This is a genomic window from Mesotoga sp. B105.6.4, assembly GCF_002896535.1.
Classification (GTDB): domain Bacteria; phylum Thermotogota; class Thermotogae; order Petrotogales; family Kosmotogaceae; genus Mesotoga.
The window spans coordinates 1-57,201 of record NZ_JWIM01000030.1; the positions used below are offsets into that span (position 1 = coordinate 1).

The window sequence follows — 57,201 nt, forward strand, 5'->3', positions numbered from 1 at the left end:
ATGTATACAGTACTGAGTCGGCTAAACAAAGCCTTAGTTCAATGGGTAAGAAACAAGTACAAGAAAAGGAGAGGTCGTACAAAAGCGGGTAAATGGCTAGAAGCTCTTGCTCGCAGAGAGCCTCATCTATTTGTACACTGGACAATGGGGATATTCTATTCGGCTGGATAATGGGAGCCGGATGAATCGAGAGATTCAAGTCCGGTTCTGAGAGAGCCTGGGGGTGAAATCCCCCTGGGCTACTCACCAGAAAAAGCAAGAGACCGGGGTTGGGGGTAGGAAAGAACGAGAGAACCTGGTTGACCGTTGAACGGTTCTCCGAGGAGAACCCGTTGTTCGTTCCAGAGCGAGTATCTGTTCTTCGTTCTTGGTGAAGATCATAATGCAGGAGCAAGAAGATCATAGCCAGGAACCCCAAGCAGAAGCATTTTGGGGCAGGCTCTGCAGGTTGACTGCTTTTTTGAATCCTTCCCTGTGAAGCATGCATTACGACCTGGCGTGATCTTCGCCACCCTTGCGTCCGCCGATGTTCTTTGGCCCATTGCTTCTCGCGATGTTCTTCCCGGAGAACGGCTCTTACAGCGTTAAGCGGATCTTTACAGCGTGCAGCGAAAAGCGGGTCTTCCAGCAACCAGCGGTTTTTTTCTTAAGCGTGCAGCTGCTCTTTCGAAGGACAGGTCCTCGCTCTTGGACGGCGAACGGACAACGTCTCTTTCGCTCTTCTTCTGAACCAAGAACAAAGCTCCTAGTTCTGGAACGAAGAACTTGGGCGCAACGCGCCGGAACCGATCTTCCGATACTATCGGAGAACGGCGAACCGCTGACGGTCAACGTGGTTTTTCATCAGCGCTCAGCGTACAGCGGTTCTTAGCCCGCGAAGCGGAATTGGCCTTTGCTAAGCAAAGACTGGCCGCACGAAATGCGACTGGCGTGCGTCAGCAGACTGGCTCTTATCTTGATTGCTGCCGAAGGAAGCTTTGCGTCCGCCGATGTTTTCGGCGCATTGCGTACCCGGGTGCAGCGCGCAGTAGGCGTCTGCCTCACTTAATCATACAAGACTCTCTCCCTGAACTCTTCAACCAGCTCCGGAGAGTTGTTGGCAACGAGAACATTGGGATCTAGAAGGTCAAGAGGTTCCTTAAGACAGCTTCCAACGAAGCCACCGGCTTCCTTCACCAGCAGGACTCCGCTGGCAACATCCCATGGCTTGAGTTTCTCTTCCCAGAATATATCTGCCCTGCCGGCTGCAACATAGGCAAAGTCAAGACACGCGCTTCCCGTTATTCGAACGCCTCTACATATCTTTATCGCTCGATTAATTCTCCTCGTAATTCTCTCAAAAGACGTCTCGGATGAGTACTGAAGGCCAACATGACTTGTAGCTTCTCGAAGCTCTTTTGTTTTGCTAACCCAAATCCGTTTATTGTTTAAGTAGGCACCCTGACCCTCAATTGCATGGAATGTCTCCTTCCGGTTGTGATCATAGGTAACTGCCAATACGACACGATTTTCTGTGTACAGAGCAATCTGTGTCGAATAGTGAGGATTTGACTTCGAGAAGTTTGTCGTGCCGTCCACAGGATCAACTATCCACATTGTTGAGGATCTAACATCTGGTCCCGACTCTTCTCCGAGATACGCAGCATCCGGGAAGAGATTGTGAAGAAACGACTTGAGATTTTCTTCTATCTCGAGATCAACCGAGGTAACAATGTCCTTGTACCCGGACTTTCGTTCAACCGAAAACTCTTCCTTCGAGACCTTCCTCCATAGTTCAGGAAGATAAGCTCTGATTTTCCTGCTGAAGGTATTGAGAAGCAGATTATCCACGCAGCTTCACACCAATCTCTTCAGTCTCTTTTAAAACCAACTCGATTAGAGAGTTTATCTCTTCGTCGGTAAGGGTCTTTTCGAAAGATTCAAAAGCTAGAGTAACTGTTATGCTCCTGTATCCATGTTCAATGCCTTTTCCTTCATACAGGTCGGAAACCCTTACTTCGTTGAAAAAGGTTCCTTCTAGAGTATTGGTTATCAGCTTTTCAAGCTGCCCATAGTCTATAGAGTAAGGAACAAGGAACGAGAGATCTCTGAAGACTCTTGGGAATGGAGAGATTTTCTTTACTCCGGAAAACTCTTTCATCATGCTTTCAATTAAGGTTACGTTGAGTTCTGCAATAAACACTTCACCGCTTTTGATTTCGTAAAGAGAATCGGCTATTGCTGGATCTACAGCACCAAGGAAGCCCGCTCTTGCACCCTCAATCTCTACAGAGACTGCTTTCCCTCTTTCGAGCCAAGGGGCTGATGAAGGCTTGTACGCAGGAGTTAAACCGTAAAGTGAGAAGAACTCGTCGATTATTCCCTTGATAGTGAAGAAGTCGATTACCCTCTTGTCGGAATAATCCTGTGGATTCTCTCTTCCTGTAGCCACAAAACCTAACGCAGTTGTTTCGCACTGCTTCTCAAGTGGATTGAAAACCGAAGCTATCTCGAAAAGCTTGATATCTCTGTTCTGTCTTCTGAAATTGTAGGATGCCGCAGCTAAGAGATTATAGACTAGCGATGGCCTCAAGACAGCCATATCCATCGACAGCGGGTTCCTCAAAGCGATGCAATCGACTCCTTTGTTTACTTTTGCAATCTCTTCGGGATTTACGAAACTGTATGTGACAACCTCGTCGAAACCATTTGCGACCATCAGATCCTTAAGTCTCTTCTGCCTCTTCAAAGACTCCGGTACGCCAGCCGAGATGGGGAAAATCCTGGGCAGTTCGTTTACTATCCTGTCGTAGCCGTAGATTCTGCCGATCTCTTCAACAAGATCAATTTCCAGTTTTGTGTCGTATGCTCGAAAAGCAGGTGGTTTTACCTTCCAGCCATCATCTGTGCGCTTCACTGAAAACTCCAGGCTTTCAAGTATTCTGCCGATCTTCTCTGGCGGAACTGCTCCTCCAAGTCTCTCACTTACGTACGACTCTCTTAGCTTTATATGCTGAAGCTCGGGCACCCTTCCGGCATCGACGATGTTCGAACCTACGTTCGCGCTACAGAGCTGCTTCATTAGATCGGCCAGTCGTCTTATCACGTATATCGAATCTTCGTAGTCTATACCTCTCTCAAATCTGTACGAACTGTCTGTGGAGATCCCAAGCTTCCTTGCTGTCTTTCGGATTCTCACGGGATCAAACACGGCAACCTCTAGCAGAACTCTTTTCGTAGTTGAATAGACTCCCGATTCCTCACCACCCATAACTCCCGCAAGGGCTAGAGGGGTTTCGCCATTTGTGATCAGCATATCGTTGTTATCAAGCTCCACGGTTTTTCCGTCGAGGAGTTCCAGCTTTTCTCCGTTTCTTGCCTTGCGAACAACTATTTCGGTTGATCCAATCTTCTCCACGTCGAATGCGTGAACAGGATGACCGGTCTCAAGCATCACGTAATTCGTTATATCCACTACGTTGTTTATCGGCCTGAGACCTGCCGCAACCAGTCTCTTCTTCATCCAGAGAGGAGACTCGCCGATTTTCACATGGTCCACCAGAAGGGCCGTGTATCTGATACAGCCATTGTCGTTCAGCTTCACCTTCAGAAAAGGATCATCTCCGGTCGGAATCGACTCATCCACTTCAGGTCTCGTGATCTTCTTTTCAAAGATCGCACCTAGTTCTCTCGCCAATCCAACGACAGAGAGACAGTCTCCCCGGTTGGCCGTCAATTCCACTTCGACCACCGGCGAGTCGAGCCCAAGCAGTTCAACCACGGAATCCCCCGGTCGACCTTCTTCAAGTCTCAATATAGTAAGTGATTTGTCCTCCAGACCCAACTCCTCAAGAGAAAGGAACATTCCTTCCGATTCAACTCCAAGGAACTCCTTTTTCTCGATTTTCATTCCTGAAAGAGAGGAGCCTTCAGGCAACACGGCAACTGTTTCGCCTTTCTTCACAGTCAAGTCTGCTGTAACCACAGTTATCTTACGAGCACCGATGTCAATCTCGGTTATTTGAAGCCTTTCACTCTCAGGGTGAATACCTGTTGAAACAATCCTTCCCACCAATGCGCCCTCGACATAACTCCAGGGATACTCAACACCTGCAACTTCAGTACCGCTCAGTGATAAGCTATTGCCGAGTTCCTCAGGGGATTTGTCGCTTATATCAATGAAGTCACCAAGCCATTCGAGATACAGTCTCATATTACAGCCCTCCTGTAACCCCTAAGGAAGCGTCTATCGTTCCGAAGAAGGTCCCTGATGTCTTCAAGATCGTACTTCAGCATCGCAATTCTCTCAAGACCCGTTCCGGCAGCAAAACCACTCCAGACTTCAGGATCGTATCCTACGCTCTTAAATACGTTCGGATGTACCATGCCTGCTCCAAGGATCTCTAGCCATCCACTGCCTCCACAACTTCTGCAGCCTTCTCCGTTGCAGATCCCGCAACTCACATCGACTTCAAAGCTCGGCTCCGTAAACGGGAAGAAGCTGGGACGTAATCTGATCTTCCTGTTATCGCCAAAGAGCCTCTTGACAAAATGGTCTAGCGAGCCCTTCAAATGGCTGACCGATACTCCCTTATCCACGAACAGGATCTCAAACTGATGGAACATAGGAAGATGAGTAGCGTCGGGAGTGTCCTTTCTATAACAGGTCCCAGGCGCGAATATCGCGAGAGGCGGGTTTCTTGACTCCATTGTCCTTATCTGAACGGGAGAAGTATGCGTTCTGAGGAGTCTGCCGTCTTCAAGATAGAAAGTATCCTGCATGTCTCTTGCGGGGTGCCACTCAGGAGTGTTCAAAGCCTCGAAGTTGTAGTAGGTTGTCTCAATCTCCGGACCCGTCGTTACCTCGAAACCCATGCTTACCCAGATACTCTGGACCTCTTCCATTGTCTGGCTGATCAAGTGTAGAGAACCTATATCCCTCTTCTTGCCCGGAATTGTGTAATCGAGCCTCTCGGATTTCTCTCGTTCTATCCTGGCCGTTTCTTCAAGTTCGTTTCTGCGAGTACTCAGAGCCTCTTCAATCGCATTCTTATACTCGTTGACCGTCTTTCCAAACTCTCTTCTCTCCTCAGGAGGAATCTCTTTCAACTTCTTCATAAGCGAGGTTATCAAACCCTGCTTCCCGACGAGCCTGGATTTCTCTTCCTGAAGTGAGTTTAAATCAGATATTTTCATCACTCTAGTGAGGACTTCTTCCAGATTAATGTCTAGTCCTTTCATTATTGCACCCCCAAGAAGCGTTTGAAGTTATCGTTATCTTGTCTTGCAGTCTGAACAAGAGCCCTTGTAGATGACCTCGAGCGACTTCACCTCGAAATCGTTCAGTTCAGGAGGAAGTCTTCTCATGCAAGCTTCAAAGTATTTGATTGGGATGTCGAAGACTCTACCGCAGGTATTGCATATGAAGTGACTGTGAGGCTTGAGATTAGGATCGTATCGCCTGGAAGTCTTAGTTACAGCAATAGCCCTAATGATTCCTTCCTTTTCAAGAACTTCCATTACGTTATAGACTGTAGCCATTGAGATATTTGGATAAAGTTCTAAAGCAGATCTAAAAACTTCCTCAGCTCCCGGATGACCTTCATGATCTCTGAGAATCCGGATTATCGCAACTCTCTGAGGAGTGATCCTGTAGCCCCTGCTCTTGAGAAGAGCTATCGTCTCCTTGATCTCCATAATTCTATAGCCTCCAAAAAAGGTTTGATTGATTATACAACAAAATTCATTCAATTTAGAAAAAGATTTATGAAAACCTCAATAAGACTTGCTTCTAGAAGAAGGCAGCTTCAATCAATAGAGGTCTTCAAGAAGAGCCTTCAGGGTTTTAGTATCCGCCATCCCAAGAAGACTAACCGCTGAAGAGGCCGAGAGTTTCTCAATTGCATAGCTGAATCCGTTTGCTTCCGCCATCTGAGCAGAGAACTTCTGAAGGTAATCCGGCTCAGAATTGAAAGAGAAGTACAGGACCATTCGTCCGAATTCCGGAGAGTACATGAGAAGTGTGTACAGATAGGTCTTACCATCAGTTGCGAAATCCATTGAAGACCATGCGAAATGCCTTTCGAGCATAGCTTCAGAAAAATAGACCGGCGGACGAACAATAATCATGCCGTCGGTAGCATTTGAAAGCTTGGTCAGAGCTTCATGAGACATCTCTGAGTAGTTTCTATAACTTGCACTAATCGAATGAAATGGATAAGACTTGACGAGCTTAAGAAGTCTATAGTTATCGTCATAAGTAACATCAAATGAGAGATCACCCGAGGAAATCGTAATCTTTCTGCCGCTTGGCAAATCAAGAAAGAGATTGATCGTATAAGATTTGCTATTCACTAGATCCACGAAATTGTCTTCGAAATCCTTTATCTTTGTTATCGGCTCAAAGGCAACGCTTCGCGTTCGGAAAATGGCATAATGGCCCGAGCTATTCCTAACCCAACCAAACTCACCCTTCGTTGTCGAGTAAGAAGTGACCAGCTTGTACGGACCAGATTTTATTACTCGCTCGTTCTTCGCAGTAGTAACTATTCCGCTCTCTTGTACGTATCTGTCTACTTCATACGAAGAGTTCTTGAGTGCATTAACAAGCGTCGTTAACTCTTCAACAGCATCCTTTCCAACCGCCAGCCCGACAGTAAGCAATAGGACAACGAGTACGGACAGCTTTTTCACGGCGATTTCACTCCTTTTGTGTCTTAGAGCGCGTATAGATCAATAAGTTGTGTTGATTCCGGAGATCTCAAAGTCATTGTTCACAGACGATTCATTCAGGAAGCCCAGAGAACGTTCCATCTCTTTCTCCATGACCACAATATCATTCATCTGTGAATCAGCATGTGAGAAAACAGTCAAATTAACCCTGAGTCTCTCGTTCAGAGTCGAACTGTAACCAAGAACGTTTGCAAGTTGATAGAGATCGCCCTTTTTCTTGATTAGAATCGTATTGCCAGTGAAGAATGATACTGAAAACAGACCAAGAACTAGACATGCGGCCACAGTTCCGAGCATCTTGTAGGGTCTGCTCTTTAGCTTCTTGATCTTGCCAACAGTCCTCTTCTTAAGCTCATCAGAAGGTCTGTAAGAGCAGCTTTCCTTAAGAGCTCCAATCACCTTCACATAACTCCTAATTTCCTTCTTCTCATCTACCCTCATTTCCTCTAAAGGGATCTCGCGATCCAAAATGCGGACAAATCTCAGTTCATCCAATGTAACCTACCTCCTCGAGCATCTCCTTGAGTCGCTTTCTTGCATAGTGTAACCTGCTTTTCACCGTTCCGACCGGCTTTTCAAGTATATCGGCGATCTCCTCGTACGACAGGTCATCTATGTCTCTCAACTTAATCAGCAAACGATCATCTTCGGAAAGCTTGCCAACCACTAACATGAGTTCTTCAAAAGAAATCTCGTCCATAACTTCCCCAAAAACGTTCGTAGTTGCCGGCGGCTCAAATGTTACTTTGTCTTCGCTCTCTACGAAATCAGTCAAGAACTCGTTGTTCCGTTTTCTCTTGGCCAATGTGTCTTTGCAAACATTCACCGCAATCCTGTATAACCAAGTCGATAGTTTGGCGTCTCCACGGAACTTCTTGACGTTCTTGAAGACTTTTATAAAGACTTCCTGGATAACATCTTCTACATCATCATATCCAAGATACGATTTGATAACACTACCCAATCTCGGGGCGTAGTCATCATACAAGACTTCGTATGCCCAAACTTTCTTCTTCTTCAGTCCGTCTAGTAGCTTCTTTTCGTCCAACCATACCACCCTAATCTGTTCTATATGACGATGGAGAAGCGAACAGGGTTCAACTTCGCAAGTTAATTATACTAATTATTCGAGATTAATCATATCAATCCATTATAGACTGCAAATTCTTTTTACATGCGAATCATAAAATGAAAATGGCAAAACGCAGGAGCTCGACCTGTGTAAGAGAAGCAAATCAATGCAGGTCGAAAAAAACAAGCAAATCCGATAAAATTAAAGACGTTGGAACGAAACAGACTTTCATGGAGGTGAAGTATTGAAAAAGGAAGAAGTCAAGAAGCTCGGTGAAAAGCTTACTTTGAAGAAGAAGAACGCCTGGTTTACGCTCGACAGAGATGCGGTCTTTGCCTATTCAAAAGATTATATGAACTTCATTGGCAAATCTGTAACAGAACGTCTGGCTGTCAGACATCTTGTGGACCTTCTCCAGAAAAATGGTTTCAAACCCCTCTCTTCATTCGAGGAAAGCGGCGTTAAAAAGGGTGACCGCATATTCATCACCAAAGGCGGCAAGGCGCTAATCGCAGCAGTCATCGGTGAAGACCTCAAGGACGGTATCGACATGATTGCAGCTCACCTCGATGCCCCCAGATTGGATCTCAAGCCGAGTCCTCTTGTAGAAGATTCGGAGCTTGCAATGCTCAAGACACATTACTACGGAGGAGTCAAGAAGTATCAGTGGCTAAACATACCTTTGGCCTTCGTAGGTACGGTAGTCAAGAGCAATGGAGAATCTGTTGATGTCTCTATTGGAATGAGCAGCGATGATCCTGTATTCGTGATTTCCGATCTTCTCCCTCATTTGGACAACAGGGAAGGCGATTTCAGAAAGGTCTTTCAAGGAAAGGATCTCAATGCCATGTCCGGATCTATTCCTATAACGGACGTAAAAGACTTTGAGAATCCAGTGAAGCTGATGTTCCTTAATCTGTTGTATGAAAAGTACGGACTTGTTGAAGAAGACTTCTTTTCTGCCGACATCCAGCTTGTGCCGGCTATCGAACCGAGGGAAGTTGGACTTGATCGATCTATGATCGGTGCTTACGCGCATGATGATAGGGTCTGTTCATACACTGCTATAACAGCGCTCAAGGATATGTCTTCAATAGAGAACCCAAAGAGGACTGCAATGGTCCTTCTCTTCGACAGGGAGGAGATAGGAAGTGAAGGCGTTACAGGAGCAAAGGGGCGGTTTTGGGTCGCCTTTATCGAGAAGCTTCTCAATCTTTCTGGAGAGAAGGGGCTTTACGAGATCGACTTCCTTCTCGAGAAATCCAGAATGATATCGGGAGATGTTGCCGCCGGATTTGACCCGACCTTCAAGGATGCTCACGATCAAACAAATGCAGCAAGATTCGGATATGGAATTGCAATATTGAAATACACAGGCTCCAGAGGGAAGTCAGGAACCAGCGAAGCCAGCGCGGAGTTCATGGGCTATGTGCGAAACCTTCTGAACGAGAAGGGAGTGCACTGGCAGAGTACGATCTTAGGAGAAGTCGATAGGGGCGGCGGAGGGACAGTTGCGAAATTCTTCGCCGAAAGGGGAGTCACAGTAGTGGATGCAGGAACGGCCGTTTTTGGTATGCATTCCCCGTTCGAGCTTCTCTCCAAAGCAGACCTTTACGAAACCTACAGAGCATACAAAGCCTTCCTGGAGGGAGGCGATGTCTAGTTCTGACTGCTCACCTGCGGCAGTGTCGGAATGGATAGTAGAAAACTTTCCTAGAGGTCGCGACTATGAAGAACCTTTCAAGGTTTTGGTGAGCACAATATTGAGTCAGCGCACAAGAGATGAGAATACCGAGGAGGCCTCTCGCAGGCTCTTCTCGGTTTATCCCGATCCGGAGTCGCTTATGAAAGCTCTCCCGGAAGACCTGTACGAGCTGATAAAAGCATCCGGGATGTACAGGCAGAAGGCTTCCAGAATAATCAACTGCGCAAGAATAGTCGTAGAAAACTTTGGAGGGGTTGTCCCCGATACCCTTGAAGAGCTTGTTACAATTCCCGGAGTTGGCAGAAAGACGGCTAACATCGTTCTAAACGTTTCATTCGGAAGGGAAGCCCTGGCAGTCGACACCCATGTTCACAGAATCGCAAATAGACTGGGATGGGTGAAGACGAAGAGGCCCGACGACACCGAATTTGCTCTGATGAAGATCTTGCCGCCCAAGATATGGGGGCCGGTGAACGGGTCAATGGTTGAGTTCGGCAGGGAGATCTGCAGACCTGTAGGCCCAAAGTGCGACATTTGTGGAATCAGGGAGTGCTGCGACTACTTCTCTCAGGTCTTTGTGCAAACCACCGGGAGATAGCGACAACGGAGATAATTATGATTCCCAAGGCCGAACTTAAGAACCTTGCCTCCAGTAGATAGCGGCTTCCGTTCAGTCTGTAGATGGCAACGGCAAAGGTAGGGAAGTCTTTGCTCCCGAGTATTAGCGATCCGCCAAATTCGCCCATAGAAATGGCGAAGACTACCGTTGCAGCGTAAATAATCGTGCTTCTAAAGAAAGGGATTATCATATACCATACGCGTGCAAGTTTCGAAGCACCGTCGAGTTGCGCCGCCTCAAGGAAGGCAAGCTCAGCACCGATCACCTGACCACTTATGTAGTTCAAAGCAACGGGTAACGAAATCACAATGTAAAGCAGCACCAGCAGCAGTGGAACAGGGAAACTCCCAAATGCTGTGAGATAGGAAACAGCTAGAATCGAAGGTGTTACGGACAGAGCTATCAAAGACACTATTCTCAGATATCTCGATTCTCGATAGGTGTGCCTTGCTTGCCACGAAAGAAAAAAGGCGATTGTTACCGTCACAACGGCTGCAAGAAATGAAAGCGTTATTGAATTGACCAATGTGTTGACCAATCCCGTGCCGAGAAGCACGATCTTTTCTGTAAACAGCTTCGTTATCCTCTCGAAGATGAATTCCTTTCTGGTCCAGTCGTAGAATGAACTGAAGAGGGCACCAAGAATCGGTATCCACTCGAAGAGAACAAATATCCATGAGTAGATGCCCGTTAATCTGTTCTTTTCCAGATACTGCTCACCATGTTCAAAGGGCGAACTCTTCTCGCTCAGCGAAATGAGTAATCCGAAAACCATAATAAATGCGAACTGAACTGCGGCAAGAACGACTGCATTCTGCGGTGCAGCCAAAAGCCTGAAATTCATATAGATTGAAACTTCCAGGGTAGCGAATTGCGCCCCGCCCAATACAAGAACAACGGCAAAAGAGGTGAAACAGTAAGTGAAGATCAGAAGCGCGGAATTGATAATTGCCGGTGTAACAAGAGGTAGTTCTACTCGCAGAAGTCTTCGTATCCTCCCCGATCCGTCTATCTTAGAACTTTCCAGCACATCTGAAGGCAAATTTCTGAGCGCATTCCCAAGAACTAGTATAACTATTGGTGCGTTATAGAAGACGTGTCCAAGTAAGACTGCCCCAAGAGAATAAAGAATCTGTACCCTCTCCAGACCGGCAAAAGACATCAGGTTGTTGAAGAGTCCATTTCTGCCGTAAACTGCCAGGAAGCCTATTGCCATCGATATGCTGGGAAAGAAGAACGGTATATAGGTTGTTATTCCCAATAGACGTGAAAGACGACCGTTGCTTCTCGCATAGTGAACTGCCGCCGGGAAACCGACGATCATTGCCAGAAATGTACTGAGAAGCGCCTGCTTGACCGTGAACCCGGCAATCGACCTGAACGAGGGCGACGAAATCACTGAAAAAATCGTATCTAACTCTAGATTACCGAAGGCAAAGAATAACGGCAGCAAAACAACGGCCGCGATCCCAACTGCAGATATTGTCAGAAATTTACCTTTCGTATATTACCGCTTCCCACTTGGAGATGAGTTCGGAAAGATCCACCTCGGCAGATAGTTTCAGAATCTTCTCCGGTTTGACGGCATAATCGAAGGCCGGGGGCATCTCTACATCTATTACAGGGAACATCCACTGGTTAAGGGGAATATGACGCTGAAAGTCCTCACTCAGAAGAAAGTCCATGAACATTTCAGCATCGCGCAGATTCTTCGTCCATCTTATGATTCCCGCTCCCTCAATCTGGACGTAACCCCTGCCCTCTGGAATTATTGACATATAGACAGATTCACCGTAATAATGCATTGAATATGCTCCATCCGTGGCATAAGAAACCATTATTGGAGCCTCTCCGGATTCGAATTTCTGGAAAGAGTCGTCCCACCCGAGAGAAACTGTGAGTATCGAGGGTTTGAAAGCCTGCCAGAATTCCTCAAATCGCTCGCCAAAAAGCAGATAAGTCCAAGCGAGGAAAGATAGACCGGTACTCGAGGTTCTGGGATCTTGAATAATCACGCTCCTTCGATACTCCGGCCCGGTTAGATCCCAAAGCGTTTCGATGGAATCTTTTATCTGGCTAGTGTCACATATTAGCGCGATCCCTCCGAAATCATATGGGGTTAGTCTCCACTGACTATCGAGTAGAAGATCATTATCAAAGATCTTCTCATAGCCTTGGGGTCTGTAAGAAAGAAAGATACCTTCTTCGAAAGCACGTCTCGAAAGAAGGTTATCGATTCCAATCACGACATCTCCATCGAAATTCTCGCGCTCGGAAATAATCAAGCTCAGCAGAGAACCCGAATCTCCAACAGCGCGAAACTCAACTGCAATTCCCGTTTTTTCTGTAAACTTCGAAAAAGTCTCTTGCGCGAGCGGTTGAAGGGAATCGTATGAATATACCTTGAGCGGTAACACTGTCGAAAATGGAATGAAGAGGATCAATGATAAGACCAGAAATGCTCTTCTCATAAAAAACACCTCCTGCAAGAAATTACCGGAGGCGCTAGCCATGGCCTTCCCTACGCCGGTGCTAACCGGATCAGGTTCTTGGGGTCTGCTTTCAGCACTCTCAGCCTTCTGGGCTCCCCCGGCACTCAATTATAACACTACGCTTTTGGTGATACAATTGACCAGGAGGTGGTCGCTTGAAGGCTGCAATCCTTCTTACCGGGGACGAAATCACCAGAGGCGTGGTCAAAGACAGTAATGGAGGTTATCTCGCAGAGAGTCTTACGGCACTGGGATTTGAAGTCCAGTCAATCGTTGTAGTTCCGGACAGCAGGGAATACATAAGCCACGAGATAAGAACGGCTCTTAGTAGAGCTGATCTCCTCCTAATAACAGGAGGACTTGGAACCACATTCGATGACATTACTCTTCAGACTGTTGCCGACTATCTCGGCAGGGAGCTGAGCTTCGATAGCGAGTATTATTCTGCATTAGAAGAAAGCTTCCTTAAGCGGTTTTCCAGAGAAGCCCCTGCGGGACTGAAGAGGCAAGCTCTCGTTATGCAGGACTCGGTTCAGCTTCCGAACATCTCTGGTAGTGCCAGGGGATCATTTGTGAGAACAGAGAACAAGGAGATCGTTATTCTTCCCGGACCTCCGATGGAAATGGAAGCGGTCTTCATGGAAGCCCTCAAACACATTACTCTGCCGCCCAAGATGTTTTCTAGAACGATCGGATTCCTGGATCTTACTGAACCAGAAGTAGAAGACTTCACTGAGGAGATGCTTTCCAGGTTCTCTGGAGTAAAGTTCGTAACAAGAGTACGTTATTTCTCTGGTCCAACAGTGATCCTGTCCGCGAGTGACGAGTCTGTTCTCGAAGAGGTTTGCCGCCTCTTCTCCGAGCGGTGGAAAAGGTACATCTACACAACAAGCGGCGAGGAACTGGTTGAAGTGGTTGTCAAAGGGCTTCGGGAAAAGAACCTGACAATTTCCGTAGCGGAATCCTGTTCAGGAGGTCGCCTTTCTGCACTTCTCACTTCGGTTCCCGGAGTCTCAGATGTCTTTTCTGGAGGCATCGTATCTTATTCGAACGAATCGAAGATGTCACTCCTGAAAGTCAGTGAGAACTCTTTGAGTCAACACGGTGCCGTCTCTGAAGAGGTGGCCTTCGAAATGGCCGCGGGGACAAGTCGTCTCTTCGGAACTGATGTGGGCCTTTCCGTCACTGGAATAGCAGGTCCTTCGGGAGGGTCAGATCTTAAACCCGTGGGCCTTGTCTGCTCTGCAGTGAGGATTGCAGATTCAATAGAGACCTACACCGACAGATTCAAGGGAGCCAGAGAGACAATCCAGCTAAGAGCTGCAAGCACTGTTTTGAAAAGGCTTTGGAGGTTGTTTTGGAACGAGTATTATATAGAGTAAACGACCCGATTTCCTGGGTCGAGAAGAAAATCGAAAAGTGCTCTGCAACTGTAGTCATTTTTCCCAGCGAGAGAATGCTGGAATCCTTCATCGACATACATTCGAAGCATGAGGGTGATGGATTCTTCTTCTCTCATGATGTCTTCCCATTTGAAGACGTCGGGACTTCTCCCAGGATAAGGTCTGAACGACTCGCGTTGCTCAGAAAGCTGCTTCTCGGAGAGCTCAGAACCGTGTATACGTCTTTCCATGGTCTTCTGAGAAAGACAGTGCCAATCGAAGTCTTCGAAGGCCTTTCGCTGAAGGTTGAAGTTGGAGGTCCGCTCACTCTCCACGAGGACCACCTGCAGAGTCTGGGATATTCCAGGGCGTTTTCCGTCACAATTCCCGGGGAATTTGCCGTTAGAGGAGGAATTGTCGACATCTTCATTCCTGGGACTGAAAGACCGATTAGAATAGACACTTTCGACAGAGAGATAGAATCGATCAGAAGTTTCGATCCGGCAACTCAGAAGAGTCTTCAAAGGCTGAATGAAGCTTGTGTAACTCCTGCTGCCGAGGGCATCACCGCCTCACCGCACAGGGAACTCGCTCTGAAAAGAATTTCCAGCGCAGAAAAGGCAATCGGTGGCTCGGATGAGATTCTTCGGGACCGCCTGGACACGATGGATACTATTGCAGGAATCTTCTACGAGCGGCAATCGATTCTTCTTGACTTTCTTGAAAACTACAACGTAGTCTTTGTCAATCCAGACGATGCGTTAGCTGAGTTTGGGCGAAGAGAACGCGAGACTCTTGAACTCCTTTCGGACAAAGCTGTTAGAAAGTTCCTCTACATCAGATTCGGTGGAGTGTCCTCAGAAGTGCTACTGAAGTTGAAGGATTATTCCATCGTATCTGACGGAGAAGTCTCCTCTCTTGATTACGACTCGGAGCTCGGCGAGAAGCTTGAGATAATCAAGAGACCAAGGAGAGAAGAAGAGTTTTTGCCGAGAATACCGGTGGTTGACTGGACGGAGCTGGAAGAGGGAGATTTTGTTGTCCACAAGGAGTACGGCATTGGTCGTTATCTTGGAGTAAGAACAGTGGAGAACATTCTAGGAACCAGAGAGTATCTTCTCCTGGAGTACAGAGATGGAAATAAGATCTACGTTCCGGTCGACAGGGTCGATCGTGTTCACAAATACATAGGAAACACCGAAGGAATTCAGTTGAACTCCTTGAGAGGTACTGCCTGGAACAGACAGAAATCGAAAGTGAAGAGAGAAGTGAAGGCTTTGATTGAAGAACTGTCAAACCTTTACGGCTCAAGAGAGGCCTCGTCAGGAATTCCTTTGATAGGCGAAAGCGAGATGGAGAAGAGCTTCAAAGAAAGCTTCCCGTATCTCGAGACAGAAGATCAGCAGAAGGCAGTCGAAGAAGTACTTGACGACCTGAGTACCAACAAGCCGATGGATCGTCTAATAAGTGGCGATGCCGGATACGGAAAAACCGAAGTGGCTCTGCGTGCTACCTTCAGAGCAGTTGTCTCCGGGAAACAGGTCGCTGTGATGGTCCCTACGACGGTTCTGGCCAGACAGCACTTCGATAACTTCGAAAGCAGGCTTAGCCCTTTTGGAATTAGAGTAGAGATTCTAGATAGATACAGGACCGACGCCCAGAGAAGCAGGCTCTTGAAAAGGCTTAAGAATGGACAGGTCGATGTCGTTGTAGGCACTCACTCTTTGCTCTCAAAGGAAATCGTATTCGCCGATCTTGGCCTGGTAGTAGTCGACGAAGAACAGCTCTTCGGCGTCCTCCAGAAAGAGCACTTCAAGAAGCTTCGGTTGCAGATACATGTTTTGTCGATGAGCGCCACGCCAATACCGAGAACTCTTTACATGTCTCTTTCGGGTCTCAGAGACCTCTCGGTAATATCTACTCCGCCCGCAGGAAGAACTTCGCCAGAGATATATGTAGGAGCGATAAATGAAAGGCTTATCAGAACGGCAGTACTGAGGGAGACCAACAGAGGCGGTCAAACGATCTTTGTTCACAATAGAGTCGCCGAACTGCCGGAGATTCTCGTGAAGCTGAGAGATCTTCTGCCGGAAGTCAAGATCGACGTTGCTCACGGTCAAATGAACAAGACGGCCTTTGAGCGTACGATAAGGGAATTCTACGTTGGTGAACTAGACATGCTTCTATGCACAACAATAATCGAAAGCGGTGTTGATGTCCCTAATGCCAATACATTGATTGTGAATGATTCCCAGAGATATGGATTGGCCCAACTTTACCAGTTGAGAGGTAGAGTCGGCAGGAGCAATCGGAGAGCCTTTTCATACTTTCTTTACGATCCAAAGAGACTGTCCGATCCTTCGAGAGAGAGGCTGAAGGCTTTGAAAGAGTTCTCGGGAGCCGGAAGCGGAATGAAGATCGCAATGCGGGATCTCGAGATAAGAGGGTTCGGAACGCTGCTTGGCGCAGAGCAACATGGAAACATCAACTCGGTCGGACTGTACCTCTATCGTGAAATGGTAGATAAGGCTATGAAAGAGCTAAGAGGGGAGTTCGAAATCGGTGTCGAGGAAAGGACTGTAGATACGGAACTGAAGAATATTCCGTTCGATATGGTGATCCCTGAGGAGTATGTCTCCGATTCTATAGAGAGGTTGAAGATCTACAGAAGAATCGCAGCATGTAAAGAAGAGAGCGAAATCGACGAAATAGAAGCGGAACTGATAGATAGATTTGGCCGACTTCCTTCTCAAGTTGTCTCCCTTCTTGAAGCTTCGCGGATAAGACTTGGGGCATTCACTATGGGAATAAAGATCGTTGAGTACGATTCTCACTCGGAAAGCTTAGTTATGACTCACGACGAAAACCATATCCGCGACTCTCTGGGAGTTAGGAGCCGCAGGTTAATTGTAAACGAAAGGGAAGGGAAATCCATTCTCTATGGAGTGCCCGAAAGACATCTGATGAAGACGCTGAAGACACTCTTCCATGGAGCTGAGAACATTGTTTGAGGATATCATTTGCGCACTTTCAACTCCCAGAGGAGTATCTGCAACGTCTGTTGTAAGATGCTCCGGTCCACGGGTACTAGAGAGAATCCGATACTTGATCTCAGGCCCGAAAAGTCTTCAACCACGAAGGGCATATGTAGCGGAATTTGTCGAAGGCGATCGCTTCATCGATGAGGTCGTCGTTGTTTTCTTTGAAGGCCCTGCTTCCTACACAGGCGAAGATATGCTTGAGATCTCGTTTCATGGAAATCCGATTATTGTGGAGAACGCTTTGGAAGCTCTGTTTCGTGCTGGCTCGAGAATGGCTCTCCCGGGGGAGTTCACAAAGAGGGCGGTTCTGAACGGGAAATTCGATCTTATCAAAGCCGAGGCGATAAACGCCCTTATCACTTCCAAAACAGAGAGAGCTCTGGAAGCAGCCGTGAAAAGCTTTACAGGAGGTCTCAGTGAAGAAGTAATCTCTTTCAGGGAAAAGATGATTCGTCTTCTCGCCGCCGTTGAAGTTGAACTGAACTATCCTGATGAAGTTGAGACTGATTACTCCTCTCTGCACGGTGAACTCCTGGATTTGAGGAATGAGATTGCCCATTTCGTGAACAGTTCCGAGAACGGGATAATACTCTCTCGGGGAATCAAAACCGCAATCGTAGGAGAGACAAATGTCGGAAAGTCTACTCTTCTCAACGCTTTGCTGAAACGCGATAGAGCGATCGTCTCAGATCTTCCCGGTACAACGAGGGATACTATTGAAGAAGATCTCAACATAGAAGGTGTTCTGTTTAACGTAGTGGATACCGCAGGAATACGGGAAGCAACAGATGCTGTGGAAGAGTTGGGAATCAGAAGGAGCTTGAAGGCAATCGAGGAAGCCGATTTAGTAATTCTACTGAGAGATCCTCATAACCAGGAAAACCGGGATCTAGAGGAAGATCTTCGAAACGGAAGGAAGCGGCTTATTGTTGCAGCAAACAAATCCGATATTCGAAAGATCGAAAGCGGCTCTTACGATGTAATTATCAGCGCGAGAACCGGTGAAGGAATTAGAGATCTCGAGAAGCTCATGCTGAAGAAAACAGATGACATCACCTCGATTGAAGATTCCGTAATTATAAGCGCGAGGCAGAAACAGAAGCTTTCAGATTCGGTAGACTGCATTGACAAATCGATAGAAGCAATAGATAGTTTGATAACTGTCGACGTTGTGAGCACGATGATTGAGCAGGCCGCAAGAAGTCTCGACGAATTGTTGGGAACAAACGTTACAGAAGATTTGCTGAATAGGATTTTCGGCGATTTCTGTGTTGGGAAGTGATCTTAATGACTGGGATTCTCTTACTGCTAGCAGGTTCGGCCACGAGGTTTGTTCTTTCTCCGCTCTGGTACTTTCTGGCATGCACGCCGGCATATATTGTCTTCACCGTGCTGAGGAAGAGATTTGATTACCGCATACTAGCACTTGCTCCTTTGATCCCGATAGTCGCTGAGGTGATCGCCATACTTCTTGGCAATTTCAAGGCAGGCTTCCTTTTTGGAGACATAATCTGCATAATTACTGCCCTACTTGGCATGGGAGACGAACGACCAAAAGAAAGACTGATCCGGGATTTGGGGCTCTCTGGAGCCGAAAACAGAATGCGCGTAAGCTCCATGTTCTATACATTCGGCAGAGTAGCCCAAATCGAGAAAGTAAACATGAGTCAGAGTTACGCCGTTATTCATGACAAAGCCTTTCGCTTCACGGTCGATATCCCAGGAAGCGGAAGGGTCACCATGGTTATTCCGATAGAGAAGATCGAAGAGGTTTCAGTCCATCTGAGCATGTCTTCGGGCGAGCTTTACCTTCCCTCTCTCAGAGACATGTTCCTCCCTGCCAGAAAGATAAAGATGATAGGCAAACCAAAAATAAGGGACTACTTCTTACTTGTGAGGACTTCAGAAGACACCTATTCCTTCTACGAAGAACCTGCGACAGTTCTGAGAATACAGGAGGAGATAGAAGCTGCAAGAAAAGAAACAGAGCAATTAGTGCAGGATCATCCGTCAACTTCCACTTAAAAAGACGGTTGCAGGCTATCGAATGATTGTACTTTCCAGCGAAGATTTTTTCACAACACTGCCAAGTTCAGGTTTCGGGAGCCATTGTTAGTCGCACTTCTCACTTGCTGCGCTATAATTCAATAAGAAGTGAGGTGGTAGATATGGAAGAATCGAGAGAATACCATTTTGACACTCTAGCAATACACGCTGCGGAGCAAGAGGACCAGAACCAGGCACTCAACTCTCCGATATACATGACTTCAACATTTACATTCACTGATTTGCAGCAAGCCGAAGATACCTTTTCCTTTAAGAGGCGGGCATACGTTTATACAAGAGGCGGTAATCCAACCATAAATCTTTTCGAACAGAGACTTGCCACTCTCGAGAACGGAGTGGACGGTGTAGCCTTCTCTTCAGGAATGGCAGCGATCAGTTCGGTGATTCTGTCCTTCTCGGGAGCTGGGGATTCTGTCCTTGCACACAGAAATCTCTACGGCTCAACGTTCGGGTTTCTGAACCACCTTATAGCGAAGTATGGGATCAATACGGACTTCATCGATATGACAGATCTCAACAATGTGGAAAGATCTATCACTCCGAACACAAGGGTGATGTTCCTCGAAACACCGACAAATCCGGCTCTAGAGATAATCGATATTGAGGGCCTTTGTGCCATTGCCCACTCGAAGGGCATAAAGGTGGTTGTCGACAACACGTTCGCAACCCCCGTATTCCAGAAACCTCTGGATTTCGGCGCGGACGTTGTGCTCCATAGTGCTACCAAGTACATATCGGGCCACGGAGACGTTGTTGGGGGAGTTGCGACCTCTAAGGACTTTGATTATATTCAGAAGCTGAAATTCGGATATATGTGTGAACTTGGAGGAGTCATCAGCCCTTTCAGCGCCTGGCTGCTACTAAGGGGCATGAAGACACTCGGGTTAAGGATGGAAAGGCATGAAAGAAACGCGACTGCAATAGCAGAATTCCTAAGAAAAAGAAAGGAAATCGAGAAGACTTCTTATCCTGGGTTCGAGGATCATCCAGGCCACAAATTGGCTGCCAGACAGATGGAAGGCTTCGGCGGAATTATCAGCTTCGAGTTGTGCGGACCAAAGGAAAACGCAGAGAAATTCGTCCAGGGCCTGAAGCTCATAAAACTGGCCGTTTCACTCGGAGATGCGGAGACTCTAGTAGAAGTACCTGCCATGATGACCCACAGAGACTATCCAGAGGAGGAACTTCATAGATTCGGGTTCTCAAGCAAGACAGTTAGAATATCAGCCGGTTTGGAGCATCACTCCGATCTTTTGGAGGACATCGAGGATGCTCTCGAGAAGGTCTACAAATAATGAAGGCGCTTATCTTTGATGAGACTCTGAGACTGAGAGAAGTACCTATTCCGGAAAGGCAACCGGGAACATCTCTTGTCAGGGTAAATCTCGCAGGTATCTGCAATACGGATATCGAAATAACAAAAGGCTACATGAACTTCCGAGGAATTCTCGGCCACGAGTTCCTCGGAACAGTGGTCGAAAGCGACACGAGTTTCCTAGTTGGAAAGAGAGTGGCATCCGAAATAAGCATACCCTGCAAGAAATGTGATCTGTGTGATATGGGACTTTTCAAGCACTGTAGAAACACAAGGACAATCGGCATTGCAGACTACGCGGGTACAATGGCCGAGTACGCCGTTCTGCCGGACGAGAACCTTCACACAATACCCGAGAAAGTTTCCGATAGAAAGGCGGTCTTTGTAGAACCATTGGCTGCAGCCGCCCATGTGCTCGAAAGTGTTGATTTCTCTTCAACTGACAGAGTCTGTCTTATTGGAGATGGAAAGCTTGGTATGCTTATATCGATGGTGCTTTCCGCGAGCGGAGTTGACCATGTACTTGTTGGCAAACACTCAGAGCGAATGAAGCTTCTCGGAGACAATAACAGAGCCTCCTTTGTAAGCGTAAACGAAGCGGACTCCTACGATAGAGACTTTGATGTGGTGGTCGAAGCAACGGGGAATCCCTACGGGCTGGCTTCTGCGTTGAAAGTAGTGAGGCCCCAGGGAAAGATCGTGCTTAAAAGCACCTATGAAGGAACTCCAGAAGTAGACATTACAAGTGTAGCTGTGAGAGAGATTCACCTTATTGGATCGAGGTGCGGGCCATTTGACAAAGCGATCTCGTTTCTTGAAAGCGGACTTGTTGACCCAACAACCCTTATAGCGAAGACGTTTTCCATTGACGAGTCGCTTGAGGCTTTTGAAGCAGCCAGAAGATCTCTCAAAATAATTATAAGGATGGATTAAACTGGACGGCATCTATAGAATGTACTTCTTTGATCTAGATCACACAATTCTCGATTTCGAGAGAAGTGAAATAGAAGCGCTTTTGGAGTTGTTCGACTCTAGAGGGATCGCGTTGTCTGAAGAACAACTCTCATTATACAGAGAAACAAACTCGAAGTGGTGGAGTTATCTTGCGCTTGGAGAAAAGACTAAGGATGAAGTCGTTCTTGGAAGGTTTGTGGATTATTGCAGCTCTATCGGAGTGAGCTTTAGTCCTGAAGAACTGAATGACGAATACCTGACCAGACTTTCAAAGAAGGCATACTTTCTCCCGGGCGCAAAAGAGTTTCTCACAACGATGAGGCGCCGCGGAAAGAGAATGGCGGTAATAACGAACGGAGTATACCGCGTGCAACACAACAGATTCCTTTCTGCAGGCCTCCCTGAATTCTTCGAATTCTCTCTTTCTTCAGAAGAGGCCGGCGCTGCCAAACCCAACCCCGAAATCTTCTTCGTGGCAATGCGTAGGGCACGTGTTCAGAAGGATGAAGTCGTATACATTGGAGACAGTCTTGAGTCGGACTACAGAGGCGCAGAAAATGCGGGAATTGACTTCATATGGTTCGGCCCTCATGCTCGGAGGAATCGTGGCCCGATAAACATAGCAAAGAGCTACGATGAACTACTTATGCTTCTTGTTTGAGTCGAAAAACGGTTTCTGGGTCCGGTCATGCACACGTGCCGTAAATCGGGTCTAAGGTATGGGGTTTAGGGTCTAGTAAAAAACTAAAGACCTCCTCCGTCGTTTCCAAGATCATTGACGCATCCTTGGATAAAAACGAAACCCAGATCCCGTGCAAATTTATCACGGGATGACATGACGTGGAAGCATTTCAGAGCGAAACGACTTTTAATGCTTCTTTTCTTGTTTGCTCTTATCAACAACCAATAACGAACAATTTATAACCGCTCTTTCTAGTAGCACTGCGGAATGACAGTCTTTTCTTGCTTCAGGTCACTATCATGCTTCTGGCCAGGTTCTCGGTCCTTGGGTCGTTCATAAGACCAGATCCCGTGCAGACCCATCACGGGATGACAGTCTTAGGTTATCCGGAAAGCATCTAATACCGTCATTCTAACTAAGCTCCGGGTCAGAATCTCGATCCTTGAGACAGTTGCCAGTGGCAAGTTGCGAGTTGAATAAGAAAATGGTTGTCCGTTATCGGTTCTCCGTTCTCCAAGACCGAGAGTTGCAAGTTCCATGATGCAAGTTGCAGGAACAGTTATACGTTAACGGTTCTCCGTTCTCCGAAAGGAAAAATCAGTTCCAAGATGCGGGAACGATTCTGCGTTAGCCGTTCTCTCTTCTTTGACAAAGAATGAAAAAGAGCGTTGAAGGCGTGTCCAGGGTTTTGGCTTTTCACAGCGTAGAACGGGTTTTCTGCTCTTAAGCGTACAGCGGTCTCTTCGGTGGACGGCGGACCGTTGACGGCTGACGGAGGACCGCTCTTCACAGCGTTCAGCGGTTCCTCGTTCTTAAGCGCACAGCGGGATCTTCGGTGGACGGTGGACCGTTGACGGTCAATGTTGTTTTCTTCAGCGCTCAGCGGGTCTTCGTTCTTAAGCGTTCAGCGGTTCCTTGTTCTTAAGCGGGTGTATGGCTAATTAGCTGGATGTGGACCGTCTACAATAGCTTGAAGGCTCTACGTGAGAGAGTTAGACAGGGCTACTCACTGGTTGAATTTCAGCTAAAGAGAAGGCACGATCTGATACCAAGGCTTTCTGCCTCTGTTATCGGTCTCATGAAGCACGAACAGGCTGTACAGACAAGAATAGCCGCTTTACGAAATGAGACTGCTGCAGATACTCTTCTGCTTATCATCGAGAATTATCCCGAACTGAAATAGAGCGGCGCGGTCTCACGACTTCAAAAGGCATTGGCCGATACAGAAAACCGTTTGGAGCTTGCCAGAGCTTATTACAACAACATTGCAAAATTCTACAACGCCGGGCTCGAGAGAACTCCCGATATCGTAGTTGCAAGAATTGCTCGACTCAAGGAGTTCGAGCTAATGAGCGGTGATTAGAACGTGACGGCTATTCCGAACAGGCCACCGTCTGGATTGGAAGTGCTGTCTACAAAAGGAATGTCAAGTTCGAAAAACAACTTCCCGTTGGTCAAGAAGACTCCGGGGATAATCCCCATTTCGCTAGCAACGAATATCTGAAGCTTTGCTCCCACCATCCAGTTTCCGATGCTTACGCCCGCCATTGGAGCAACTCTTAGGAAAGGTATGAAGTAGTCGTCTCCGCTTATACCGCTAGGCCTTTTGCCAAGGAATGCTCCTCCGCTAACAAGAATGGCTGCATTCCTGAAGCCAGGAATTCCCAATTTAGCACCGGCCTCCAATGTTGCCGCAGGAGCAGAAATGAAGATGCTCGGTATCGCAACTCTAAGAGAGCCTTCAAGATACTCTGTGAGACCCATGCGAGCAAGGTACTGAAAGCTCCAGGGAGCAAGAATCGATTCTTCGAACCCAACGAGGAGGTCCATTCCGACAGACTGTTTCAACGTCCCTATTGGAAGCATTTCCGGACCCATCATAAGTGCCATCGGTACGCACCCGGAAAATGCGACTATTACAACCAGCATTAAAATGATCCATCTCATCTTCTACTCCTCTACTCCATTCAAAATCATGAAGGAAGATTTGAATCGTTCAAATTGCGGTGGGGGCGAGGGTACTTCTGCATTGTCGTACAGAAAGAGAACAAACTCAAGCATTCTTTCGTAGGGTACTAGCGAATTCAAATCACCTTCAAACCCATTTGCGGAATAACTGAGCTTAATGGCCTCAAGAAGTTCCTCAGTGCTGTATAGACTCAGTGAAGGAATCTTCATCATAGATGCCAATCGGTCAACTACAGCAATCATCGGATCGTCTCCCTTGATTATGTTTTCCAGCGAAACCAGCAGCTCAGAATAGAACCTGTCATGGTCGTCCCACTCTTGACGATCATTAATGATCCTGATCGCTTCAGCTCTCTTCTGGGGAGGAAGGGAATCAAACATTTCCCTGAACACATCCCTATTCTCAAATATGTAGGTGTACTCTCCTTTCACCAGCCCAAAAGCAGCCAGCGTGTCTAAGTAACCCTCTTCTATCTGCAGCTTCGTCTTCTCAGCATCGAAATCCAGCGTGCTTCCGTACATAACCCTAGGCCTGATATGAATCAGATTAGTGCCGGTGAAGAATGCCTTGATCTTGCCGATCCTGTCCCTTAACGCAACTCTCCCTATATCAACGAGTACGACTTCCTTGAAGCCTCTCTCGATTGCCATTTCAACAGGTTGATTTGAATATATTCCACCATCGATAAAGGCCTTGCCATCAATGACAACTGTCTGGAATCCTGGAAAATTCGCACTAGCCATTATGTAGTCGATTAGTAGGCCTTGAGGAATATCTTCTATAAAAAGCATTTCTGGCCTGGCATCGGTTAAATCAAATGTAACTAGTCCAAAATCAACCGACGAGCCTCTGACTGCCTCTTCAGAGATGACGGAGCTAAGAAGATTCTTAAGTGGAGTTACATCAATACCGCGGTTTATTACATCTACCGCACCCTGATAAAGTTCTCCGACACTCCAGTCATCACTACCTCCGCACGCTTCGATAAGCTTTCTTTGAGACTCTGTAGGTCTCATAACGCTATCTTCAGAAATGTTTCTCCAAACTTCAAGTGCCTTCTCAAAGTCTCCCTGGGCAACGGCCGCTGCATTCAAGGAACCTACCGAGGTCCCGTAGACGCCGCCTATTTCGATTCCGAGATCTATAAGAGCCTTCCACGCGCCTATTTCATAAGCACCTTTCGCACCTCCTCCGGAAAGCACCAGTCCCACACTTCCGGAAAACAGAACGACAGGAATCAGGAGCAAAATCAAAACGGACCTTTTCACTGCAAACACCTCTCTTTGACGGCTATCATAGAGGGATAATAGCATTATCAACGTCCAAAATGAAAGATAGCGAGTTAATATCTGACTTTTTCAATCGAGAAAAGAGATGATTAACGGGATTGAAATCAGTGAGAATAACGTAGAAGAGGCTATGAGTTTGGATGAGAGTTCATAGTCGGAGTCAAATATCCTTGGGAAGATCGAAGTGTTAGCTGCAGCCGGCATTGCGCTCATGATTATCAGAATCTTTTCGACAACAGAAGGCAGTTCTACAAACGATAGGAGGCAAAAAACGATCAAAGGCGCAATGCATAGCTTAAGAAGACTGCAGAAGAGAATAATTCTGCTCTTAAATATCGTGGAGAGTCTCGTACTGGCCGAAATAATCCCCGCAACTACCATGGCCAGAGGGATAGTGCTTTCCCCGAGAAGCCCAAGAGCTTCATCGAGGAATGACGGAAGCCTGAGCGGAGTGAAGAAAAGAACAAGGCCTACGAAAACAGCTATCGTTCCTGGATTGAGAAGGCCTTTCTTCCTTGACAGACGGGCCTCATGTGACATGATCCTCACTCCGACAGTCCAGGTCAGAACCTTGAACCAGATATTGAAGACGGCGCTATAGAACACTCCTTCCTTCCCGATTATTAGTTCGACGACAGGATAACCCATATAGGCAACGTTTCCGAAGAGAACAGCATAGAGAAAGACACTTCTTGAATCGTCGGTAATCTTGAGCGCCTTTGCCGAAAAGACCGCAAGAAACCATAGAACCGTATAATGAGCGCCGCGGCAATTAACAATATTATGGAGTAAGAAAACATCTCGTAAGAGTATTCAAAACTCATCGAATCAACTATCAGAGCAGGAAGAGTTACGTAAAGAACGAATCTAGTTACTCCTTTTGTGAACAGATCGTCAACCAGATTAGTTCTCCTCAATATGAAGCCAATTCCTATCAACGCAAAGAAAGTAAGCACTTTCGAGGTGATTTCAGTCATTAGGAGGATTATAAACCCGCATACCAAAGAATGAAACAAGGAAAACAAATCAGGTGGCTCTTAACAGCTTGAATTAGGAATAGCGGAGAACGAAGTGATTACATAAATGACCCAGAATTGTGATAAACTAGTTTCGTTAAACGTTATGCTTTCCTATTTGATATCCGGGCTATCCGGCTTCTTTTTCGGTCACGAGATATTTATGATTATTGGATGCCTATAGGGCAGCCTCAATTCCTTATAAAGGAGGTTTTTTGAATGCGCAAAGCACTGTTAGTTCTACTGGTAGTTCTTGTAAGTGCGGCTTTCATGTTTGCCGCGAATTATCACATCGGTGTTGTGACGGGAACCGTTTCTCAGTCCGAGGATGATCTTAGAGGTGCCGAAGCACTGATCAAGAAATACGGAGATGCCGCTTCCGGTGGGATGATCGTTCACCTCACCTACCCTGACAACTTCATGTCTGAACAGGAGACTGTTATCGCCCAGATAACCGGTCTTGCAGACGATCCTCTTATGAAGGCAATAATTGTTAACCAGGCTATTCCTGGAACAGTTGAGAGCTTCAGAAGAATCAGGGAGACAAGACCGGACATTCTTCTTCTTGCCGGTCTGCCTCACGAAGATCCCCCAATGCTAGCCGATGCGGCCCATCTCTCAGTCAATGCTGACTCACTTGCCCGTGGCTATCTAATTATCTACACAGCCAAGCAGCTCGGCGCAGAGAAGTTTATGCACATCTCCTTCCCGAGGCACATGTCTTACGAACTTCTATCGAAGAGAAGAGACATCATGAGAGCATCTTGTGAGGAACTCGGACTTGAGTTCATCGACATGGGTTCACCCGATCCCGTCGGAGACGTTGGAATCGCCGGCGCACAGCAGTTCATTCTGGAGAAAGTCCCTGCCTGGCTTGACGAATACGGCGCAAACACTGCGTTCTTCTGTACGAATGACGCTCATACAGAACCTCTTCTGAAGAGAGTCGCAGAGCTTGGTGGATTCTTCATTGAAGCCGATCTACCTTCTCCTCTGATGGGTTACCCCGGAGCCCTCGGCATATCCTTCACCGAAGAAGAAACTGGCAACTGGCCAGCAATTCTTGCCAAGGTTGAAGAGGCTGTTGTGGCAAAGGGCGGAGCCGGAAGAATGGGAACATGGGCCTACTCGCTCGGTTACACAACGACGGCAGCTCTTGCTGAACATGCAAAGAACGTTATCGACGGCAAGTGTGAAATCGATGATTTTGATGCAGTAATGGCCACTTTCGCAGAATATACACCAGGTGCGGGCTGGAATGGCAGCTACTACATCGATGCCGATGGAATCGAACAGGAAAACTATCTCCTCATCTATCAGGATACCTACATATTTGGCAAAGGTTACATGGGAATCACCGAAGTTGAGGTTCCTGCAAAATTCTTAAACTTCTAAGCTGAATAACGTCAAGAGGGGGGGCGACCCCCCTTTTCTTGACTCTTTCTAGCCTTCGGTATTGGGGTGAAGTCATGGATGAAAAGCAATATTTGCTGAGGATGGAGAACATAAGTAAGGAGTTCTTCGGAAACCAGGTTCTGAAAGATGTTACTTTGAAAGTTGGGAAGGGCGAGATCATAGGACTGGTTGGCGAAAATGGAGCTGGGAAGTCTACTCTCATGAATATTCTTTTCGGTCTGCCTGTCATCCACGAGACGGGTGGTTTTCAGGGAAAGATATTCCTAAATGATAAGGAAGTCAATTTCGCCAGTCCGTTTGAGGCCATCGAAGCCGGAATAGGAATGGTGCACCAGGAATTTATATTGATCCCGGGTTTCACTGCTACAGAGAACATACTACTGAACAGAGAATCTACTAATTACAATATCTTCGTAGAAGTCTTCGGTGAGAGATTGCGAACTCTTGATAGAGACGACATGCATAAGAGAGCAGTAGCAGCTATAGAGAAGCTGGAGGTTCAACTTGATCCGGATATGCTTGTGAGCGAAATGCCGGTAGGTCACAGGCAGTTTACTGAGATAGCGAGAGAGATGGACAGGAAGTCAACTAAACTGCTTGTCCTTGACGAACCTACGGCAGTTCTTACAGAATCGGAAGCTGATACGATGCTAAGGGCGGCGAGAAAGCTTGCCAATCTGGGACTATCGATAATCTTCATAACCCACAGGCTGAGCGAGGTTCTAGAAATAGCTGATCGCTTGATTGTACTTAGAGATGGGCAGGTCGTCCGAGAACTGGAATCTTCAAAGACTACGCCGAGGGAAATTGCCTCTCTTATGGTTGGCCGAGAAATTAAGGATTCTGCTTCATTGCATTCAAAGGGAAGCACTGAATCGGAAATCGTTCTCGAAATCAAAGATCTTTGGGTTGACATGCCAGGTGAACAGGTAAACAGCGTCAACCTTAAGGTTCATAAAGGTGAGATCCTTGGTATTGGAGGACTTGCCGGTCAAGGCAAACTCGGAATAGCAAATGGAGTCATGGGTCTCTTCCCTTCGGAAGGAGAAGTATATTACAAAGGCGAAAGGCTTCCGCTTAATAACCCTGTAGCTGTTCTAAGCAAAGGAATCGCGTTCGTTTCTGAAGACAGAAGAGGAGTCGGTCTTCTTCTGGATGAGCCAATAGATCTGAACATCGTATTCACAGCAATTCAGATTCAGGGAAGGTTCATCAGGAATTTACTTGGCGGCCTCATTAAATGGCGCGATGACAAAGAGATTTCCAGGGTTGCCAGAGAATATGTGGAATCGCTTCAGATAAAGTGTGTCAGTGAAAGGCAAAATGCAAAAGAGCTCTCCGGAGGCAATCAGCAGAAAGTCTGTCTTGCCAAAGCGTTTGTTCTTGAACCCGACCTTCTTTTCGTATCTGAGCCAACTAGAGGAATCGATGTCGGTGCAAAGAGCGTTGTCCTCGAGACTCTTAGAAGACAGAACAAGGAGCATGGAACCACCATAATCATGACGTCTTCCGAGCTTGAAGAGCTACGCTCAATATGTGACAGAATAGCGATAGTTGATGAAGGAAAGATCGCGGGAATCCTTCTGCCTACTGCTGACCCTGCCGACTTCGGGCTGTTAATGCTAGGTGAACAGGAAGAGGTGAAGGCAAATGCTTGAGAGTATAAGGAAGTTGATAGAGAAGGCCGGCTGGCCTCGAGTAATAATCGCTCTCTTCCTGCTTTCTATGTTTGTAATTGCTCCATTCGTTAACATAAGTGTTGGCACTTCGATCAGCGATACAATCGTTAGGTTCGCAATGAATTCAGTACTCGTGCTTTCACTTGTTCCTATGGTCCAGTCAGGTTGTGGACTGAACTTTGGTATGCAGTTGGGCGTCATTGCCGGACTAATTGGAGCGGTCACAAGTATCGAACTTGGAGTAACTGGCCTTGCGGGATTTCTAACGGCGATAGGAATCGCAATCCCCATCGCCGCAATCCTGGGGTTCTTCTACGGACTTCTGCTTAACAGAGTAAAGGGCGATGAAATGGTCGTTGCAACGTATGTCGGATTCTCTTCTGTAGCCTTCATGAGTATGATGTGGCTACTCTTGCCATACAAGAGTCCTAACATGATCTGGGGGTACGGCGGTTCTGGACTGAGAACCACCATAAGTGTCGAAGGTTATTGGCTTGGGATTCTAAATAATTTCCTTAGTATTAAAATAGGGAAGTTCTTCTTCCCGACTGGAACGGTTCTTTTCTTTGGTCTAATGGCGCTTATTGTCTGGGCCTTTTTTAAGACTAAGCTGGGAACCGCTATGACTGCAGCAGGATCGAATCCCATTTACGCAAAGGCTGCAGGTGTAAACGTCGATAGGATGAGAATTCTATCAGTCGTAATCTCGACAATAATCGCCGCTGTAGGAATTCTAGTCTATGAGCAGAGCTTCGGGTTCATTCAGCTTTATATGGCACCTCTACTAATGGCTTTTCCTGCAGTAGCCGCTTTGCTGCTGGGAGGTGCATCTGTCTCAAAAGCATCTATGGGCAATGTCATTATAGGAGCCTTTCTTTTTCAAGGTATTCTGACGATGACTCCATCTGTTATGAACAACTTGATTAAGAGTGACATGTCAGAGGTAATAAGAATAATCGTCTCCAACGGTATGATCGTTTATGCTTTGACGAGAAGAACGAAGGTGACAAAATGAAGGATCAGAGCTTAACACGAGCAAAGAACCCATTGGTAAGATTTGCAATATCCAATGCGGTCCCAATACTTTTCATAATTCTCCTGATATTCGCAGTACCGTTGTCGGGGTTCTCGACTGATTACCTCTTAAATGAAATCATAACAAGACTTGGAAGAAACTCCTTCCTGGTCATATCTTTGCTTATACCAGTAATGGCCGGTATGGGATTGAACTTTGGCATTGTTTTGGGCGCCATGGCTGGTCAAATGGGCTTGATATTCATGTTAGATTGGGGAGTAGTTGGAATTCCAGGCGTTGTCCTGGCCATGCTAGTAGGAATGCCGATAGCGATCCTCCTTGGTCTTCTTGCCGGAAGCATTCTCAACCGAGCAAAAGGTAGAGAGATGGTTACATCGATGATTCTCGGGTTTTTCATAAACGGTATCTATCAACTAACCATTCTTTATGGTATGGGAAGTGTGATACCAATAACAAGCAATAAGCTGTTGCTACCACGCGGATACGGAGTTAGAAACGCGATCGACCTACTAACTATCAGAAAAGCTCTTGATAATATGTGGTCGATTCAAGTCGGCGGTGTAATAATCCCGCTTGGACTCTTCGCAATCATTGCTGCACTATGTATCTTTGTCTTCTGGTTCACAAGAACAAAGCTTGGGCAAGACATGAGGGCTGTAGGACAAGACATGCAGGTGGCCGCAACTGCGGGTATAAACGTCGATCGGACGAGGACACTATCAATAGTCATCTCGACAGTTTTGGCTTGTTTTGGTCAGATAATATTCCTTCAAAACATAGGCACAATAAACACTTACAACTCACACGATCAGGTTGGAACCTTTGCCATTGCCGCCCTCCTGATTGGAGGTGCTTCAGTCGCCAAAGCAACCATTCCGAATGTTTTCATTGGAATCACACTCTTCCATCTCACCTTCATTGTCGCTCCAAGAGCCGGCAAAGAACTTCTCGGCCAGGCTCAAATTGGAGAGTTCTTCCGAGTGTTTGTCTCGTATGGAATAATTGCAATCTCGCTTGCTCTTTACGCTTGGAGAAGGCAGGTCGAGAAAGAGACCGAACGTAGACAGGCAAAGGCAGCCATAAAGGCCGCGATCGAAGAAAGGACTGGAGGGTGATTTTATGAAAAGAAACGTGATTAGGATTGCCCTTGTTGTAGTGCTGGTTGCCTTGGGGTTCTTTCTCTACGTGATTGGCAAGGAACACCGTGTCTTCGTTGACAATAGAGACATAGTTATCAACGGCGTAGAATACAAGTCTACTAATCCAATTGATGTAATCGTTGATGATGTGGACCTCGGCGAAGTTGGGAAGGGAAAGAGAAAAGTCGCGAACACACCCGGTCCATGGCACAAGATAACGGCTATCGAGAAACTCCCTGACGGTACCACAAGAGAAGTTGTACGCAAATTCAACTTGGCGCCCAACGATACCGCCGTAGTGAATCTTGTAGCGTTATTTGAGCTTGAGGATGGATGGCTTGCAATAGAGTGATCTACTGCAAGCACAATGCTCACTTCACTTAGTTGATCCAAAAGTTGCTCTACGGGGCCGAGCACAAACCTTGTTTGGCCCCTTTTCACTGTGCAAACTCGAAGCGCTGATCGCTGAGGAAAAGACGTTTTGCATTTTCTCACTCTCAATTGCAGGGCAGTAGATTCCGCCGAGCAACAAATCTCGAAGAGTTCGTTCTTCCCGCCATATTCCTATTCCAATTTTCATAGAACTGATTGAAGAAACAAGAGATCAGCCGCCTCCTTCGCGCTAGATTGCAGACCTCGAAGACTCTCTTGAATAATCTTTTCAAAAAACCGACCACACTCTTCGTTCATCTTCATGCATAAGCAGTTTTGTGATACAATTAACATACCCGAGAAAAACTATCGGCGGTAACATGGAGTGAAAGGAGGGAGAACATGAAAAGATTCGAAGGGAAAGTAGTGCTCATTACAGGCGGGAGTTCCGGGATTGGTGCAGATAGCGCCAGGGCCTTCAGCGAGGAAGGAGCGAAAGTTGTCATTACGGACGTTGATGAAGAAAAGGGCAAAGAACTCGCTCAAGAGATAAATGATGCAGGGGGAAAGGCCCTGTTCATGAAACATGACGTTTCGAGCGCTCAGGAGACGAAGAGAATCGTCGAATCTGTTGTCGAGAAGTTCGGAAGGCTTGACGTTGCATTCAACAATGCAGGGATAGGCGGACCTTCTCTTCCTCTATCTGAGTACCCCGAAGAGGACTGGGAGCGAGTGATTTCGATCAATTTGCTTGGTGTCTATTACGGAATGAAGTATGAAATCCAGCAGATGCTTAAGCAAGGCGGGGGAGCAATTGTAAACAATTCCTCGATCCTTGGTAAGGTTGGTTTCAACAACGCCTCTGCCTATGTCGCCGCTAAGCATGCAGTTGTCGGTATGACAAAAGCGGCAGCTCTAGAATACTCAAGCAAGAATATCAGGATAAACGCCGTAAATCCTGCTTTCATAAAGACTCCTCTACTTGAAGCATCCGGAATGAAAGAGGGAACTGACATGCACGACATGCTAGTCGGACTGCATCCAATAGGAAGACTGGGAGAGCCAAGAGAAGTGACGAACGCAGTTCTCTTCTTGTCAAGTGACGAAGCATCTTTCGTTCATGGAGAATCGCTTATGGTTGATGGTGGATACACGGCAAGGTAGAGCTGTTGATTGATGTCCAATTTGCGGACGCCTTCCGGCGTCCTCTTCTTTTATAATGGAAGAGAATGATCATTGGAGGAACTGCTTATGGCAGAGGCGACGCTAGAATTCAAGGATCTCGACACGATGCTTGAGCACGTAAGAAAGGTTTTGACCAGTGCCGGCTTGAACAACCTCGCGGTGAAGTTTCCAGCCGACGTTACTAACTTAACTGTTAGAGGCAACTACGTCTACATCAGTGTCTCTCAAGACTATGAAGAGCGGGGAACAAAGAGGAGAATAGACCTCAGCATGATCTCCGGAAAAGCGGCTTTCGCAAGAATGGGAAAACAGCTGGCGTTGAAGAGCTCGTCTGAGATAAAGGGAAAGAAGTGGCTCTTCGAAGGAACGCTTAGCTTCTACAAACCCCGGGCAAGTTTCTCGATATGGATAGATACGATAGCTCCAATAGGAGAGTCCGATATAACTGCGCGAAGAAGGGAAATCTACCTTGCCCTGAAGGCAAAGGAAGCTCTAAGAATTGAAGAGCATGATCTAGGCGAACTGCCTCCCATAAAGAGAGTTGCTGTGATCTCTTCTTCTACTGCAGCTGGACTGGGGGATTTCTTCTCAAATCTCTCCGTCAACTACCCGTACAAGCCCGTAGTGCATCTCTACGAATCATATATGCAAGGCAATAGAACAGTTCCGGGTGTTCTTTCTGCTCTAAAGAAAATAGAATCTTGTCCTGTGAAGTATGACGTGATAGTTCTTACAAGAGGAGGGGGTTCTGCAAGCGATCTAATGTATTTCGATAGTCTTGAACTAGGAATGGCAATTTCGGAATTCAACAAGAAGTATTGCCCAGTACTGAGTGCTATTGGCCATGAAAGAGACGTTACTATACCTGACTTCGTTGCCTGGAAGCGTTTTGATACTCCTACTGCAGTTGCACGCGGAATAAGCGAACAGGTAAATGATTACGTCGATACCCTGAGCGAATTCTCCGATCTGATGGGAGATGAGATTGAGTGGCTCTTCGAAAGGGCCGAGAACGAGACAGGACCCGATAGACTCCAGTTCATAGCCGATAGGATAGGAGAAACCATCAATCGCACGGACCAGTTCTTTGAAGATGGATCCAGAGTTCTTTCAGGAACGATTACTCACAGAATCCTCCTTGCGATGAACGATCTTGGATCGTTCAATCCGGCTAGATACGTCCTCTCGATTGAGAGAGGCATGAATGAGATTTTCGCATTAACGGACGCTCTGGTAAATAGTGCCGACAGCTCGATACAAAGAAACCTGGCGTTTGCCGAGAGTCGTCTTGATCACAGAGGGTTCGGAAACAGTCTTGAGAAACATCTCATGAATTCCGCAATACTCGTTGAAACACTTGACAAGGGAGTAACCAGGTTGTTCGATGACCTAATAGCGAATTCAGGAGATGATCTAGATAAACTATTTGATGAGCTTACACTCCATGGGGGCTACGCCGCATCATTGCTTTTCGGTGGAGTGGTGTTGAAAAGAGGTCGCTTGATAATCAACAGCGCGAAGGCGGTTTCGGCAGGCGACTCACTGGACTGCGTTTTCAAAGATGGAGAGGCAAAGACTACCATAGATGAAGTCAAATCGGAGGTGTGACATGGATGAAAAGACGTTAGAATCAGTCTTGAAGCTGAAAGAAGAGCAAATAAACTCTATGGATTTCAAGAAGCTGCTTGGATACATAAGATCTATCGACGAGTATTTCAGAAGCAACTCTCAGATAGATGTCGAGGTTGCACTCAAGGCTTATCAGAAAGCAATTCAGCTTCTTACCGCAGCTCGCCTGAGACTGATAACCCTTAAAAGGGAAAAGGAAGAATTGGACAGACAGTACTCAAGCTTTTTGGCCTCAATTGAGACAGAGTCCTCTGAAGAAATGCAGCTGCCGACAGACGGAGATGACGAGGATGAAAAGCTCCCCTTCTAGAAGAGTCTTGAAAGAGCGAGTTCTTAAAAATGACCGCATTTGTTTGTTTAGAACCGCAGATAAAGAAGATGCAAGGAGAATACTTGCCTACATCAATTTCATTGCCGGAGAGTCTGATTATCTGAGTTTCGGAAGAAACGAGTTGACCTTAAGTGAAGAGGCTGAAAGACAGATAATCGCATCGTTTAACGAACAGGCCAACAGCTTTATGGCGGTGGCCGAATGTGAAGACAAGCTTATCGGACTGATCACAATGCAAGGAGGCTCAAAACAGCGCATCAACCACTGGGCAGAGATTGCACTGTCTGTAAGCAAGCCTTACTGGGGAATGGGCATTGGAAAGACCCTCATAGAGCTCGCATTTGAGCATGCACAAAGCAGCGGAATAACTCGGATCGGCCTAAAGGTGCGATCAGACAATGACAGAGCTAGATGCCTCTATTCTAAACTGGGATTTGAAATCGAAGGAACACTTAAGAGATATATGCGAATAGGCGACGAATACTTCGATTTCTACCAAATGGGTCGTGACGTCAAGTCACTTTCTTCTGAAGAGAACAAGTAGACCAAACACGATCAAGACTGCTCCCACGACGATCATTGCCCATTGCGAAAATGAAGAAGGTATTAGGGCAATAACTCCGATAACTGCAAGTATCGCGACAGGAATCAACAGAGGAGAGCGGCTCTTTCCGCCTGCCAAGTAAAGTTGGAATAACCCAAATGCCGGCGCAAGAACGAATAGTCCCCACCCGCCGCTGTCGTAGAATCCAGGGAAGACAACTCCCAGAGTCAAGGCCAACCCCACAACAAGCAACACGCCACCGGGAACCAGAAGTCCGTCGATTCTATTCTTGATCGCGTTGTACTCCATTATGATCCCCGGAAGCCAGATGAACAATAGCCAGAAGTTTGACATCATTGCAGGGACAAAAATGATCATCAAGCCAAGAGTTATGACCACTATTCCAAGAAAAACCTGACTTAGCTTTGACTCTTTCCTTACATTCTCTTCTTTCATTTCATAACCTCCCTTTGCAGCATTACCTAAGAAATATAATACTTCAAAACTTTCAATGTTACACCTGTGCAGTTTATGAGTCACAGCGTTCAGCGGGTCCTCGTTCTTAAGCGCACAGCGGATCTTCGGTGGACGGCGGACCGTTGACGGCTGACGGAGGACCGCTCTTCACTCAGAGTTTCTGCTAGAGCAGGGATGAGGATAAAAGCCGTCCCTGGTCCTTCGCTCAAGATCATGGACCCGTCCTCCGAGAAGAGCAAGAACAGAAGTGATGCGGCGAAGAGCATCGCCGGAAGTGATGCTGGGAAAAACGTCTAGGGACGCGATTCCCGCTTAGCGAAGAGTAGCGCTTCCTTCCATTGGTTGCTTTTACCAACAACCAAAAGCGAACGACCAAGAACCGCTCTTACTAGAAGCCATGAACAGGAGACCCCAAACAGGAGCATTTTAAGGCAGGCTCATTGGTGCACATCAGGGCAGGCTCTACGGGATGACGCTCTTTTTTTGCTTCAGGTCACTATCATGCTTCTGGCCAGGTTCTCGGTCCTTGGGTCGTTCATAAGACCAGATCCCGTGCAAATTTATCACGGGATGACATGACGTGGAAGCATTTCAGAGCGAAACGACTTTTAATGCTTCTTTTCTTGTTTGCTCTTATCAACAACCAATAACGAACAATTTATAACCGCTCTTTCTAGTAGCACTGCAGAATGACAGTCTTTTCTTGCTTCAGGTCATCCTGGCACGCTTCTGGCCAGGATCTCGATCTTTGAAACAGTTGCAAGTGACAAATTGCGAGTTGAATAAGAAAATGGTTGTCCGTTGTCGGTTCTCCGTTCTCCAAGACCGAGAGTTGCAAGTTCCATGATGCAAGTTGCAGGAACAGTTATACGTTAACGGTTCTCCGTTCTCCGAAAGGAAAAATCAGTTCCAAGATGCGGGAACGATTCTGCGTTAGCCGTTCTCTCTTCTTTGACAAAGAATGAAAAAAAGCGTTGAAGGCGTGTCCAGGGTTTTGGCTTTTCACAGCGTAGAACGGGCTCTTCCGACCTCTTGCCTCTGACCTCAGGCTCTTCCCAAGGACGGGTCCATGATCTGGGACGAAGGACTAAGGACGGCTCTTCACAGCGTTCAGCGGGTCCTCGTTCTTAAGCGTACAGCGGGATCTTCGGTGGACGGCGGACCGTTGACGGCCAACGTTGTCTTCGTCAGCGACCAGCATATAGCGGCTCTTGTTGAAGAGCTCTGATTAGATTTGCAAGTCCTTCACTTTTTTGCTGCTGTGCTACACTTATTTATATGAATCGAAGGAGGCGAGCTCTCATGATGACAAGAAAGGAAGGAAGAGCTTTCTTGAGCAACAAGATATGGCAAGAAGTCAATAGAGAGATGAACAAGACAGATCAGATGAAGGGACTGCCGCAGCCCTCTCTTGAGAAGAGCTCGGAGGGTTACGACCTTATTAGTCTTCCTGACCCAAACTCAACTCACCTTATAATGAAGGATTTGAGAGAGATAGTTTTTTCTAGAGAAAGCAGAAGAGTCTACTCGGATGAGAAGTTGTCGCTTGAGGCTTTGTCTTTTCTTCTCTGGTCTTCTCAGGGTGTAAAAGCAGTGATGAAAAACAACTATGCGACGTTGCGAACTGTCCCGTCTGCTGGAGCAAGGCACCCGTTTGAGACATACATATTCGTTAGACTGGTAAAAGGGTTGAAGAGAGGCCTTTATCGTTACGTCGCCTTGTCTCACTCTTTGGTTTTGGAGAAGGAAGGCGACTTTGCCAGTGAAGTTGCTGATGCCGCTCTAGGCCAGAAGTTCGTTGGACATTGCGCTGTAACTTTCGTATGGTCGGTCATCCCCTACAGGACAGAGTGGAGATACGATCTGACATCATACAAACCAATCCTTCTGGACGCAGGTCATATCTGCCAGAATCTATACCTTGCCTGTGAGGCCCTAAATCTTGGAACATGCGCCATTGCAGCTTACGATCAGGAGAAGATCGATAAGTTGATAGGTCTAGATGGTTATGACGAATTTGTCATTTACATGGCTCCGGTAGGAAAACCAAAGAGGTATTGAAATGGGCATATCAGAGCATGAACAATCAATATTGGAGAAGATATACGGCAAAGTTCTCGGGAGAGAAAAGAGATATTTCTCTGTTGACGAGTTGATTAGGGAAGTCGGAGGTTGTCCCGACGAAGTGAACGAAAGCCTGAATATACTAGTGGATGAAGAACTGATCGAGATCAAGCCTTTCAGAATGGGCAGGATTACTCACAAGGGGATTCTTCAAGTTGAAGGAGGCGGGATCCCTGATAAGGAAAAGCAAAGACAGGTGGTGATCTTGAAGCTCAAGGAGTTGACCTCAAACGATCCCGATATATATATAAACATAGACGCTTTGGCCGGGGAACTGAACATGTTGAGGTACGAGTTATTTGATATCTTAAGCTTCCTTCAAGCCGAGGGAATGCTTAAGATTCATTCCAGGATGTCGGTGTCACTCCCTCGGAGAGATTAGAATAATAGAAGCCAGTCACCTGGCTTCTATTTTGGGGATGATGAAAAGGGCTTTTTTCATTTTTCCAGAATGGGAGCCTGTCTTGCTATCGCCTTGCCGGAGTAGCTTGATTCATTTCCAGGCTCCCCTTCCCGCAATTGCTTGATCTACATCTGTGTACGGGGATCACATCTATGTGAAACTTCTATCGCTGCTGCAACCAAATATAAATCGGAGAGATTAGAGAAGAATTAGACTCAGATTAGAGTTTTCTAATTTTCAAGGGGAGAGTCACTCTGAATATAGATCCCTGCTGAGATGAGCTCTTTACAGTTATCGTTCCGTTGTGAGCCTTTACTATCTCCTGAGCTATAGACAGCCCAAGTCCTGTGCCCCTTGTCTCAGATCTCGCCTTGTCAACTCTATAGAACCTGTCGAATATCTTGTCAATCTCATCTGCCGGTATTCCTATTCCATTGTCTTCTATGAGAATTTCGACTTCTTCTCTTGACTGGTCTTTCTCTCCGGATATCCTTATCTGGCCGCCCTCGGGGGTGTACTTTATCGCATTATCCACGAGATTGAAGATTGCTCTAGAAAGCTTTTGTCGATCGCCTGCTATCTCAAGGTCAGAAGGAATTTCCGTCATAATATGTATGTTCTTTTCTTTGGCGAGGACTGCTATCGTGTCAAGAACATCTTCGATTAAGACCCCTGCTGGAAAGACTTTGTAATCACCTTTTTGAAGGCTATTCTCAAGCCGCGTGATTACAAGAAGATCATCTATAATACTGCTAAGTCTTTCAATTTCGTTCTGAATCTGAACAAGCGCATTCACATATTCATCGGAATCCCTATCTCTGTGAAGTGTAACGTCCACAATACTTCTAATCGCTGTCAAAGGCGTTCTCAACTCATGCGCCGCATCAGACGTGAACTGTCTTTGCTTCTTGACGGATTCTTCAAGTCTCTCGAGCATTCCGTCAAAAGTACTGGCGAGATGTCCTAGCTCGTCATTTGGCAAAGTCAGGTTGAGCCTCTTGTTGAGTTTTTCAACACTGATCTCTTCTGCAAGCAGCGTAATTCTCTCCACGGGCTCAAGCGATTTCTTTGCCATGTAAAACCCGCCAAGCACTGCAAGAATGATTATCGTAGGTCCGAGAATCAACATCAACCTGGACAGTCGGAAGAGGGCAATTCTGACACTCGAAAGAGATTCTCCCACCTGCATCCATCCCCACTGACCAATCTTAACGGTGAAAATCCTCCAGACGCCCACAGATGTAGAGACTGTAGTGAATTCCCTGTCAGAAAGCTCTAATGAGGCCTTTAGAATTCCAAACGGCCCAAAACCCTCAACAATGCTTCCCGATCCATCCATCAACCTGACAGCGAATCCTTCGGCAAGTAACCTGTTACTGAGAGATTCCATTTCGACGGTCTTCCTGAATATCGGAAGATCCTGGACGATCTCGATATTTGCAAGGAGCTGCGAAGATACGATTCTCAATGACGAATCGGCTTCGCTATGAAGCTGTGCGCTGAGAATCGCATAGATCGAAACGCTAAACGCAAATAGAATAACACCCAGGAAAAGGACGTACCAGAGAGTCAGCTTTATCCTGATAGGAACTATCCTTTTCATCGTATCAACCTAGCCTGTAACCGAAGCCTCTAACAGTGTTGATTAGCTTTGTGGAGAAAGGATCGTCAATCTTTTTTCTCAAATATCTTATGTAGACATCGACGACGTTCGAATCACTGAAAAAATCTTGATCCCAGACGCTTTCTGCGATCTGTGTCCTGCTCAGAACCTGATGAGCATTTCTTGCAAGATACTCCAGAAGCCTGTACTCTTTGGGTGAAAGCTCAATCTCCACGTCATCCCTTCGTACCATATGAGAGACAGTATCTATAGACAAGTCCCCGACTCTCAAAACCCTTTCAAAAGTTTCACGCGGCCTGCGAAGCAACGCATTGATCCTTGCAAGCAGTTCCTTGAATGCAAATGGTTTTACGAGATAGTCATCCGCTCCCGTGTTAAGCCCCTTAACCCGCTCGTCTACAGAATCCAGAGCAGTCAACATGAGAACAGGTGTGTAATTACCGCTTGCTCTCAGTTCACTGCAGACTTCGAAACCATTTTTGCCAGGCAAAAGAATGTCCAGAACTATCACTTCATATTGGTTTGATGATGCTAGTTCCAGGGCTTCATTTCCACTTCTCGCTGCATCCACTGCGAAGCCCTCCTCTTTCAAACCCTTCTGAAGAAAGGCAGATATCGTTGCCTCGTCTTCAACTATTAGAATCCTCAGAAGAACACCTCCTGAATAAAGAAGCCGGAGGGTTTCCCCTCCGGTCAATTCTAGCATCCCTCTTCTTTATGTTGGAGTATCTAGTAGATCCAGTTCTTTTCTGCTCCCTCCGGAGCGGTTTCCTTCATGTAGTCTGAAAGCTGTGCAAGCCATTCCTGGAGAGCAAGTGCCTTGCTGGGGTCGGCTGGACTCCAGCCTTTCCATCCGTGACCCTGGTTCGGGCCGAAATCGAAAGTCATGTCAGAAACCGGGTTCTCCATTTTCTCCATAGCGTCTTTCAGGAGATAGACTGCCTCATTGAGGTAGTAGTTGTCCATATCACCAACTGCAACATGCACATCACCGGCTATCTTGGGACCTATCTCTTCCCAGTTTTCCTGAAGAATGTAGTTGAGATCGTAATTCTTCTTCCAGTAATCGGCAACTTTCTTGTTTATTTCTCCACTTACCTGATCCCAAATCGGCTGAGGGAATCCGTCAGCGCCAACGGGACTGTAAGTTGATTCCCAAACTGACCACTGCCCGCCAGATCTGTTGCTCGGTCCAGCAGCCATTTCGAAGTAGTTCTCCTGCTTCACGGTGAATCTGATGTTACCATGAGTATCTCTTGCACTCGGTCTTTCGGTCTTTATCCAGCCAAAGTCGGAGTAATAAGCATTGTCATCGTTGTAGATGTTGATCAACTGATAATAATTGAAGTCGACTCCATCGGGATACCAGACGTATGTTCTTCCAAAAAAGTCAGGGTAGAAGACTTTCATGGCAAGGGCTTCCCATCCTCCGGTAGATCCGCCTGCAAGAATTCTTGCCCATTTCTCGGGAATCATTCTGAACTGGCTTTCGAGATAAGGTATGAGTTCTTCTGTTATTGCAGTCCCGTATGGGCCAGAGTTCGCCGAGTCGACGGAATAAGATGTGTCGTAGTAAGGTGTGGCATCTCTGAACGATACGGCTATGAATCTTGCATTTCCTTCCTCATTCCAGAACTTATATACGTCGTTGTTCACTCTAAATCCCACCGGAGCACTGCCTCCAGGGAAGTGTCCCTGATAGTAGATCACCGGATAATACACATCAGGATTGTCGTAGTAACCTTCGGGGAGAAGGACATTGGCTCCAATATACATATCTTTGCCCCAGAACTCGGAAACAACATCGCTCTTGATCTTTATGTACTTCACCCATTCAGTATCTGAGTAATTCCCCTGCTGAAGCACCATGCCCGGCTCTAGTTCATAATCGGGCATTATCACTTCTGTGATAGCCAGTTTCACTGTACCGGGATTTGCCGGATCAAGATAGATCTTCTTGGTCTTGCTTTTTGCATTGCCAACTGATTCCCAGAACCACTGCCCGTCTCCAGTGTCATCGTGCATGAGTATGGTATGACCGTCGGCTCTAGCGAAGGTCGTGTATACATTTACAAAAGCCTGTACAAAGTATTCTCCAGCCGGTAGTTCCGATATCTCAATTGGATAACCTGCCACAGCCATATCTCCATCTGAGATCTCCACTACCGATTCAGATGTCATATCGAAGACATCCTTTCCCCAGAACGGAACTCCTCTTACATCTGTCTGCAAGCTAGGTTCTCTAGAAGAATCCTTGCTGACAATTACGAGTACTCGTCCGTTGATCGGTGTCTCTAAACCTAGAGACGCTACTGTATCCAGTGCGTCCTGGCTTATTGATACTTCGAAAGTAAGTGAAAACGCTGTAATGCTTATGAAAAGAATTATAAGAAGAGTAAGTATACTCTTTTTAACCATATTTCCCACCTCCATGAGAATGTAAGCAATTGTCAAATTCCTCTTGCCTGCTGCAAGTTAGAACAATCAAATAGGATAAATCCAGTTACAAGAATAGTTATCGGGATGCTAGCTCTTCTAGAAGTTTTTCAGTTAGAAGCAAGGACGACGAGCGCGGAGAGAAAGGCGAGCACCTTTTTCTGAGGAAAGAACAACGTGATTAGAAAAAATAAGACTTCGAATACCTATACAAACAACTGAACAAGGGTTTAGTTCCATTCTTACCTCCTTTTCTCCGACCACCGTCTGGTAGATCTCTGTTATTATACACTGCCTGAGGTACTGTCGGAACACTATGCGCGATTATTCACATCATCTTCTGTTTTCCGTTGCTTTACTCGCCTTTAGCCTTACATTCACTGCCTTCTTCCATGACAAAAACTATCAAAGTCCTTGAAGTCGATATAGTCGCGAACTCTCTGGAGAGAAGCCCAGATAAAGTCTTCGAAAAGCTTCGCATCATCTTCGCTGTTCAGTTCCTCAACAACATCTTCTTGCTCCGATGGACGTGTAGCGATGTATCGACTCCCTACTGCCCTGTAATTTGAGTAGAGATTGAAATTGAAAATCCCATTTTCTTTTGATCTGTAATACACTGCTAACACCTCCTGTAATACAGAACAATTATATCATGCTGTGTAACAAGCGTGGTTGGGGGCTGCAGGTAGGGGGTAGGAAAGAGCAAAGCAACTGGTTATGAGTTGAGGGTTATCCGTTCTCCGAAAGAGCAATCGAGAAAGAGCATTGGCGAGACGTTCGCTTCGCTCACGAGAAGGCGAGTGAAAACTCAGTCGCTGCTGAAATTAGACGCAAGGCGCCGAAAGAACATCGGCGGACGCAATGCTGGCTTCGCCAGGTCGCAATGCCCGGAAAAGCATCTGGGGACGCAATGCTGCCTTCGGCAGGAGGCGATTTTGAAGACTGTCTGTTCGCACAGACCAGTTTCGGCTTTGCGAGACCAATAAGAAGAAGCGTCGAGAAGGAGCATGGTCGAGACGTTTGCTTCGCTCACGAGAAGGCGAGTGAAAAGTCAGTCACTGCTGAAATTAGACACAAGGCACCGAAAGAACATCGGCGGACGCAATGCTGCCTTCGGAAGGAGGCGGTCTGAAAGCTAGTCACCTTCGTTGGCCAGTTCCGATTCGCGGCCTAGGAACCGCTGAACGCTTAGGAACGAAGACCCGCTGATCGCTGACGAAGACAATGTTGTCCGTCAACGGTCCGCCGTCCACCGAAGATCCGCTGTGCGCTTAAGAACGAGGACCCGCTGATCGCTGGAAGAGCCGTCCTTAGTCCTTCGTCCCAGATCATGGACCCGTCCTTGGGAAGAGCCTGAGGTCAGAGGCAAGAGGTCGGAAGAGCCCGTTCTACGCTGTGAAAAGCCAAAACCCTGGACATGCCTTCAACGCCCTTTTTCATTCTTTGTCAAAGAAGAGAGAACGGCTAACGCAGAATCGTTCCCGCATCTTGGAACTGATTTTTCCTTTCGGAGAACGGAGAACCGTTAATGTATAACCGTTCCTGCAACTTGCATCGTGGAACTTGCAACTCTCGGTCTTGGAGAACGGAGAACCGAAAACGGATAACCGTTCCTGCGACTTACAACATTGCACTTGCAACTGTTTCAAAGATCGAGATTCTGACCAGCTTAGTTAGAATGGCGGTATGAGATGCTCCGGATAACCTAAGACTGTCATCCCGTGATGGGTCTGCACGAAATCTCGCCCTGAGAGCCGCTATTCGCTTAAGAACAAGGACCCGCTGATCGCTGAAGAAGACAACGTTGTCCGTCAACGGTCCACCGTTATCCGTCCGAGAAGAGCAGCGTTTCAAAAGACTTAGAGAGTTTTTGGCTTTTGCTCTTATAACTTGCAACATTGCACTTGCAACTGTTTCAAAGATCGAGATCCTGGCCTGAAGCGTGCCAGGATGACCTCAAGTAAGAAAGACCGTCATCCGTAGAGCCTGCCCTGAAATGCTCCTGTTCAGGAGCCTGCCCTGAAAAGTCCCTGTTCAGGGTCATCCCGTGATGGGTCTGCACGGGATCTGGTCTTGAAAACACTCCAAGGATCGAGATTCTGACCAGGAGCTTTGTCAGAATGACAGGATGTGGTGCATTCCGAATAACCCTAAGGCTGTCATTCCTCAGGACCTGCCCTAAAGGCCTGCCTCAATGAGCCTGCCCTGAAAAGTTTCTGTTCAGGGTCATCCCGTGATGCTTCTGCACTGGATCTGGTCTTGAAAACACTCCAAGGATCGAGATTCTGACCAGGAGCTTTGTCAGAATGACAGGATGTGGTGCATTCCGAATAACCCTAAGGCTGTCATTCCTTAGGACCTGCCCTAAAGGCCTGCCTCAATGAGCCTGCCCTGAAATGCACCTGTTCAGGAGCCTGCCCTGAAATGCACCTGTTCAGGGTCATCCCGTGATGCTTCTGCACGGGATCTGGTCTTGAAACTCGGCAAGATTGAGATTCTGGCCTGAATCAACCCAGTAACTTATAGGCGGATGAAATATATCATTGCTCTCACAAATAAAGGGCTGCTTTCTCCTTGCAACATTCGAACTTGCAACTGATGTTCCTCTCTGAGAAAGGCCCACCGTTGACAGCTAACGGATTGTGATATTCCCAGCGTTCAGCTTTCAGCGAAAAGCGGCTCTTTCCCCGCGAGGTGGCATTGCATCCGCTGATGCTCCTCAGTGCAATGCGTCCTGCGAAGCGGCCTCGCCTCCGCCGGCGATCCTCGGCGCACTGACTGTTAACCGGATGTGAATAATCGAGTCTGTCCCAAAAAACCACGTCCCATGAAACCATCGAGAAACAGCTGATAGACTTCAGAGAATGCCCGACAGTCTAATCTCAAGTCTTAAAGCCTCGCCCGACCAGCGGTCAGCGCCTCTTTGATCTTTCCATCTGGTCCATGCTGTACCCAGCGTACAGCCTTCAGCGGCGCTTTGATCTTCGCTAGCCTTGCGTCTAGCGATTTATAGTGGTTCCACTTCCTCGCGCCAGCGAGCCTCACTTCCTGCCGGAGGCAGCATCACTTCCCGACGAAGTCGGCCTCACTTCCCCGGATGTTCCTCCGGGCATCAGTTCCTGGGATGCTTTTCCTAGCATCACTTCCTCGTCGAGGTAGGTTTACAGATCAAACAGAACACAAGTACGGATTACCAAAAAACTGTATAATTCAGTGTGAGGTGATTTAATGAAGATAGATCTTAGGTGCATCCCCTGCAATCTGAGCAGTTTGCTACGGATTCTGGACGTTAATAACGCTGGAGAGGAAGAGAAGAAACAGGTTGTTAGAACCTTTCTCAAAGAGGTTGCGGAGATGGATTGGTCAGATACTCCTATAGATATCGGCAGAAAGGTCGGAGAGGCATTGGAACCTCTCTTTGGCAACCATGACGCTTTCAGGGACGTCAAGAGACTTTCAAACAGAAGTCTTATGGAAATATACGACGATCTTAAGGAGGAACTCCTCAAGCTTGACGATCCTTTGTTAGGAGCGCTGAAACTATCGGTAGCCGGTAATATTATAGATGTTGCTCCGGGTCATAAGATTGACATTCATAAGACAATGAAGGATGCACTGTCGAGACCTTTCGCAATAGATGATCTAGAAGAGCTAGCGCAAAGGATACGAAGCACCGACTCGCTTCTCATAGTCGGTGATAACTGCGGCGAAGCTGTTCTCGATAAACTTCTGCTAGAACTCTCCGGAGTGCCGAACAGCTACTTCTCGGTAAGAACAATACCGGCTCTTAATGACATAACGATGCGAGAGGCCCTTGAAATAGGCATGGACGAAGTAGCAACGATAATCGATTCTGGAGCAGATGCACCTGGCGCTCAGGAAAAGACTATGCAGAGAGGTTTTTTCGATGTTTATTCCAGGGCCGATGTAGTAATCTCTAAAGGACAGGGCAATCTAGAAGGTTTAAGCTCGGCAAAACGCGAGATCTTCTTTTTGCTTATGGCCAAGTGCGATGTAATCGGCGGCTTTCTCGGAGTACCGAAGGGTTCGTTTGTTGCCTACAGAAAGGCAGAATCGAGGGGATAGAATGGAGCTGTTCAAGGACTTTCCTGTTCTGGTAGTTGACGATGACTTACTTTCAGAAAACACTGGGGGGAGAGCGACAAGAGAGATCATAAGAGAGCTTCAGAAGAGAGGCTTTTCAGTCATAGAGTCTTACTCAGGCTACGACTGTAGAATTGAGTTCATGTCTCATTCAAATGTCAGCTGTGTTTTGCTCGACTGGGATCTTGTGATCAAACCAGATGCTGAGTTTCTAGGCCCGGGAGAGATAATCGAGATAATCCGCGGAAGGAATATGCTTATTCCCATATTCCTCATGACTGAGAAACTAAGAGTTATGGAGATTCCTCTCGAAATAATCAGTCAGATCGACGGCTACGTTTGGAAGCTCGAAGACAGTCCTTCTTTCATCGCGGGAAGAATTGAGGAAGCAACAGAGCGCTACATGGACGAACTGCAGCCCCCCTTTCTGAAAGAGCTCATACGATACGTGGATGAATTCAAGTACTCGTGGCACACCCCCGGTCACAGCGGAGGAGAGGCTTTCCTCAAGTCATCTACCGGGAAGATCTTCCATAACTTTTTCGGGGAGAACATTTTCAGGAGCGACTTATCCGTTTCGGTGCCGGAACTTGGCTCTCTCCTCGAGCATACAGAAGCCATCGGAGAATCGGAAAAGTCTGCTGCCAAGATTTTCGGTTCCGACGAGACATATTTTGTGACGAACGGTACCTCAACATCCAACAAGATCGTCTTCCATTATTGTGTGACCCCGGGGGACATCGTCCTTATAGATCGGAACTGCCACAAGTCGATTATGCATTCAATAATAATGACAGGTGCGATACCAATCTACCTTACGCCTAGCAGAAACTCTTTAGGAATTATCGGGCCGATCCATGAAGAGGATTTTGAATGGAGTGAAATCGAAAAGGCAATAAATGAAAGCCCTCTCGTGGAAGACAAAGAGAACTACAGAATAAAACTTGCTGTAATCACTAATTCGACATATGACGGCCTCTGTTACAACGCGAAAACCATCCTCGACAAGCTTGAAAAGATTGTGGATTTCGTTCTCTTCGATGAGGCATGGTACGCCTATGCGAAATTCCATAGAATGTATATGAGTCGCTTCGGAATGTCACCAGACATTGACAGAGAAAAATCTCCGGTGGTCTTCTCTACGCACTCCACTCATAAGCTACTGGCTGCCTTCTCTCAAGGCTCTATGATACATGTAAAGGATGGTAGAAAAAGGGTAGATCATGGAAGATTCAACGAGGCATACATGATGCACATGTCTACTTCGCCTCAATATGCGATCATCGCTTCCCTGGATGTAGCGGCAAAGATGATGGCCGGAAACGCAGGCAAATTCCTCATTGACGAGACGATTCAGGAGGCAATCATTTTCAGAAAGAAGATGAAGCATCTGAAGGAAGAAATCGAGTCCAAAGAATCAGAGCGAAAGAGACGCTGGTGGCTCGAGATCTGGCAGCCGGAAAAGGTCTCGATTGGGACAGAAGACGGGCAAAGAAAGACCTTCGATCTCGAAGACATCGATGAATCGATTCTCAAGGACAGGCCTGACTGCTGGTATCTCAAAGCAAACGAAGACTGGCATGGATTCGGAAAGCTTGAGAACGACTACGTCCTTCTCGATCCGATAAAAGTGACCGTTATGACCCCGGGAATAACGAGACAAGGTCGGATGAGGGATTGGGGAATCCCAGCAACGATAGTCACAACTTTCCTTAGAGACAGGGGAATAGTAGTTGAGAAATCGGGTCATTACTCATTCCTGATACTCTTCTCCCTCGGGCTGACAAAGGGAAAGTCTGGAACTCTGCTCGCAGAGCTCTTCACTTTCAAGAAGCTCTTCGATGAGGACGCTCCTCTGGATGATGTATTTCCCGATATCGTCAGAGAGTTCCCAAAGAAATATGGAAAGATGACCCTTCAGGAGCTTTGCAGACAGATGCATGAATACCTCCGAAAGGTCAAGATAACCAAGGTCTTGAAGGATGTTTACTCTCGGAATCCCCAGCAGGTTATGCTTCCGTCCAAAGCCTATTCAGAGTTGGTTAACGACAATACTGAACTGGTCAGAATCCGTGAGCTGCAAAACAGAATCTCAGCTGTAATGGTCGTTCCTTACCCTCCGGGAATACCCGTGATAATGCCTGGCGAGAGATATACAGACGATACGAAGAGAATCATCGAATATCTGAATCTCTCGGAGGAGTTCGACAACAAGTTTCCCGGCTTTGAGAACGAGATGCACGGTCTGAAGATGAAGATAGACAGCAACAACAAGAAGAGATACTACACATACTGCTTGAAGGAGATCGACCAGCCAGAGGGCGAATAGGCGATGACATTCGCTCCTGTAACGCATACACCACATAAGTAAATACATCTGTTTGGTGCTATAATCCTTTTTATCACTGATTATGAAGGGATCGACGTGTTCCTAGCATTTCTGCCTGCTGTCTTCTTTGGATGGACTCTCGGAAGGAATGACGCAGCCAATATATACGGTACAACCGTAACAAGTGGAATTCTTAAATACAGATCAGCTGCGCTGATCTCAAGCTTTGCTGTGCTTGTTGGAGCTATTCTGGGTGGGGCCGGTGGAATGCAAACTCTCTCCAGCCTCAGCTCTCACACATTGCTCTCTGCTTCAGTCAACGCAGCGGCAGCGGGAATCTCCGTTCTCTTGCTTAACAGGCTGGGGTTGCCTGTCTCCTCTTCGCAAGCCGTTGTAGGCTCGGTAGTTGGCATTGGACTTCTGAGTGGAAGCGTTGATTGGCTGGTAGTGTTGAAAATAGTCTCTTGCTGGATAACGACTCCACTTGTAGCGGCGATCGTTGCTCTTTTCCTGTATAGACTTATTGGTGTCGCCTTCAAAAGAGTACGTTCAATTCTTGTTCAGGACATACTCCTTAAATCACTTGCAGTAATTGTTGGTGGCTTCGGTTCATTCGCTCTTGGAGCAAATAACGTTGCAAATATCACAGGAACCTTTGCAGATATCATCGGTGTTGAGAAGGCTGTATTGATTGGAGGGCTGAGCATATCGGCCGGAGCTATAATGTTCAGCAAGCGAGTTATGTACACGATCGGGACAAAGATAGTCGCCCTCGAATCGTTCGCTTCGGTTATTGCCTTACTGGCACAATCATTGACCGTCCTAATTTACGCGTTCATTGGGGTTCCCGTTTCGGTTTCGCAGGCAATAGTCGGAGCGGTTATTGGAGTCGGGCTTGCGAGAGGATCGAGAAACTTTGATGCAAGGCTCCTAAAGAGAATTGTCTTTGGATGGGTATCTACTCCCGTAATTTCGGGATTGATCTCAGTTGCCCTTTACACTGCTATCAATTCGATCCTGGCGCTTTTTGGAAGCTGAGCGCCGTATCCATTGACGTGACAACACAGCTGCTTACAGGAGAAGAAGTAGGCCCATAATGTGTATAAGCAAAACCATACGGCAAAACCCGTCAAACCGCCTTCAGCTCATCACGTATTCTCCCAAGTGTTGAATATGGGTCACTAGCTATGATCATCAGAACCTGAAGCCTTCCCCTTGAACCATCTCAGAAAAACGAATTTCAGAATGTCAGCAGGTAGCTCCTGAGGCTTATTGGCTCGACTTTTGCATCGTCATTCATTGACTTTGCCATAAGGTACATGTGAGATATTACAACTCCCAGATCGATCGAAATGACATCCTCGTAGATCAGTGGAATCTTCTTCCAGCCGTGAATTGCTATGCTGTTCCTGTCGAGAATCTCAAATCTCCAGGGCTGCCTGTTGAATGAAGAAGGCGACATCCTTCCCGCATTCAAAATATCCTTCATTCTCTCATCTATGTACTCTGTCTTGCCAGAAACAATCTCCGCAAACGGCTTTCTATTTGCCTCCCTGAAGAGAAATCTAGAGGCTCTCTCAACAATGTCTCCTTCGCTATTAGCGGGAAAGCCCACGATTATCATGGACAGGTAGTTTGGCAGTCTGGCCCAGCTAGTGGAGAAACCCTTCAGGGTGAGATTAAGAACTATCTGCTCGCCTTCGAAACCGAACCGAATCAGATTGGGAGTAGTGAACTCCTTCAGCTTAGCGAGAACGATTCCTGAACCAGACGGAAACTGCGGAGTGAAATACCATTGCAAAGGAGCATCCGAGTTAAGAGGAATAATGTCTCCAATAGCAGAATCCACTTGTTTCCTTTGCTCAGGAGACAGTTGCTTTTCCTGGAACTTTCTCTGAGTCACTCTTAGGCCGATCGCCTTCATGATCTCCTGTTTGTCTAGCATTCAATCACCTCTTTACATATATTCTATATAATTTGACAATAAAACTCAAGATTAATCATATTACTGGTTTCAATGTGCACAACTGTAACGAATAGACCAGAGCGCAAATACCTGCATCAAGAGATGCCTGATCCTTCACATTTACCGAAAATAGCAAGCTCTTTTGGAAAAGAAAAACGCCGGGAACAGAACCCGGCATTTGCATTCTATAACGTGGTTCCGCTACAGTCCTTCCCCAAGCTCTCTAGCCCACTCTTTTGCGGTTTCAACATACTCGTCCAGCCTTGAAGAAGGTGCCTCGAAGTCAATCTCCTGAATCACTTCGTTACCCTTCAATGCCTTCTTGAGATTCTCCAGAGCGGCACCGATCATTCCATCATGTGTACAGAATAGAGCTATCTTCTTTCCCTCCAGCTTGTTTTCTGCGAGAAATGTACTTATCGGCGGCGCATAAGTGAGTGCCCACACGGGACTGCCTATGATTATAAGATCGTAATTGTCAGGATCAAAGCCATATGGCTCAAGTTCAGGCTTGTTATTCATAGTTACCGACTCGCTTCCCCAGATATGCTCCTTGTCAGGATCGTATCCGGGAGTGGTCTCTATTTGCTCGGGATTCTCAACGTGGTGATAATAGGTTCGAGAGAACTCCCCCGTAGGCACCAGCCGAAGAAGGTCAGCATCGATTGAAGAGGCCATAGCTTCTGCAAGAGCTCTTGTACTTTCATCGTATGAGAAATAAACAACGATAGACTTCATTCTATTACCTCCCTTCAAAGCTATTATAGCTTGACTTAGCGGCGAAATGAAGCTATCTCGATAAGGGAATCTTCTACTCTCCTCCTGAACAAATGAATCGAGAAAGCATTATGCAATCTACTGGCATTGAGTTTTCAAGATTTGCATTTTTCTTCAATACAGACTTTTACCGAGGGGCTCATACAGACCTTTTCTAATGCTATAGCGAAGCGCAACGTCAAAAGCAGCCAACGGCTGACAGCAGCTCGCTGTTCGTCGCATCTCAAAGTCGTCAGTATAGAAGCAGGATAACTGCGGATCTTGCGCTTAAATTCGATTGCATAATAACTCGTTATGATAGTGCTTTTGCCTGTGCTTAGAAATAATCGATCGAGCTCCTTCGATACGAAGTATCCTTTAGTAATATCATTATTTAGTAGAGGCGGGTTTTCCGGCTACGGATAATCCGCTTTCGGCTTTCCCGTTTACGGAAAATCGGGTTGCGGATTAATACCGCTCTTACAGAGCGTTTTGTCAATTTCCCTGATCTGCTTTCTCCTATCGTCCACTACTTAAACATTTGCACTCTCTGACTACATTGAATCAAGAAAAGCAGCATTAAACTGTATTAATCTTTAGAATCAATCGCTCTTTTCTATAGCACACACACAACAAGCACATCACAAGCAACCGATAACAGGATACTGAATGGACATCTCAGGAAAAAGCTGAATCGAAGATGCTAGAGAGCACATGAAGCAGGGACGTCCATCAGTAAGTAGTTCCGATAAGCCTCTCGAACCACTCTCGACTTATCACTCTGTAGTGAGGGTGATAACTTCTTTTGTAGTAAGAACTGTGATGTAACAACCGGCCGCTTTCAAGGGCCTCCTTGACTGAAATCGTCGATTCCGGAGTAAAGACACTTTCGGGAAGAGAGTCTCTAAGAACCGCTTCTATCCTCTGCCACTCAACTTTCCAGTCCTCGCGCGTCATTGAGGCACCTACCCTTGAACTTGCTACCAAAGCTCGAAAGAGATCGTCGATCAGAACCTGCCTGTTCTTTACAAGAACAAGATTAAGCCTGAAGAAGTTTTCCATATAGCTGACGTCTTGCCAGAGAACCTGATCAAACTCATCGCAGTCGATCTCTTCGGCAAGGTATCTAAGGGCAACCGCTTGATCTTCCATTAAGTGCTTCGGACCGAACGTGCCTTGATAAAACAGCTTGTAAAGATCGTCGAGCCTTGCTTCGGGATGCAAATCCAGCTCGTGAGAAGCGAGTTCAACAATTCTATTGTCCATTCGAAACATACACTCCCCCTCTTTGATTAACTATTATACAGCTATCAATGCTCGATTCAAAAGCCATCGACCGCTATGATGACGCTTTGGCAAGAAATAGCTCAAGAACATCTGGAGAGATCGCCGGAATTTTCTCTGAAGGCCTTATCTCGAGGCTTCGTATTTAATTCTCAGAAATGATCAAATAATCGAAGTGGCACGAAGACATCTAGCAGGTAATCGCTGTGAGTTTCAATATAAAAGCCCCCGCAATCCGCGAGGGCCCTCTGGGGGTTAACTGTGGCATATAGTACTAGAAGCTAAGAAGAGAATCTCTTCTTCCCCAGACCGAAAAACCTTACTCTATCGTTATTCCGTTACCAGGCTCTAAGTCCAACCAGTGAGAAGACCTTCTTACTAGTACCTCCCGAGTCACCACTAGATGGGACCGTCACAAAGAAGTTCTCAATATAATCGCTACTTCCATCGGTTCCAAAGCTATTCCCAACAACAGATCCAAGAACAAACAGTTGAGAGAGCTTTGTTGTGTAAGTTTTATTGCCCGATATGACCGTTTCTAAATCGGGAAACAAAAAGCTTCCACCCACACAGTTTTCATTGCTTTCATCACACCTCGCAAGGGCTGTGACATCGCCACAAATGGCTCTTACTCCATGCGTTGCATTTCCTTCATTCTGCGTTCCAACTCCGAAAGTGTTAATCACATTTCCACCCAAAGCAGATAGCGAAAGATAGTCCCTGTCCAATTCGAACTGCCTGAAAAGCTCCTCGACCTTTTTAAGTGACATGATGGGCTTTGTCAAAGTGGTCAAATCGTCAGGGCCAGTATTAGGATTATCGCTCTTCCTCGTGGCGATCACAAAATCCTTTGCTGAATCGCCGTAGATAAGATTCGTGTCAATATTTATATCCCCAAATACCGAGATGCTGTATCTCCCATTTATGTAACCAATCATGTGGGGATTTCCGTTTTTATTCACAATATTCACGCTCTTATTGAAGGATAGACTAACAGTGTGATCGGCGGCCTCAATTATTATAGTGTATTTCGTTGTCCCGGAATCCCCTGCCTCACAGGAGACTTCAATAAAATCGTAGTCATTACTCTCTGTTGTTGGGTCCTTGGGAAAAGTAATTGTGTAAGAGTCTGTGGAAGATAGATTGAACGAAATCAGCGAATCTGGCGAGAAAGTAGATGTACTATCGGAGAATAAGTTCTTGTTGTCATCTCTGAAAACAATTTGCTTCGACAGATTGTTCAACTGATTTTCCTTATCTTCAAGTAGTGATACAAAATACGAAGCTGAGTCTGTATCTGTGGCGTTATAGCTTGCCTGATCATCTTCTTTTTCTGGAGAAAAAGACACATGATGAGCCGTTAAACCATTAGAGAAAATGTAAGGAAGATCTGAATTAGGGCTATTAATTATTGCATCGCCTAGTAAAATGGCGTGCCCATTGATCCAGTCACCACCCGAGCTAATATAGTCATCATATCCCTTCTGTTTTGTGGTTGTAACTCTGTCAAACTCCCTATCAATATCTCCTAAAATCAATGCAGGAACTTGAGCTAGAGAATCCACCATTGCAAGTCCATATGAATACCTCTTGACAGCGCCTTTCTCCACCCATGAAATGATTGAGTATTTGTCTCCTGATCTACTCACTGCTACCCCTCTATTGTCAAATTCGGCAAGAGGGTTTAAATCAGCAGCTTCTGATAGATTCTCATCTGATAGTAACCACCATGTCCCTGCTCCAACGTCAGACATTGCACTTTGCCACAATACTCCTTCGTATCCTCCTCTAGAGGAAATGAAAGCGACAAATTCACTAAACCCTTCCCACTGGGCCTCCAAAGGTTCGGGCATATCCGAATAGTTTTCTGACAGGAACACTGTAGCTATTTCCACTAGATTGTTCGAACCTACTCTGAGATCGGAAAGTAGTGCGTAGCTATTCAACTGCCTTGATGATCTCTGGATTGAAATTCCGGCAGCAATTATCATCGTCGTAGCAAAAGCCATGAGGATTAACGCTATTGGCAGAATCACACCTCTATTTCGCATAGGGGTCGTATCTATATACATTAAATACCTCCCTTCTTCCTATTCTATTATCTGTGAGCGAGACCTCAAATATCCAGCCCACTATTTTTTCCCCAGGTTTCAGAGCAGTTTTACTGATCACATCAGCTACAACTTGTTCAAACCCAGGATACGTCGAAAGCTCTTCTATAATGCGTTCAATATCATCCTCACTAGAAGCATTCCTCACAATTCCTTCCACAGTTAGTTTTGCTGCATGTATATTTGTGGCTACTTCTAGCCTAGAAGATATAGCCTTGTATTGTAACATTATGGTTACCCCGCCTGTTATGAGGAATACAATTATGATTAGAACAATCAGAATCTCAGCAGTTGTGAAACCTTTCCTAATAGATCTTCACCGCCCCATTAGATGATTTTGATATACCATAAACAGTAAATGTAGCAGCATAATAGATGTGACTGGAATCTGGTGGAAACTCAAAAGCAAAGTCCTCCAAATTGCCCGCAATGACAGATGATACCTGGTTATTGCTTGCATTATTGTAGAGAAACAACAATTCTCCATCTAAGTAAGTTACTGTCGCAACCGTCTCATCGCCAATGTTTGGAAATCTAGATCTGAGCGATATGGTTTTCGAGTCACTTCTATCAAAATCAATCGCTGTCCAATTTCTCGAAATTATATATCCTAGTCCACTATTCAGTTTCATTATCTCTTCATCTATAGCAAGCTGTGTCTGGACCTGACCGCTGATTCTGAATGTAGAAGTCAGCACAACGTATAAAATCCCCATAATTATCGTCGTGAGAAGCAAAGTAACCATTATCTCAACCATTGTGAAACCCTTGCGCATTTTTGATTTCGTTCGCCTCGATATCAAGAGACTCAAATAGTTGATTCCTCCCTTTTCGGCAAAAACAGATTTCTCTTAGAGCAAGCATGAAAGCGTATGATATGCAACAGAAAGTCAACGGTTCATTGAGGTATCGCTTGTCTACAGAATTAATGAAACTGGTCTTGACTAATCGACCCAAACGATTTTATCACATTATCTTGAACAATCGTTCTCGAAACAAACACCCATGCCAGATCGACCACGTTCTTGAGCAAAACTGGGCATCGGATTTCACAGGTCAAGAAGCTATACTCATGTAAGGTTAATGCAAGAACATGTCACTAATCCACGCAACGGAACTTTTTTTCTTGAAGATCAGTTTCTTTGTCGAGCTCTAAAGGGGGATTTGCTCTCAGCTTATTTTCCCTGATAAACTATGTGGATGACTCGCGATGAAATTGAGTTCTCAATAGGGAGAGAATGAAAGTTAGTTGGTTCCTCGAATTACAATACGATTCTTCTCGTCTTATCTCAGTGCGGTCTTTGAGCAATACTTGTAGATCCACAGAATTGGCTCTGTGATTAACTTTTGTATCAGTATAGTTTCCCATGTAACAGCTCTGATTTTCCTTGCATTTTGCTTCTTGTATGGGGTATCATTATATATTGCATTTCTATGCGAGGGAGCTGACAGTCGAATCGATTAGACGGTTTCTGAGGATAAGGTATTTGTAAGAACCTCCTAAGAACTGAGTTGAGAACGCCCGAAAGACCTCCTTATTTCTAATCAGTTCCCTCGTGTTTCCTTGTTTCCCTCTCAGGTTTTCTTCAATTATGAGTTCACTAAGACTCTAGACTCGAGAACCACTTCTATAGCTTTGCTCTTATAACTGGTGAATAGCCCAGGGGGATTTCACCCCCAGGCTCTCTCAGAACCGGACTTGAATCTCTCGATTCATCCGGCTCCCATTATCCAGCCATATAGAATATCCCCATTGTCCAGTGTACAAATAGATGAGGCTCTCTGCGAGCAAGAGCTTCTAGCCATTTACCCGCTTTTGTAAGACCTCTCCTTTTCTTGTACTTGTTTCTTACCCATTGAACTAAGGCTTTGTTTAGCCGACTCAGTACTGTATACATTTCAAATCTGCGAAAGTGTCCGTAGTAGTTTATCCAACCTCTTA

Annotated in this window: 47 protein-coding genes, 3 pseudogenes and 1 riboswitch; of the genes and pseudogenes, 26 read left to right on the forward strand and 24 right to left on the reverse strand. The window is 46.4% G+C overall.

Annotated elements, in window-relative coordinates:
- Positions 1 to 171 (forward strand): annotated as a pseudogene (locus RJ60_RS16425) (group II intron reverse transcriptase/maturase); the annotation flags it as partial.
- A gap of 873 nt (positions 172 to 1,044) precedes the next feature.
- Here RJ60_RS16425 and RJ60_RS06680 read toward each other — a convergent pair.
- The 7 genes from RJ60_RS06680 to RJ60_RS06710 form a co-directional block, all read right to left on the reverse strand.
- Positions 1,045 to 1,830, reverse strand: coding sequence for an inositol monophosphatase family protein (locus RJ60_RS06680; protein ID WP_103134288.1), 786 nt, complete (start codon positions 1,828 to 1,830; stop codon positions 1,045 to 1,047).
- Positions 1,823 to 4,192, reverse strand: a complete 2,370-nt coding sequence (gene pheT, locus RJ60_RS06685) for a phenylalanine--tRNA ligase subunit beta (RefSeq protein WP_103134289.1) — start codon at positions 4,190 to 4,192, stop codon at positions 1,823 to 1,825. Before pheT ends, RJ60_RS06680 begins: the two co-directional genes overlap by 8 nt.
- Positions 4,189 to 5,220, reverse strand: coding sequence for a phenylalanine--tRNA ligase subunit alpha (gene pheS / locus RJ60_RS06690; protein WP_103134290.1), 1,032 nt, complete (start codon positions 5,218 to 5,220; stop codon positions 4,189 to 4,191). Before pheS ends, pheT begins: the two co-directional genes overlap by 4 nt.
- A 33-nt stretch (positions 5,221 to 5,253) precedes the next feature.
- Complete coding sequence (locus RJ60_RS06695) at positions 5,254 to 5,676, reverse strand: Fur family transcriptional regulator (protein ID WP_103134291.1); 423 nt, start codon at positions 5,674 to 5,676, stop codon at positions 5,254 to 5,256.
- A gap of 114 nt (positions 5,677 to 5,790) precedes the next feature.
- Entirely contained in the window at positions 5,791 to 6,672 is an 882-nt protein-coding gene (locus RJ60_RS06700; protein WP_099829505.1) for a hypothetical protein, read from the reverse strand.
- A 39-nt stretch (positions 6,673 to 6,711) separates the two neighbouring features.
- Positions 6,712 to 7,206 (reverse strand): hypothetical protein, encoded by a 495-nt coding sequence (locus RJ60_RS06705; RefSeq protein ID WP_099829506.1) that lies wholly within the window; start codon positions 7,204 to 7,206, stop codon positions 6,712 to 6,714.
- Positions 7,199 to 7,759, reverse strand: coding sequence for an RNA polymerase sigma factor (locus tag RJ60_RS06710; RefSeq protein WP_099829507.1), 561 nt, complete (start codon positions 7,757 to 7,759; stop codon positions 7,199 to 7,201). The genes RJ60_RS06705 and RJ60_RS06710 overlap by 8 nt, the downstream gene beginning before the upstream one ends.
- 268 nt (positions 7,760 to 8,027) lie before the next feature.
- On the opposite strand from RJ60_RS06710, the gene RJ60_RS06715 reads away from it, so the two are divergent.
- Positions 8,028 to 9,446 carry an aminopeptidase gene (locus tag RJ60_RS06715; protein WP_103134292.1) on the forward strand — a complete coding sequence of 473 codons (1,419 nt, stop codon included), beginning with the start codon at positions 8,028 to 8,030 and terminating at the stop codon, positions 9,444 to 9,446.
- Positions 9,439 to 10,086, forward strand: coding sequence for an endonuclease III (gene nth / locus RJ60_RS06720; protein ID WP_103134293.1), 648 nt, complete (start codon positions 9,439 to 9,441; stop codon positions 10,084 to 10,086). The genes RJ60_RS06715 and nth overlap by 8 nt, the downstream gene beginning before the upstream one ends.
- On the opposite strand, the gene RJ60_RS06725 is transcribed toward nth, so the two are convergent.
- Together RJ60_RS06725 and RJ60_RS06730 are read right to left on the reverse strand one after the other, a co-directional pair.
- Positions 10,031 to 11,560: an iron ABC transporter permease gene (locus RJ60_RS06725; RefSeq protein ID WP_258006204.1), complete on the reverse strand. Its 1,530-nt coding sequence runs from the start codon at positions 11,558 to 11,560 to the stop codon at positions 10,031 to 10,033. The two genes, nth and RJ60_RS06725, sit on opposite strands and share 56 nt — an antisense overlap.
- 40 nt (positions 11,561 to 11,600) lie before the next feature.
- Positions 11,601 to 12,578: a thiamine ABC transporter substrate-binding protein gene (locus RJ60_RS06730; RefSeq protein WP_103134294.1), complete on the reverse strand. Its 978-nt coding sequence runs from the start codon at positions 12,576 to 12,578 to the stop codon at positions 11,601 to 11,603.
- 29 nt (positions 12,579 to 12,607) lie between these two features.
- A riboswitch (TPP riboswitch) is annotated at positions 12,608 to 12,708 on the reverse strand.
- Positions 12,709 to 12,754: 46 nt separating this feature from the next.
- On the opposite strand from RJ60_RS06730, the gene RJ60_RS06735 reads away from it, so the two are divergent.
- The 8 genes and pseudogenes from RJ60_RS06735 to RJ60_RS06770 all read left to right on the forward strand — a co-directional run bounded on the left by RJ60_RS06735 (position 12,755) and on the right by RJ60_RS06770 (position 23,403).
- A complete protein-coding gene (locus RJ60_RS06735; RefSeq protein WP_103134295.1) occupies positions 12,755 to 13,981 on the forward strand; it encodes a nicotinamide-nucleotide amidohydrolase family protein in 1,227 nt (408 codons plus the stop codon).
- The gene (gene mfd / locus RJ60_RS06740) at positions 13,957 to 16,992 is read left to right on the forward strand and encodes a transcription-repair coupling factor (protein WP_103134296.1); all 3,036 of its coding nucleotides are present in this window, start codon (positions 13,957 to 13,959) and stop codon (positions 16,990 to 16,992) included. The genes RJ60_RS06735 and mfd overlap by 25 nt, the downstream gene beginning before the upstream one ends.
- Positions 16,985 to 18,304, forward strand: coding sequence for a tRNA uridine-5-carboxymethylaminomethyl(34) synthesis GTPase MnmE (mnmE, locus tag RJ60_RS06745; RefSeq protein WP_103134297.1), 1,320 nt, complete (start codon positions 16,985 to 16,987; stop codon positions 18,302 to 18,304). Before mfd ends, mnmE begins: the two co-directional genes overlap by 8 nt.
- A gap of 5 nt (positions 18,305 to 18,309) precedes the next feature.
- The gene (locus RJ60_RS06750) at positions 18,310 to 19,047 is read left to right on the forward strand and encodes a hypothetical protein (protein ID WP_103134298.1); all 738 of its coding nucleotides are present in this window, start codon (positions 18,310 to 18,312) and stop codon (positions 19,045 to 19,047) included.
- A 143-nt stretch (positions 19,048 to 19,190) separates the two neighbouring features.
- Positions 19,191 to 20,384 carry a PLP-dependent aspartate aminotransferase family protein gene (locus RJ60_RS06755; RefSeq protein ID WP_099829515.1) on the forward strand — a complete coding sequence of 398 codons (1,194 nt, stop codon included), beginning with the start codon at positions 19,191 to 19,193 and terminating at the stop codon, positions 20,382 to 20,384.
- Positions 20,384 to 21,337 (forward strand): alcohol dehydrogenase catalytic domain-containing protein, encoded by a 954-nt coding sequence (locus tag RJ60_RS06760; protein ID WP_099829516.1) that lies wholly within the window; start codon positions 20,384 to 20,386, stop codon positions 21,335 to 21,337. The genes RJ60_RS06755 and RJ60_RS06760 overlap by 1 nt, the downstream gene beginning before the upstream one ends.
- Positions 21,338 to 21,356: 19 nt before the next feature.
- The gene (locus RJ60_RS06765; protein WP_099829517.1) at positions 21,357 to 22,019 is read left to right on the forward strand and encodes a YjjG family noncanonical pyrimidine nucleotidase; all 663 of its coding nucleotides are present in this window, start codon (positions 21,357 to 21,359) and stop codon (positions 22,017 to 22,019) included.
- Positions 22,020 to 23,010: 991 nt separating this feature from the next.
- A pseudogene (locus RJ60_RS06770) lies at positions 23,011 to 23,403 on the forward strand (LemA family protein).
- Here RJ60_RS06770 and RJ60_RS06775 read toward each other — a convergent pair.
- The 3 genes and pseudogenes from RJ60_RS06775 to RJ60_RS16520 form a co-directional block, all read right to left on the reverse strand.
- Positions 23,400 to 23,987, reverse strand: a complete 588-nt coding sequence (locus tag RJ60_RS06775; protein WP_099829519.1) for a hypothetical protein — start codon at positions 23,985 to 23,987, stop codon at positions 23,400 to 23,402. The pseudogene RJ60_RS06770 and the gene RJ60_RS06775 overlap by 4 nt on opposite strands.
- 3 nt (positions 23,988 to 23,990) lie before the next feature.
- A complete protein-coding gene (locus RJ60_RS06780) occupies positions 23,991 to 25,277 on the reverse strand; it encodes a patatin-like phospholipase family protein (protein WP_103134299.1) in 1,287 nt (428 codons plus the stop codon).
- 90 nt (positions 25,278 to 25,367) lie between these two features.
- Positions 25,368 to 26,275: pseudogene (locus RJ60_RS16520) on the reverse strand (AEC family transporter).
- 258 nt (positions 26,276 to 26,533) lie between these two features.
- Between RJ60_RS16520 and RJ60_RS06790 the strand changes: the two are divergent.
- From RJ60_RS06790 to RJ60_RS06830, 9 genes are all read left to right on the forward strand, one after another.
- Positions 26,534 to 27,709 (forward strand): DUF3798 domain-containing protein, encoded by a 1,176-nt coding sequence (locus tag RJ60_RS06790; RefSeq protein WP_099829521.1) that lies wholly within the window; start codon positions 26,534 to 26,536, stop codon positions 27,707 to 27,709.
- Between the two features lie 74 nt (positions 27,710 to 27,783).
- On the forward strand, positions 27,784 to 29,388 hold the full coding sequence (locus RJ60_RS06795; RefSeq protein ID WP_099829522.1) for a sugar ABC transporter ATP-binding protein: 1,605 nt from the start codon (positions 27,784 to 27,786) through the stop codon (positions 29,386 to 29,388).
- The gene (locus RJ60_RS06800) at positions 29,381 to 30,424 is read left to right on the forward strand and encodes an ABC transporter (protein WP_099829523.1); all 1,044 of its coding nucleotides are present in this window, start codon (positions 29,381 to 29,383) and stop codon (positions 30,422 to 30,424) included. The genes RJ60_RS06795 and RJ60_RS06800 overlap by 8 nt, the downstream gene beginning before the upstream one ends.
- The gene (locus RJ60_RS06805; protein ID WP_099829524.1) at positions 30,421 to 31,560 is read left to right on the forward strand and encodes an ABC transporter permease; all 1,140 of its coding nucleotides are present in this window, start codon (positions 30,421 to 30,423) and stop codon (positions 31,558 to 31,560) included. The genes RJ60_RS06800 and RJ60_RS06805 overlap by 4 nt, the downstream gene beginning before the upstream one ends.
- A 4-nt stretch (positions 31,561 to 31,564) precedes the next feature.
- Positions 31,565 to 31,936, forward strand: coding sequence for a DUF6672 family protein (locus RJ60_RS06810; RefSeq protein ID WP_099829525.1), 372 nt, complete (start codon positions 31,565 to 31,567; stop codon positions 31,934 to 31,936).
- A 422-nt stretch (positions 31,937 to 32,358) separates the two neighbouring features.
- Positions 32,359 to 33,120 carry an SDR family NAD(P)-dependent oxidoreductase gene (locus RJ60_RS06815; RefSeq protein ID WP_099829526.1) on the forward strand — a complete coding sequence of 254 codons (762 nt, stop codon included), beginning with the start codon at positions 32,359 to 32,361 and terminating at the stop codon, positions 33,118 to 33,120.
- An 87-nt stretch (positions 33,121 to 33,207) separates the two neighbouring features.
- The gene (xseA, locus tag RJ60_RS06820; protein ID WP_099829527.1) at positions 33,208 to 34,749 is read left to right on the forward strand and encodes an exodeoxyribonuclease VII large subunit; all 1,542 of its coding nucleotides are present in this window, start codon (positions 33,208 to 33,210) and stop codon (positions 34,747 to 34,749) included.
- Position 34,750: 1 nt separating this feature from the next.
- Complete coding sequence (locus RJ60_RS06825) at positions 34,751 to 35,080, forward strand: hypothetical protein (RefSeq protein ID WP_099829528.1); 330 nt, start codon at positions 34,751 to 34,753, stop codon at positions 35,078 to 35,080.
- Positions 35,061 to 35,645, forward strand: a complete 585-nt coding sequence (locus tag RJ60_RS06830; protein ID WP_099829529.1) for a GNAT family N-acetyltransferase — start codon at positions 35,061 to 35,063, stop codon at positions 35,643 to 35,645. Before RJ60_RS06825 ends, RJ60_RS06830 begins: the two co-directional genes overlap by 20 nt.
- Here the strand turns inward: RJ60_RS06830 and RJ60_RS06835 are convergent.
- Positions 35,619 to 36,101 carry a hypothetical protein gene (locus RJ60_RS06835; RefSeq protein ID WP_103134300.1) on the reverse strand — a complete coding sequence of 161 codons (483 nt, stop codon included), beginning with the start codon at positions 36,099 to 36,101 and terminating at the stop codon, positions 35,619 to 35,621. The two genes, RJ60_RS06830 and RJ60_RS06835, sit on opposite strands and share 27 nt — an antisense overlap.
- 1,090 nt (positions 36,102 to 37,191) lie before the next feature.
- Here RJ60_RS06835 and RJ60_RS15525 point away from each other — a divergent pair.
- The 3 genes from RJ60_RS15525 (at position 37,192) to RJ60_RS15530 (ending at position 38,628) form a co-directional block, all read left to right on the forward strand.
- Entirely contained in the window at positions 37,192 to 37,350 is a 159-nt protein-coding gene (locus RJ60_RS15525; RefSeq protein WP_180979920.1) for a hypothetical protein, read from the forward strand.
- Positions 37,351 to 37,424: 74 nt separating this feature from the next.
- Complete coding sequence (locus RJ60_RS06840; protein WP_103134301.1) at positions 37,425 to 38,183, forward strand: SagB/ThcOx family dehydrogenase; 759 nt, start codon at positions 37,425 to 37,427, stop codon at positions 38,181 to 38,183.
- A gap of 1 nt (position 38,184) precedes the next feature.
- Positions 38,185 to 38,628: a hypothetical protein gene (locus tag RJ60_RS15530; protein ID WP_180979921.1), complete on the forward strand. Its 444-nt coding sequence runs from the start codon at positions 38,185 to 38,187 to the stop codon at positions 38,626 to 38,628.
- 241 nt (positions 38,629 to 38,869) lie between these two features.
- On the opposite strand, the gene RJ60_RS06850 is transcribed toward RJ60_RS15530, so the two are convergent.
- The 4 genes from RJ60_RS06850 to RJ60_RS06865 all read right to left on the reverse strand — a co-directional run bounded on the left by RJ60_RS06850 (position 38,870) and on the right by RJ60_RS06865 (position 43,326).
- Positions 38,870 to 40,252, reverse strand: a complete 1,383-nt coding sequence (locus RJ60_RS06850; protein ID WP_103134302.1) for a cell wall metabolism sensor histidine kinase WalK — start codon at positions 40,250 to 40,252, stop codon at positions 38,870 to 38,872.
- A gap of 4 nt (positions 40,253 to 40,256) precedes the next feature.
- Positions 40,257 to 40,922, reverse strand: coding sequence for a response regulator transcription factor (locus RJ60_RS06855; protein WP_165775351.1), 666 nt, complete (start codon positions 40,920 to 40,922; stop codon positions 40,257 to 40,259).
- Positions 40,923 to 41,002: 80 nt separating this feature from the next.
- Positions 41,003 to 42,691: an alpha/beta hydrolase-fold protein gene (locus RJ60_RS06860; RefSeq protein ID WP_103134303.1), complete on the reverse strand. Its 1,689-nt coding sequence runs from the start codon at positions 42,689 to 42,691 to the stop codon at positions 41,003 to 41,005.
- A 395-nt stretch (positions 42,692 to 43,086) separates the two neighbouring features.
- Complete coding sequence (locus RJ60_RS06865; protein WP_099829535.1) at positions 43,087 to 43,326, reverse strand: chemotaxis protein; 240 nt, start codon at positions 43,324 to 43,326, stop codon at positions 43,087 to 43,089.
- Positions 43,327 to 45,937: 2,611 nt separating this feature from the next.
- Here RJ60_RS06865 and RJ60_RS06880 point away from each other — a divergent pair.
- The 3 genes from RJ60_RS06880 (at position 45,938) to RJ60_RS06890 (ending at position 50,180) form a co-directional block, all read left to right on the forward strand.
- A complete protein-coding gene (locus RJ60_RS06880) occupies positions 45,938 to 46,795 on the forward strand; it encodes a DUF89 domain-containing protein (protein WP_103134306.1) in 858 nt (285 codons plus the stop codon).
- Position 46,796: 1 nt separating this feature from the next.
- On the forward strand, positions 46,797 to 49,142 hold the full coding sequence (locus RJ60_RS06885) for an Orn/Lys/Arg decarboxylase N-terminal domain-containing protein (protein WP_103134307.1): 2,346 nt from the start codon (positions 46,797 to 46,799) through the stop codon (positions 49,140 to 49,142).
- Between the two features lie 96 nt (positions 49,143 to 49,238).
- A complete protein-coding gene (locus RJ60_RS06890) occupies positions 49,239 to 50,180 on the forward strand; it encodes an inorganic phosphate transporter (RefSeq protein WP_103134308.1) in 942 nt (313 codons plus the stop codon).
- A 202-nt stretch (positions 50,181 to 50,382) separates the two neighbouring features.
- Here RJ60_RS06890 and RJ60_RS06895 read toward each other — a convergent pair whose 3' ends face one another.
- The 7 genes from RJ60_RS06895 to RJ60_RS06925 all read right to left on the reverse strand — a co-directional run.
- Positions 50,383 to 51,087: a nitroreductase family protein gene (locus tag RJ60_RS06895; RefSeq protein WP_103134309.1), complete on the reverse strand. Its 705-nt coding sequence runs from the start codon at positions 51,085 to 51,087 to the stop codon at positions 50,383 to 50,385.
- A 222-nt stretch (positions 51,088 to 51,309) separates the two neighbouring features.
- Positions 51,310 to 51,846, reverse strand: coding sequence for a flavodoxin (locus tag RJ60_RS06900; protein ID WP_103134310.1), 537 nt, complete (start codon positions 51,844 to 51,846; stop codon positions 51,310 to 51,312).
- Between the two features lie 750 nt (positions 51,847 to 52,596).
- Positions 52,597 to 53,130 carry a hypothetical protein gene (locus RJ60_RS06905; protein WP_258006205.1) on the reverse strand — a complete coding sequence of 178 codons (534 nt, stop codon included), beginning with the start codon at positions 53,128 to 53,130 and terminating at the stop codon, positions 52,597 to 52,599.
- 356 nt (positions 53,131 to 53,486) lie between these two features.
- Complete coding sequence (locus tag RJ60_RS06910) at positions 53,487 to 55,220, reverse strand: hypothetical protein (protein WP_103134312.1); 1,734 nt, start codon at positions 55,218 to 55,220, stop codon at positions 53,487 to 53,489.
- Positions 55,189 to 55,488, reverse strand: coding sequence for a hypothetical protein (locus tag RJ60_RS06915; protein WP_103134313.1), 300 nt, complete (start codon positions 55,486 to 55,488; stop codon positions 55,189 to 55,191). Before RJ60_RS06915 ends, RJ60_RS06910 begins: the two co-directional genes overlap by 32 nt.
- Positions 55,489 to 55,564: 76 nt before the next feature.
- Entirely contained in the window at positions 55,565 to 56,035 is a 471-nt protein-coding gene (locus RJ60_RS06920) for a type II secretion system protein J (RefSeq protein WP_180979922.1), read from the reverse strand.
- 951 nt (positions 56,036 to 56,986) lie between these two features.
- Positions 56,987 to 57,201, reverse strand: a 215-nt coding sequence (locus RJ60_RS06925; RefSeq protein ID WP_308410910.1) for a group II intron maturase-specific domain-containing protein, incomplete at its 5' end; no start/stop codon positions are given.

Coding starts and splice junctions, on each gene's coding strand:
- RJ60_RS06895 (WP_103134309.1), bottom strand. CDS start 51,087: ATGCTAGACAAACAGGAGATCATGAAGGCGATCGGCCTAAGAGTGACT.
- pheS (WP_103134290.1), bottom strand. CDS start 5,220: ATGAAAGGACTAGACATTAATCTGGAAGAAGTCCTCACTAGAGTGATG.
- RJ60_RS06695 (WP_103134291.1), bottom strand. CDS start 5,676: ATGGAGATCAAGGAGACGATAGCTCTTCTCAAGAGCAGGGGCTACAGG.
- RJ60_RS06775 (WP_099829519.1), bottom strand. CDS start 23,987: ATGAGATGGATCATTTTAATGCTGGTTGTAATAGTCGCATTTTCCGGG.
- RJ60_RS06825 (WP_099829528.1), top strand. CDS start 34,751: ATGGATGAAAAGACGTTAGAATCAGTCTTGAAGCTGAAAGAAGAGCAA.
- RJ60_RS06835 (WP_103134300.1), bottom strand. CDS start 36,101: ATGAAAGAAGAGAATGTAAGGAAAGAGTCAAAGCTAAGTCAGGTTTTT.
- RJ60_RS15525 (WP_180979920.1), top strand. CDS start 37,192: ATGATCTGGGACGAAGGACTAAGGACGGCTCTTCACAGCGTTCAGCGG.
- RJ60_RS06760 (WP_099829516.1), top strand. CDS start 20,384: ATGAAGGCGCTTATCTTTGATGAGACTCTGAGACTGAGAGAAGTACCT.
- nth (WP_103134293.1), top strand. CDS start 9,439: ATGTCTAGTTCTGACTGCTCACCTGCGGCAGTGTCGGAATGGATAGTA.
- RJ60_RS06910 (WP_103134312.1), bottom strand. CDS start 55,220: ATGTATATAGATACGACCCCTATGCGAAATAGAGGTGTGATTCTGCCA.
- RJ60_RS06805 (WP_099829524.1), top strand. CDS start 30,421: ATGAAGGATCAGAGCTTAACACGAGCAAAGAACCCATTGGTAAGATTT.
- RJ60_RS06915 (WP_103134313.1), bottom strand. CDS start 55,488: ATGTTACAATACAAGGCTATATCTTCTAGGCTAGAAGTAGCCACAAAT.
- pheT (WP_103134289.1), bottom strand. CDS start 4,192: ATGAGACTGTATCTCGAATGGCTTGGTGACTTCATTGATATAAGCGAC.
- RJ60_RS15530 (WP_180979921.1), top strand. CDS start 38,185: ATGGGCATATCAGAGCATGAACAATCAATATTGGAGAAGATATACGGC.
- RJ60_RS06730 (WP_103134294.1), bottom strand. CDS start 12,578: ATGAGAAGAGCATTTCTGGTCTTATCATTGATCCTCTTCATTCCATTT.
- RJ60_RS06920 (WP_180979922.1), bottom strand. CDS start 56,035: ATGCGCAAGGGTTTCACAATGGTTGAGATAATGGTTACTTTGCTTCTC.
- RJ60_RS06905 (WP_258006205.1), bottom strand. CDS start 53,130: ATGGACAATAGAATTGTTGAACTCGCTTCTCACGAGCTGGATTTGCAT.
- RJ60_RS06830 (WP_099829529.1), top strand. CDS start 35,061: ATGAAAAGCTCCCCTTCTAGAAGAGTCTTGAAAGAGCGAGTTCTTAAA.
- RJ60_RS06750 (WP_103134298.1), top strand. CDS start 18,310: ATGACTGGGATTCTCTTACTGCTAGCAGGTTCGGCCACGAGGTTTGTT.
- RJ60_RS06815 (WP_099829526.1), top strand. CDS start 32,359: ATGAAAAGATTCGAAGGGAAAGTAGTGCTCATTACAGGCGGGAGTTCC.
- RJ60_RS06860 (WP_103134303.1), bottom strand. CDS start 42,691: ATGGTTAAAAAGAGTATACTTACTCTTCTTATAATTCTTTTCATAAGC.
- RJ60_RS06795 (WP_099829522.1), top strand. CDS start 27,784: ATGGATGAAAAGCAATATTTGCTGAGGATGGAGAACATAAGTAAGGAG.
- RJ60_RS06885 (WP_103134307.1), top strand. CDS start 46,797: ATGGAGCTGTTCAAGGACTTTCCTGTTCTGGTAGTTGACGATGACTTA.
- RJ60_RS06850 (WP_103134302.1), bottom strand. CDS start 40,252: ATGAAAAGGATAGTTCCTATCAGGATAAAGCTGACTCTCTGGTACGTC.
- RJ60_RS06755 (WP_099829515.1), top strand. CDS start 19,191: ATGGAAGAATCGAGAGAATACCATTTTGACACTCTAGCAATACACGCT.
- RJ60_RS06765 (WP_099829517.1), top strand. CDS start 21,357: ATGTACTTCTTTGATCTAGATCACACAATTCTCGATTTCGAGAGAAGT.
- xseA (WP_099829527.1), top strand. CDS start 33,208: ATGGCAGAGGCGACGCTAGAATTCAAGGATCTCGACACGATGCTTGAG.
- RJ60_RS06790 (WP_099829521.1), top strand. CDS start 26,534: ATGCGCAAAGCACTGTTAGTTCTACTGGTAGTTCTTGTAAGTGCGGCT.
- RJ60_RS06800 (WP_099829523.1), top strand. CDS start 29,381: ATGCTTGAGAGTATAAGGAAGTTGATAGAGAAGGCCGGCTGGCCTCGA.
- RJ60_RS06880 (WP_103134306.1), top strand. CDS start 45,938: ATGAAGATAGATCTTAGGTGCATCCCCTGCAATCTGAGCAGTTTGCTA.
- RJ60_RS06810 (WP_099829525.1), top strand. CDS start 31,565: ATGAAAAGAAACGTGATTAGGATTGCCCTTGTTGTAGTGCTGGTTGCC.
- RJ60_RS06900 (WP_103134310.1), bottom strand. CDS start 51,846: ATGAAGTCTATCGTTGTTTATTTCTCATACGATGAAAGTACAAGAGCT.
- RJ60_RS06840 (WP_103134301.1), top strand. CDS start 37,425: ATGATGACAAGAAAGGAAGGAAGAGCTTTCTTGAGCAACAAGATATGG.